At 62.8% G+C, this 43,333-nt stretch carries 35 protein-coding genes (1 of these 35 cut by a window edge); 19 read left to right on the plus strand and 16 right to left on the minus strand.

Annotated features, from left to right (window positions below):
- From ispC to accA, 11 genes are all read left to right on the plus strand, one after another.
- Nucleotides 1–399, plus strand: partial view of a 1-deoxy-D-xylulose-5-phosphate reductoisomerase gene (gene ispC / locus PG896_RS02710; RefSeq protein WP_052815753.1) — the 3' portion only. The gene continues 798 nt to the left of window position 1, outside the view; only the last 399 of its 1,197 coding nucleotides appear in the window; its start codon lies beyond the left edge, outside the window; its stop codon occupies nucleotides 397–399.
- Nucleotides 400–475: 76 nt separating this feature from the next.
- Complete coding sequence (gene rseP / locus PG896_RS02715; RefSeq protein WP_270835352.1) at nucleotides 476–1,828, plus strand: sigma E protease regulator RseP; 1,353 nt, start codon at nucleotides 476–478, stop codon at nucleotides 1,826–1,828.
- Nucleotides 1,829–1,862: 34 nt separating this feature from the next.
- A complete protein-coding gene (gene bamA / locus PG896_RS02720; protein ID WP_029313941.1) occupies nucleotides 1,863–4,286 on the plus strand; it encodes an outer membrane protein assembly factor BamA in 2,424 nt (807 codons plus the stop codon).
- Nucleotides 4,287–4,432: 146 nt separating this feature from the next.
- Nucleotides 4,433–4,945 carry an OmpH family outer membrane protein gene (locus PG896_RS02725; RefSeq protein WP_029313943.1) on the plus strand — a complete coding sequence of 171 codons (513 nt, stop codon included), beginning with the start codon at nucleotides 4,433–4,435 and terminating at the stop codon, nucleotides 4,943–4,945.
- A gap of 3 nt (nucleotides 4,946–4,948) precedes the next feature.
- Nucleotides 4,949–5,968, plus strand: a complete 1,020-nt coding sequence (gene lpxD / locus PG896_RS02730; RefSeq protein WP_039039449.1) for a UDP-3-O-(3-hydroxymyristoyl)glucosamine N-acyltransferase — start codon at nucleotides 4,949–4,951, stop codon at nucleotides 5,966–5,968.
- A gap of 24 nt (nucleotides 5,969–5,992) precedes the next feature.
- Entirely contained in the window at nucleotides 5,993–6,454 is a 462-nt protein-coding gene (gene fabZ, locus PG896_RS02735) for a 3-hydroxyacyl-ACP dehydratase FabZ (protein WP_010673414.1), read from the plus strand.
- Nucleotides 6,455–6,456: 2 nt separating this feature from the next.
- Nucleotides 6,457–7,248, plus strand: a complete 792-nt coding sequence (lpxA, locus tag PG896_RS02740) for an acyl-ACP--UDP-N-acetylglucosamine O-acyltransferase (protein ID WP_010673415.1) — start codon at nucleotides 6,457–6,459, stop codon at nucleotides 7,246–7,248.
- Nucleotides 7,241–8,380, plus strand: a complete 1,140-nt coding sequence (gene lpxB, locus PG896_RS02745; protein WP_270835353.1) for a lipid-A-disaccharide synthase — start codon at nucleotides 7,241–7,243, stop codon at nucleotides 8,378–8,380. The genes lpxA and lpxB overlap by 8 nt, the downstream gene beginning before the upstream one ends.
- Nucleotides 8,381–8,458: 78 nt before the next feature.
- Nucleotides 8,459–9,049: a ribonuclease HII gene (rnhB, locus tag PG896_RS02750; protein ID WP_039039433.1), complete on the plus strand. Its 591-nt coding sequence runs from the start codon at nucleotides 8,459–8,461 to the stop codon at nucleotides 9,047–9,049.
- Between the two features lie 53 nt (nucleotides 9,050–9,102).
- Nucleotides 9,103–12,582: a DNA polymerase III subunit alpha gene (gene dnaE, locus PG896_RS02755; RefSeq protein ID WP_200164405.1), complete on the plus strand. Its 3,480-nt coding sequence runs from the start codon at nucleotides 9,103–9,105 to the stop codon at nucleotides 12,580–12,582.
- Between the two features lie 16 nt (nucleotides 12,583–12,598).
- Nucleotides 12,599–13,549, plus strand: a complete 951-nt coding sequence (gene accA / locus PG896_RS02760) for an acetyl-CoA carboxylase carboxyl transferase subunit alpha (protein WP_010673419.1) — start codon at nucleotides 12,599–12,601, stop codon at nucleotides 13,547–13,549.
- 80 nt (nucleotides 13,550–13,629) lie between these two features.
- On the opposite strand, the gene PG896_RS02765 is transcribed toward accA, so the two are convergent.
- Together PG896_RS02765 and PG896_RS02770 are read right to left on the minus strand one after the other, a co-directional pair.
- Nucleotides 13,630–15,021, minus strand: coding sequence for an MATE family efflux transporter (locus tag PG896_RS02765; RefSeq protein WP_069785586.1), 1,392 nt, complete (start codon nucleotides 15,019–15,021; stop codon nucleotides 13,630–13,632).
- Between the two features lie 106 nt (nucleotides 15,022–15,127).
- Nucleotides 15,128–16,033, minus strand: coding sequence for a LysR family transcriptional regulator (locus tag PG896_RS02770; RefSeq protein WP_039039436.1), 906 nt, complete (start codon nucleotides 16,031–16,033; stop codon nucleotides 15,128–15,130).
- Between the two features lie 496 nt (nucleotides 16,034–16,529).
- On the opposite strand from PG896_RS02770, the gene PG896_RS02775 reads away from it, so the two are divergent.
- The 3 genes from PG896_RS02775 to yjeH all read left to right on the plus strand — a co-directional run bounded on the left by PG896_RS02775 (nucleotide 16,530) and on the right by yjeH (nucleotide 20,666).
- Complete coding sequence (locus PG896_RS02775) at nucleotides 16,530–17,822, plus strand: HAAAP family serine/threonine permease (RefSeq protein WP_039039437.1); 1,293 nt, start codon at nucleotides 16,530–16,532, stop codon at nucleotides 17,820–17,822.
- Between the two features lie 89 nt (nucleotides 17,823–17,911).
- Nucleotides 17,912–19,266 (plus strand): IS3 family transposase gene (locus PG896_RS02780; RefSeq protein ID WP_103859376.1). Its coding sequence is split into 2 segments (ribosomal slippage): nucleotides 17,912–18,380 and nucleotides 18,380–19,266, totalling 1,356 coding nucleotides; the frame shifts between segments, so codons are not numbered across the junction.
- 119 nt (nucleotides 19,267–19,385) lie between these two features.
- Nucleotides 19,386–20,666 carry an L-methionine/branched-chain amino acid transporter gene (gene yjeH, locus PG896_RS02785; RefSeq protein WP_042015548.1) on the plus strand — a complete coding sequence of 427 codons (1,281 nt, stop codon included), beginning with the start codon at nucleotides 19,386–19,388 and terminating at the stop codon, nucleotides 20,664–20,666.
- A gap of 43 nt (nucleotides 20,667–20,709) precedes the next feature.
- Here the strand turns inward: yjeH and PG896_RS02790 are convergent, their stop codons facing one another.
- The 4 genes from PG896_RS02790 to PG896_RS02805 form a co-directional block, all read right to left on the minus strand.
- Nucleotides 20,710–21,246: a GNAT family N-acetyltransferase gene (locus tag PG896_RS02790; protein WP_270835354.1), complete on the minus strand. Its 537-nt coding sequence runs from the start codon at nucleotides 21,244–21,246 to the stop codon at nucleotides 20,710–20,712.
- A 72-nt stretch (nucleotides 21,247–21,318) separates the two neighbouring features.
- On the minus strand, nucleotides 21,319–23,046 hold the full coding sequence (locus PG896_RS02795) for an ABC-F family ATP-binding cassette domain-containing protein (protein WP_270835355.1): 1,728 nt from the start codon (nucleotides 23,044–23,046) through the stop codon (nucleotides 21,319–21,321).
- A gap of 351 nt (nucleotides 23,047–23,397) precedes the next feature.
- Nucleotides 23,398–23,835 carry a PliI family lysozyme inhibitor of I-type lysozyme gene (locus tag PG896_RS02800; protein WP_010673427.1) on the minus strand — a complete coding sequence of 146 codons (438 nt, stop codon included), beginning with the start codon at nucleotides 23,833–23,835 and terminating at the stop codon, nucleotides 23,398–23,400.
- Nucleotides 23,836–23,947: 112 nt separating this feature from the next.
- Nucleotides 23,948–25,978 (minus strand): M13 family metallopeptidase, encoded by a 2,031-nt coding sequence (locus PG896_RS02805; protein WP_270835356.1) that lies wholly within the window; start codon nucleotides 25,976–25,978, stop codon nucleotides 23,948–23,950.
- Between the two features lie 129 nt (nucleotides 25,979–26,107).
- On the opposite strand from PG896_RS02805, the gene tilS reads away from it, so the two are divergent.
- Nucleotides 26,108–27,442: a tRNA lysidine(34) synthetase TilS gene (gene tilS / locus PG896_RS02810; RefSeq protein WP_109422218.1), complete on the plus strand. Its 1,335-nt coding sequence runs from the start codon at nucleotides 26,108–26,110 to the stop codon at nucleotides 27,440–27,442.
- Between the two features lie 42 nt (nucleotides 27,443–27,484).
- On the opposite strand, the gene PG896_RS02815 is transcribed toward tilS, so the two are convergent.
- Entirely contained in the window at nucleotides 27,485–28,411 is a 927-nt protein-coding gene (locus tag PG896_RS02815) for a GGDEF domain-containing protein (RefSeq protein WP_039039444.1), read from the minus strand.
- A 187-nt stretch (nucleotides 28,412–28,598) separates the two neighbouring features.
- Here PG896_RS02815 and PG896_RS02820 point away from each other — a divergent pair, with 187 nt between their 5' ends.
- A complete protein-coding gene (locus PG896_RS02820; RefSeq protein WP_161470571.1) occupies nucleotides 28,599–30,359 on the plus strand; it encodes a cation:proton antiporter domain-containing protein in 1,761 nt (586 codons plus the stop codon).
- A 27-nt stretch (nucleotides 30,360–30,386) separates the two neighbouring features.
- Here PG896_RS02820 and PG896_RS02825 read toward each other — a convergent pair whose 3' ends face one another.
- The 4 genes from PG896_RS02825 to PG896_RS02840 form a co-directional block, all read right to left on the minus strand.
- Nucleotides 30,387–31,547 carry a patatin-like phospholipase family protein gene (locus PG896_RS02825; RefSeq protein ID WP_270835357.1) on the minus strand — a complete coding sequence of 387 codons (1,161 nt, stop codon included), beginning with the start codon at nucleotides 31,545–31,547 and terminating at the stop codon, nucleotides 30,387–30,389.
- Between the two features lie 117 nt (nucleotides 31,548–31,664).
- Nucleotides 31,665–32,522, minus strand: coding sequence for an alpha/beta hydrolase (locus PG896_RS02830; protein ID WP_048208776.1), 858 nt, complete (start codon nucleotides 32,520–32,522; stop codon nucleotides 31,665–31,667).
- Between the two features lie 72 nt (nucleotides 32,523–32,594).
- The gene (locus PG896_RS02835; RefSeq protein ID WP_048208163.1) at nucleotides 32,595–33,176 is read right to left on the minus strand and encodes a TetR/AcrR family transcriptional regulator; all 582 of its coding nucleotides are present in this window, start codon (nucleotides 33,174–33,176) and stop codon (nucleotides 32,595–32,597) included.
- A gap of 375 nt (nucleotides 33,177–33,551) precedes the next feature.
- Nucleotides 33,552–34,196: a response regulator transcription factor gene (locus tag PG896_RS02840; RefSeq protein WP_041214700.1), complete on the minus strand. Its 645-nt coding sequence runs from the start codon at nucleotides 34,194–34,196 to the stop codon at nucleotides 33,552–33,554.
- A gap of 158 nt (nucleotides 34,197–34,354) precedes the next feature.
- Between PG896_RS02840 and PG896_RS02845 the strand changes: the two genes are divergently transcribed.
- The gene (locus PG896_RS02845; RefSeq protein ID WP_049636285.1) at nucleotides 34,355–34,981 is read left to right on the plus strand and encodes a glutathione S-transferase; all 627 of its coding nucleotides are present in this window, start codon (nucleotides 34,355–34,357) and stop codon (nucleotides 34,979–34,981) included.
- A 63-nt stretch (nucleotides 34,982–35,044) separates the two neighbouring features.
- Here PG896_RS02845 and PG896_RS02850 read toward each other — a convergent pair whose 3' ends face one another.
- From PG896_RS02850 to PG896_RS02870, 5 genes are all read right to left on the minus strand, one after another.
- The gene (locus tag PG896_RS02850) at nucleotides 35,045–37,168 is read right to left on the minus strand and encodes an alpha-amylase (protein ID WP_270835358.1); all 2,124 of its coding nucleotides are present in this window, start codon (nucleotides 37,166–37,168) and stop codon (nucleotides 35,045–35,047) included.
- Nucleotides 37,169–37,375: 207 nt separating this feature from the next.
- The gene (locus PG896_RS02855) at nucleotides 37,376–38,542 is read right to left on the minus strand and encodes a membrane protein (protein ID WP_029313951.1); all 1,167 of its coding nucleotides are present in this window, start codon (nucleotides 38,540–38,542) and stop codon (nucleotides 37,376–37,378) included.
- Nucleotides 38,542–38,913: a GtrA family protein gene (locus PG896_RS02860; RefSeq protein WP_270835359.1), complete on the minus strand. Its 372-nt coding sequence runs from the start codon at nucleotides 38,911–38,913 to the stop codon at nucleotides 38,542–38,544. The genes PG896_RS02855 and PG896_RS02860 overlap by 1 nt, the downstream gene beginning before the upstream one ends.
- Complete coding sequence (locus PG896_RS02865) at nucleotides 38,910–39,968, minus strand: glycosyltransferase family 2 protein (protein ID WP_041214702.1); 1,059 nt, start codon at nucleotides 39,966–39,968, stop codon at nucleotides 38,910–38,912. Before PG896_RS02865 ends, PG896_RS02860 begins: the two co-directional genes overlap by 4 nt.
- A 57-nt stretch (nucleotides 39,969–40,025) precedes the next feature.
- Nucleotides 40,026–40,571 (minus strand): hypothetical protein, encoded by a 546-nt coding sequence (locus PG896_RS02870; protein WP_010673441.1) that lies wholly within the window; start codon nucleotides 40,569–40,571, stop codon nucleotides 40,026–40,028.
- A gap of 309 nt (nucleotides 40,572–40,880) precedes the next feature.
- On the opposite strand from PG896_RS02870, the gene PG896_RS02875 reads away from it, so the two are divergent.
- Nucleotides 40,881–41,648: a substrate-binding periplasmic protein gene (locus PG896_RS02875; RefSeq protein ID WP_202006985.1), complete on the plus strand. Its 768-nt coding sequence runs from the start codon at nucleotides 40,881–40,883 to the stop codon at nucleotides 41,646–41,648.
- A gap of 91 nt (nucleotides 41,649–41,739) precedes the next feature.
- Nucleotides 41,740–43,221, plus strand: coding sequence for a L,D-transpeptidase family protein (locus PG896_RS02880; protein WP_045523555.1), 1,482 nt, complete (start codon nucleotides 41,740–41,742; stop codon nucleotides 43,219–43,221).
- The last annotated feature ends 112 nt before the right edge of the window (nucleotides 43,222–43,333 follow it).

Below are 43,333 nucleotides of genomic sequence, written 5' to 3' on the forward strand. Positions count from 1 at the left end.
GTGCTGGCCCAGCTCGGCAACCCGGACATGTGCACCCCCATTGCCCACGCTCTGGCCTATCCGGAACGGATCGAGTCCGGTGTGGAACCTTTGGATTTCTTCAGTGTCGGAGAGTTCAGCTTTATCCGGCCCGACTATGAGCGCTATCCCTGTCTGGCGCTGGCCATGAGCGCGTGCCAGCAGGGGCAGGGGGCGACCACCTCCCTCAATGCCGCCAACGAGGAGGCCGTCGCGGCTTTTCTTGCAGAGCGGATCGGATTTATGGATATTGCCAGAGTCAACGAATCCGTCATGGCCGAGCTGGGCAGCAGTGCTGCCGGCTCTCTGGCGGATCTCATCGCCCTGGACGGTACGGCCCGAGCCCGTGCCCAGCAACTGATAAAGGAGCTTGCCGTATGAACGGACTGTGGTGGCAGCCAGCCCCTCTCCATGCTCTCGAGCGCAGGACTGGACATGACCGCGAGGTACGCGGCTGATGGGCGGGGTTCTGTGGAATATCGGCGCCTTCATCGTGGCTCTCGGGCTGCTGGTGGCGGTGCATGAATTTGGCCACTTCTGGGTGGCTCGTCGTTGCGGCGTCAAGGTGGAGCGCTTCTCCATCGGCTTTGGCAAGGCCATCTGGCGTCGCCTTGGCAAGGATGGCACCGAATACGTGCTGGCCCTGATCCCCCTTGGCGGTTACGTCAAGATGCTGGATGGCCGGGTCGACGAACTCAAACCGGGGGAGGAGGCGCAGGCCTTCAACCACAAGAGCGTCTGGGCCCGGATGGCCATAGTCGCGGCTGGCCCCATGGCGAACTTCGTGTTCGCCCTGTTCGCCTTCTGGCTGATGTTCATGATAGGGGTGCCGAGCGTCAAACCCGTGGTGGGCGAGGTGCGTCCCGCCTCCATCGTGGCAGAGGCCGGCATCCTGCCAGGCATGGAGATCGTCGGCGTCGGCGGCGAGGAGACCGGTGACTGGGAGAGCGTCACCTACGCCCTCATCAGCCACCTTGGCGATGACTCGGTCCAGCTCAAGCTCAAGGCGGCCAACACCAGCTATGCAGTGGACAAGACCCTGCAGCTGGCCGGCTGGAAATTCGATCCGGACAAAGAGTCACCCATCGGGAGCCTCGGGATAGTGCCCCTCGGTGGCAAGGTGCTGCCCGTGGTGGAGGCCGTGGTACCGTCGAGCGCCAGCGAGAAGGCCGGCCTTCAGATAGGGGATCGCATCAAGGGGGTCGATGGAGAGGCCATCACCGAATGGGCCCAGTTTGTCGAGCGTGTCCAGCAGTCACCGGCGCAGCCGCTGCAGGTGACGGTGGAGCGCGGGGGCAGCGAGATGACCCTGACCCTGACCCCGGACGGGAAGAAAGTGAAGGGCCAGCTGGTCGGTTTTGTGGGCCTGTCGCCGCAACTGCTTCCATTACCGGATGAGTATCGAACTCTGTTACAGTATGGGCCTTTGCAAGCCCTGTGGCATGGGGTCCAGAAGACCTGGAGCCTGATCACCCTGACCTTCGATATGATAGGCAAGCTGATCGGTGGCATCGTCTCTTTGGACAACCTGAGCGGCCCCATCTCCATCGCCAAGGGGGCCGGCAGCAGCGCCGATTACGGGTTGGTCTATTTCCTCGGATTCCTGGCGCTCATCAGCGTCAACCTGGGGATCATCAACCTGTTCCCCCTGCCGGTGCTCGATGGTGGCCATCTGGTCTATTTCCTCATCGAGGCGATCACCGGCAAGCCGGTATCGGAAAAAATTCAGGAAGTTGGGTTCAGGATCGGCGCCGCCATTCTGATGTTACTGATGGGCATTGCGCTGTTTAATGATTTCGCTCGCCTCTGAGGCCAGAGCATCAACAAGGACACATAAGAACAAAATGGCTGTTAAAAAAGCATTGGTGTTGAGTTGCCTGCTGGGGGCCAGCTTCCTGGCTCAGGCTGCCCCGGCCTCTTTTGTGGTGCAAGACATTCAGGTCGAGGGCCTGCAGAGGGTGACCCTGGGTGCCGCCCTGTTGAATCTGCCGGTGCGGGTCGGTGATTCCGTCGACTCCGTATCCCTGGCGAACGCTATCAAGAAGCTCTATGCCTCCGGCAACTTCGAGGACGTCAAGGTCTATCGCGACGGTCAGGTGCTGCAAGTGGTGGTCAAGGAGCGCCCGACCATCTCCAGCATCGAGTTCTCCGGCAACAAGGACATCAAGGAGGAGCAACTGACCCAGAGCCTGGAATCCTCCGGGATCCGCGTGGGTGATCCGCTTGATCGCACCGTGCTGAGCTCCCTCGAGAAAGGGCTGGAAGATTTCTACTACGGTGTGGGCAAGTACTCCGCCAAGGTCAAGGCCATCGTCACCCCGCTGCCGCGCAACCGGGTCGACCTCAAGTTCACCTTCGTGGAAGGGGAAGCGGCCAAGATCCAGCAGATCAACATCGTCGGCAACAACGTCTTCCCGGAAGAGAAGCTGCTGGCCCAGCTCTCCCTCAAGGACGACGTGCCCTGGTGGAACTTCACCGGTGATCAGCGCTACCAGAAGCAGAAGCTGGCCGGTGACATCGAAGTGCTGCGCTCCTACTACATGGACCGCGGCTACATCCGCTTCACCCAGGAGTCCACCCAGGTCTCCATGACCCCGGACAAGAAGGGGGTCTATGTCACCCTCAACGTCAAGGAAGGGGAGCAGTACAAGGTTTCCGGCATCCAGCTCAAGGGTGATCTCATCGACCGCGGCGGCGAAATGAAGGGCCTCATCCCCATCGAGGCGGGCAGCGTCTACTCCGCCAGCCAGGTAACCCATACCGAAGAGGTGCTCTCCAAGTTCCTCGGCCGTTACGGCTACGCCTATCCGAAAGTGGTCACCTTCCCCCAGATCAACGACCAGACCAAGGAAGTGGAGCTCATCGTCAACGTGGAGCCGGGTCCCCGGGTCTATGTGCGCAACATCAACTTCAGCGGCAACGTCACCACCAAGGACGAAGTGCTGCGTCGCGAGATGCGCCAGATGGAGGGCACCTGGCTCTCCTCCGACAACGTCGAGCAGTCCAAGACCCGTCTCAACCGCCTCGGCTTCTTCGAGACCGCGGAAGTGGACACCAAGCGGGTGCCGGGCAGCGATGACCAGGTCGATCTGGACTTCAAGGTCAAGGAGCAGCCGGCGGGGTCCATCAACGCCGGTATCGGCTACGGCACCGAGTCGGGTCTGAGCCTGCAGGCGGGTCTGCAGCAGGACAACTTCATGGGGACCGGCAAGAAGATCGGCATCAACGCCAGCACCAACGACTACTCCAAGAGCGTCGACCTGAGCTATAACGACCCCTACTTCACCGTGGACGGGGTGAGCCTGGGCGGCCGTCTCTACTACAACAAGTTCAGTGCAGCCGACGCCAACATCGTGGACTACGAGAACACCACCGTCGGTTTCCGTCTCTCCAGCGGCTTCCCGGTCAACGAGAACAACCGTCTCGACTTCAGCCTGGGCTACGAGAACAACAAACTGTCCCAACCCAACCCCTATGTACAGGTGGACGAGTTCTGGAAGGTCTACAACGGCAATCTGGATGGCGACAATCGCATGGTGTTCAACACCGTGGACGTCACCGCCGGCTGGACCCGCTCCACCCTCAACAAGGGTCAGTTCCCGACCTCCGGTGACCGCCAGCGGGTGAACGCCAAGGTGACGGTGCCCGGCATGGATCTGCAGTACTTCAAGCTCAACGCCGAAGATGCCCACTACTTCCCGTTTGATGCCGATCACAAATGGGTCATGCTGGCCAAGGCCCGTGCCTCCTACGGCGATGGCTACGGCACCAATGGCGATTACGAGCACGTTCTGCCGTTCTTCGAGAACTACTACGCCGGTGGTTTCGATACCCTGCGTGGTTTCAAGAGCAACACAGTCGGTCCGAAGGCGCTCTACTACTACAACTTGAGCGGTAACGACGTCATCCAGGGCACTGACAGCTCGGTCGGGGGCAACGCCCTGGCGGTGGCCTCGCTGGAAATGATCGTGCCGACACCCTTTGCCTCCGAGACCTATCAGCCCCAGCTGCGGACCAGCTTCTTCATCGACGCCGGTTCCGTGTGGGATACCCACTTCGACTACAGCCAGTATCAGAACCGTTGCTTCAGTGGTTGCAACTATCTGATGGACTACTCCGACCCGAGCAACATCCGGATGTCGACCGGCCTGTCGCTGCAGTGGCTCTCTCCCATGGGCCCGCTGGTGTTCGTGCTGGCAAGACCAATCAAGAAATACGAAGGGGACGACACCGAAGTCTTCTCCTTCAACATCGGCCGTACCTTCTAAGGGGAGCTGACGCCCCCCCGCCATGGCGGGGGAAGCATGATGGGTCGCGCGTTTGCGTGCCTCACCAGGTAACAAGACGATCTCGTGGATCGCTTGCACAATCAGGTAAATCAGGTAGCCCTCGACCGAGGGACCAAGGAGTAAGTGTGAATAAAGCGTTGAAAGTAGCTGGTTTGAGCTTTGCACTGATGGCTGCCGGCATGGGTTCTGCCTTCGCTGAGACCAAGATTGCCGTGGTCGACATGGGCGAAGTCTTCCAAAAGCTGCCCCAGCGTGAAGCCGTTGCCAAGAAGCTGAAGGGCGAGTTCGAGCCGCGCATGCGTGAACTGCAGAAGCTGGAGTCCGATGGTCAGGCACTGGTCGAGAAGTTCAAGAAGGACGAAGCCTTCATGAGCGCCGAACAGAAGAAGCAGAGCCAGGAGAAGCTGGCCAAGCTGCAGATGGAATTCAACCAGAAGCGTCAGGCGTTTGAACAGGACAACGGTCGCCGTCAGTCCGAAGAGCGCAACAAGATCCTGACTAAGGTGCAGGCTGCCATTGACGCCATCGCCAAGAGCAATGGCTACGATCTGGTGCTGGAGCGCAACGCCGCCCCTTATGCAGCCAGCAAGCTGGACATCTCCGGCCAGGTTATTTCTCAGGTTAGCAAGAGCAACTAATTGATGGCATTCACTCTCGCACAGCTGGCCCAGCAACTGGGGGCCGAGGTCCATGGGGATGGGACCCGGGAAATTCGCAAGGTCGCGACACTGGAAAAAGCCGGGGAGGGGGAGATAGCCTTCCTGTCCAACAAGAAGTACCGGCATTTTCTGGAGCAGAGCAAGGCCACTGCCGTGCTCATCACCGAGGCAGACCTGCCGTTTTGCCCCACCAACGCCCTGGTGCTCAAGGACCCCTACGTGGGCTTTGCACGGGTTGCCCAACTGCTGGACACCACCCCGCAGCCGGCCATGGATATCCATCCGAGCGCCGTCATCGCGGCGGACGTGCAACTGGGCGAGAGAGTGGCCATCGGTGCCAATGCGGTGATCGAATCCGGCGTCGTGCTGGGTGACGATGTGCGTATCGGCCCGGGCTGTTTCGTTGGCAAGGATACCCGACTGGGAGCGCGCTCCCGGTTGTGGGCCAACGTCACCCTCTATCACAACGTGACCCTGGGCACGGACTGTCTGGTACAGGCCGGCACCGTGATCGGGGCAGACGGTTTCGGTTATGCCAACGAGCGCGGCGAGTGGATCAAGATCCCCCAGCTCGGTGGCGTGACCATCGGCAACCGGGTCGAGATCGGTGCCTGCACCACCATCGACCGCGGTGCGCTGGAAGATACCCGCATCGCTGACAACGTCATCATCGACAACCAGTGCCAGATCGCCCACAACGTCGAGATCGGCTACGGCACTGCCGTGGCGGGCTCCACCGTGATGGCCGGTAGTCTCAAGGTCGGCAAATACTGTATCATTGGTGGTGCCTCCGTCTTTAACGGGCACATGGAGATCTGCGACCAGGCCACCGTCACCGGCATGGCCATGGTGATGCGTCCCATCACCGAGCCCGGTATCTACTCTTCCGGCATCCCCCTGCAAACCAATAAAGAGTGGCGCAAGACCGCCGCCCGGGTGATGCGTATCGAAGAGATGCACAAGCGGTTGAGCAAGCTTGAGAAAAAGCTGGATCAAGAATAATCACGATTGGTATAGGGTACTGTTTTGACTACTGAAAAGAAGAGCCTGGGCATCCAGGAAATCATGGATCTGCTGCCCCACCGTTATCCGTTCCTGATGGTGGACAAGGTGGAAAACTACGAGATCAGCGATGAGCGCAAGACCCTGCGCGCCATCAAGAACGTTTCGTTCAACGAGCCGATCTTCCAGGGCCACTTCCCGGCCAAGCCGGTCTTCCCCGGCGTGCTGATCCTGGAAGCCATGGCCCAGGCCACCGGTATCCTGGCCTTCACCATGGTGGGCAAGCCGTCCCCCAACGAGCTCTATTACTTTGCCTCCATCGACAATGCCCGCTTCAAGCGCCCGGTGGGCCCCGGCGATCAGCTGGTGCTGGATGTGGAGTTCCTGAAGGAGCGTCGCGGCATCGCCAAGTTCACCGGTGTCGCCACCGTCGACGGTGAAGTGGTCTGTACTGCCGAACTGATGTGCGCCAAGCGCGAGGTATAACCGTGATCGATCAGACTGCCATCATCCACGACACCGCCATCGTCCATGAGTCTGCCGTCATCGGCAAAGGGGTTGAAATCGGCCCCTTCACCGTCATCGGCGCCGAGGTGGAAATCGGTGACAACACCTGGGTGAGCTCCCACGTGGTGATCAAGGGCCCGACCAAGATCGGTCGCGGCAACAAGATCTTCCAGCACACCTCCATCGGTGAGGATTGCCAGGACAAGAAGTACGCCGGCGAGCGCACCTTCCTCGAGATCGGCGACAACAACGTGTTTCGCGAGAACTGCACCGTGCACCGCGGCACCACCCAGGACCAGAGCCTGACCAAGGTGGGTAGCGGCAACCTGTTCATGGTCAACGTTCACGTGGCCCACGACTGCATCATCGGTGACAACTGCATCTTCGCCAACAACGCCACCCTGGCGGGCCATGTGCACATCGGTGACTTCGTGATCTTCGGCGGTCTGTCTGCCATTCACCAGTTCGGCCGCGTCGGCTCCCACGCCTTCGTCGGCGGCTGCGCTGCCCTGAACAAGGACGTGCCGCCCTACGTGATGGCCGCCGGTAACTACGCCAAGCCGTTCGGGGTCAACTCCGAAGGCCTGCGTCGTCGTGGCTTCAGCGCCGAGGCGATCTCCGCCGTCAAGCGCGCCTACAAGGAGATCTTCCGCTCCGGCAAGACCATTGAAGAGGTGTTGCCCGTGCTGAGCGAGATGGCCCAGAGCGAACCGGCCATCCAGCTCTATGTGGATTTCCTCAAGGACAACGAGCGCGGGATCATCCGTGCCTGATCCCATTCGCATCGGCATCATCGCCGGAGAGACCTCCGGCGACATCCTGGCCGCAGGGCTGGTGCGCGAACTGCAAGCCCGCTACCCGGATGCGCAGTTCGAAGGGATCGCCGGGCCGCGGATGCAGGCTCTCGGCGTGAAGGCGCTGTTCGAGATGGAGGAGCTCTCCGTCATGGGCATCACCGAGGTGCTGGGCCGTCTGCCCCGCATCCTCCAGGTACGCCGCGAACTGCTGCGCCACTTCATCGCCAATCCCCCCGACATCTTCGTCGGTGTGGATGCACCGGATTTCAATATCGGGGTGGAGCTGAAACTGCGCCGCGCCGGTATCAAGACGGTCCACTATGTCAGCCCCTCCGTCTGGGCCTGGCGTCAGGGCCGCATTCACAAGATCAAGGCCGCCACCGACATGGTGCTCGCCTTCCTGCCATTCGAGAAAGCCTTCTACGACCGTTTCGATGCCCCCTGTCGCTTCGTCGGCCACACCATGGCGGACGACATTCCCCTGGTCCCGGATCAAGGGGCGGTGCGCGAGGCCCTCTGCATCGATCCCGCCCGTCGCTGGCTGGCGGTGCTGCCGGGGAGTCGCACGGCGGAAGTGGGCTTCATGGCGCCGGTCTTCCTCGAGGCGTGCAAGCACCTGACGGTGCACAACCCGGATCTCGGTTTCATCGTGCCTCTGGTCAACCAGAAACGGCGCGAGCAGTTCCTCGCCATCAAGGCCGAGGTGGCCCCGGAGCTCGATATGGTGCTGCTGGACGGCCAGGGCCGCGAGGCCATGATTGCCGCCGACGTGGTGATGCTCGCCTCCGGCACCGCGGCCCTCGAGGCCATGCTGGTGAAAAAGCCCATGGTGGTCGGTTACAAGCTCAAACCCTTCAGCTACTTGCTGGCCCAGTGGCTGGTGAAGACGGATTATGTCTCCCTGCCGAACCTGCTGGCGGACAAGATGCTGGTGCCCGAGCTCATCCAGCACGAGTGCACCCCGGCCAACCTGGTGGAAGAGGTGAGCAAGCTGCTGGACCATGACAACAGCGAGCTCATCGCCACCTTCACCCGGTTGCACGAGAAGATCCGCTGCAATGCGGATGTGCAGGCAGCGGAAGCGGTTGCCGCGCTGCTGGAACGCTAGTGGGCCCTGCCTGTGTGTCAGGCGTGATGTTGTGCTGATACTGGCCCTGCGGGGCCGGTTTTGATTCAAGGCTATGAGATGACGATCGATATTCCCGAAGACAAGCTGATTGCCGGAGTGGACGAGGTGGGTCGCGGCCCCCTGGTGGGTGACGTGGTCACCGCCGCGGTGATCCTGGATCCTGCCAATCCCATCCTTGGCCTCGCCGACTCCAAGAAGCTCTCCGAGAAGAAGCGCCTCGCCCTGTTTGGCGAGATCAAAGAGAAGGCGCTGGCCTATGCCATCGGCCGCGCCAGCCCGGCGGAAATCGACGAACTCAACATCCTGCACGCCACCATGCTGGCGATGCAGCGCGCCGTGGCGGGGCTCAAGGTGACGCCCGAGCTGGTCTTCATCGACGGCAACCGCTGCCCCAGATTGCCGATGGAGGCCCGCGCCGTGGTCAAGGGGGACAGCCTGGTGGCCGCCATCAGCGCCGCCTCCATCCTCGCCAAGGTGACCCGGGACGCCGAGATGACCGAGCTGGACAGCCGCCATCCCGAGTACGGTTTCGCCCGCCACAAGGGCTACCCGACGGCGGAGCACCTCGCCATTCTGGCCGAACGGGGTCCGCTGCCCGAATACCGGCAGAGCTTCAAGCCGGTGCGCCGCGCCCTGGGGATCGAATAACCGATGCCGATCTGTCTGAACGATTTCTGCTTGCGCAATGAGAGGGCGTGACTATGGCTGATCCCCGCTTCATCCACCTGAGGGTGCACTCCGACTTCTCCATGGTCGACGGCCTGCAGAAGATCGGTCCCATCGTCTCCGCTGCCGCCGCCAACAACATGCCGGCCCTGGCCCTGACGGACCAGATGAACATGTGCGGCCTGGTGCGCTTCTACGGCTCTGCCCACGGCAAGGGGATCAAGCCCCTGGTCGGGGCGGATTTCTGGGTGCAGAGCGACGAGCTTGGGGACGAGCAGTTTCGCCTCACCCTGCTCGCCATGGACAACGACGGCTACCAGAACATCACCCTGCTCATCTCCCGCGGCTATCAGCGCGGTCATGTGCAGGGGCGCCCCGTCATCGACAAGGCCTGGCTTGGCGAACATGCCAAGGGGGTGATCGTCCTCTCCGGCGGGCGCGAGGGGGATGTGGGCAAGTTCCTGCTCAAGGGCAACCGCCAGATGGTGGAGCATTGCCTCACCTTCTACCAGACCCACTTCCCGGATGCCTACTACCTAGAGCTGCTGCGTACCGGCCGCCCCGATGAAGAGGTTTACCTCCACATGGCGGTGGCCATTGCCACCGAGTTCGCACTGCCGGTGGTGGCCACCAACGAGGTGGTGTTCCTCACCGCCGATGACTTCGATGCCCACGAGATCCGGGTCGCCATCCACGACGGCTACACCCTGATGGACAAGCGCCGACCGCGCCGCTACAGCCCCCAGCAGTACCTGCGCAGTCAGGAGGAGATGGCGGAGCTGTTTGCCGACATCCCGGAAGCCCTAGAAAACACGGTGGAGATCGCCAAGCGCTGCAACGTGACGGTGCGCCTTGGCGAGTATTTCCTGCCCAACTTCCCCACCGGCGACATGACCACCGAGGACTTCCTGGTCATGAAGTCGAAGGAAGGACTGGAGGAGCGGCTGGCCTTCCTGTTCCCGGATCCGGCGGTGCGGGCCGAGCGCCGTCCCGAGTATGACGAGCGTCTCGACATCGAGCTCAAAGTGATCAACCAGATGGGCTTCCCGGGTTACTTCCTCATCGTGATGGAGTTTATCCAGTGGTCCAAGGACAACGGCATCCCCGTCGGTCCGGGCCGGGGCTCGGGGGCGGGGTCGCTGGTGGCCTACGCCCTCAAGATCACCGATCTCGATCCGCTGGAATTTGACCTGCTGTTCGAACGTTTCTTGAACCCCGAGCGGGTCTCCATGCCCGACTTCGACGTCGACTTCTGTATGGACAGGCGCGACGAGGTGATCGATCACGTCTCCGAGATGTATGGCCGGGAGGCGGTGTCCCAGATCATCACCTTCGGCAGCATGGCAGCCAAGGCGGTGGTGCGGGACGTCGGCCGGGTGCTGGGCCACGCCTACGGCTTTGTCGATCGCATTTCCAAGCTGATCCCGCCCGACCCCGGCATGACCCTCGCCAAGGCGTTCGAAGCCGAGCCCAAGTTGCCGGAGCTCTACGAGCAGGACGAGGAGGTCAAGGACCTCATCGACATGGCCCGCCGCCTGGAAGGGGTGGTGCGCAACGCTGGCAAGCACGCCGGTGGCGTGGTGATCGCGCCCACCAAGATCACCGACTTCGCGCCGCTCTATTGCGACGACGAGGGGCATCACCCGGTCACCCAGTTCGACAAGAACGACGTGGAGTATGCGGGCCTGGTGAAGTTCGACTTCCTGGGGCTGCGCACCCTCACCATCATCGACTGGGCCCTTGGCATGATAAACCCCCGTCTTGCCAAAGAGGGCAAGCCGCCGGTGGACATCGCCGCCATCCCCATCGACGACAAGAAGTCGTTCGCCCTCTTGCAGCGTTTCGAGACCACGGCGGTGTTCCAGCTCGAATCCCGCGGCATGAAGGATCTCATCAAGCGGCTGCAGCCCGACTGCTTCGAAGACATGATCGCGCTGGTGGCCCTGTTCCGTCCGGGCCCGCTCCAGTCGGGCATGGTGGACAACTTCATCGAGCGCAAGCACGGCAAGGAGGCCATCTCCTACCCGGACGAGAAGTGGCAGCACGAGAGCCTCAAACCCATACTCGAGCCCACCTACGGCATCATCCTCTACCAGGAGCAGGTGATGCAGATCGCCCAGACCCTTGCGGGGTATACCCTGGGTGGCGCGGACATGCTGCGTCGGGCCATGGGCAAGAAAAAACCCGAAGAGATGGCCAAGCAGCGGGCGGGCTTCGAGGAGGGGGCGGTCAAGAACGGCGTCGACGGCGAACTGGCGATGAAGATCTTCGATCTGGTGGAGAAGTTTGCGGGCTACGGCTTCAACAAGTCCCACTCCGCTGCCTATGCGCTGGTCTCTTACCAGACCCTCTGGCTCAAGACCCACTTCCCGGCGGAGTTCATGGCGGCGGTGATGACCGCGGACATGGACAACACCGACAAGATAGTGACCCTGGTGGACGAGTGTCAGCGCATGGGGCTGACCGTGATCCCGCCGGACGTCAACACCGGTCGCTACCGCTTCAGCGTCAACGAGGACGGCCATATCGTCTACGGTATCGGCGCGGTGAAGGGAGTAGGGGAAGGGCCCATCGAGGCGATCCTGGACGCGCGGGATCGGGACGGTCCGTTCCGCGACCTGTTCGATTTCTGCAACCGGGTCGACATCAAGAAGCTCAACAAGCGGGTGATGGAGAAGCTCATCCTCTCCGGCGCCATGGACAGGCTCGGCCCCCACCGCGCCGCCCTGATGGCAACCCTGGAGGAGGCGATGCGCGCCGCCGAGCAGCACGCCAAGGCCCAGGCGGTGGGGCAGGTCGACATGTTCGGCGTGCTCACGGAGGAGATCGACGACGTCAAGAAGGCGTTCGCCAACGTGCCGCACTGGCCTGACAAGGTGTGGCTGGAAGGGGAACGCGAGACCCTCGGGCTCTACCTCACCGGTCACCCCATCAACCAGTACAGCAGCGAGCTGCGGCGCTACACCTCGGGCCGACTGTGCGATCTGCATCCCACCTCCCGGGATACGGTGACCACGGCGGCGGGGTTGGTGATCGCGGCACGCAGCATGGTGACCAAGCGCGGCAACAAGATGGGGATCTTCACCCTGGACGACAGATCCGGCCGTCTGGATGTGACCCTTTTCAGTGAAGCGCTGGAAAAATACGAAGAATTGATGCAAAAAGACCGTATTTTAGTGGTTTCTGGACAGGTCAGCTTTGATGACTTCTCCGGTGGCCTTAAAATGTCGGCCCGCGAGTTGCTGGATATCAACGATGCGAGGGAGCGTTTTGCCAGGGCAATCCGCATCTCCCTCGATGAACAACGCATTGACGAGCGCTTTTTCCCGCGTTTGTGCGAGATTTTGGAGCCCGCCCGTGCCGGAGTCTGTCCGGTTCAGGTAAACTATCGTCGCCCCGGTTCCCGGGTGCGATTGACGCTCGGTACCGAGTGGCGGGTGACGCCCACCGATCAACTGATAGATGACTTGCGAGTCCTGCTTGGACGAGAGCGGGTTGAATTGGTTTTTGATTAGAGGATCTATTGTCCCTATGAGTCTTTTTCTGGATTTTGAACAGCCGATCGCCGAGTTGCAGGCACAGATCGATGAACTGCGCCATGTGAGCGAGCACAACAGTGCCGTGGATCTCAGCGAAGACATTCGCCGGCTGGAGAAGAAAAACGAAGAGCTGACCAAGAAGATCTTCGGCGATCTGGGTGCCTGGCAGGTATCCCAGATGGCACGTCATCCCCAGCGCCCCTACACCCTCGACTACATCGAGCAGATCTTCACCGATTTCGACGAGCTGGCCGGGGATCGCGCCTATGCCGATGACAAGGCCATCGTCGGCGGCATCGCCCGTCTCGACGGCGAGCCCGTGATGATCATCGGTCACCAGAAGGGGCGCGAGACCAAGGAGAAGATCAAGCGCAACTTCGGCATGCCGCGCCCGGAAGGGTACCGCAAGGCCCTGCGCCTGATGGAGATGGCCGAGCGCTTCAAGATGCCGATCATCACCTTCATCGACACCCCGGGTGCCTACCCCGGCGTGGGTGCCGAGGAGCGTGGCCAGTCCGAAGCCATCGCCCGCAACCTGAAAGTCATGGCCGGCCTGACCGTGCCGGTGGTCTGCACCGTGATCGGTGAAGGCGGCTCCGGCGGCGCCCTGGCCATCGGCGTGGGCGATCGGGTCAACATGCTGCAGTACTCCACCTACTCCGTCATCTCCCCGGAAGGGTGCGCCTCCATCCTCTGGAAGAGCGCCGAGAAGGCCTCGGTGGCGGCGGATGCCATGGGCATCACCGCCCAGCGCCTGAAGGAGCTGAAGCTCATCGACAACATCGTCGAGGAGCCTCTCGGCGGTGCCCACCGCGACGTGGAGAAGATGGCCAAGCACCTGAAAGCGCGCATCAAGCAGGATCTGGATGCCCTGCGCCCCCTCGACAGCGAGCAACTGCTGGAGCAGCGCTACCAGCGTCTGCTGGGTTACGGCTACTGCTGATCTGCCGCTTCCAATAAAAAGTCCCCGCATGCGGGGACTTTTTTTATGGGCGACGTTTGTGGGGGGACGCCGGGCGGGCCTCAGGGGGCGGTCAGCGCCCGGTGCATGGGGGCGGAAGCACGCCCTCCGGCAGGGCTCAGGGCCCGCCACTCCCGCCACAGCAGCCAGCACAGGGGGGGCGTCAGCAGCAGCACGGTGGCGGGCTGTGCCATCAAGACCCCGTCGCGCCCCCACCAGAGGGGCAGCAGGAAGATGAGGGGCAGCAGCAGCACCGTCTTGGCCACGGAGATGACGAGGGCCTGGCGGGTGCGGGCCATGGCCTGCAACAGCACGATGCCGAACATGACGATCCCCTCCAGGGGCAGGGCAGCGAGGTTGAGGGTCAGGCTGCTGATGGCGGCGGCGAGCAGCTCTGCGTCCTGATCCCCGGTGTAGAGCATGGCGACCGGCTGCGGCAGCAGCTGGACAATCAGCCAGACCCCCAGGCCATAGACCAGGGTGATCTTGAGCCCCATCGCCATCAGGAACTGGAGGTCGCGATGGCGCCCGGCCCCTGCTGCCTGGCTCACCAGGGGCTGGATGCCAAACGCCAGTCCCTGCAGGATGACGATGAAGACCGCCTCCGTGTACCCCGCCACGGTGAAGCCCGCCAGATCCTTGACCGTGCCGTGCACCATCAGCTGGCTGTTGTGCAGCAGCAACAGCAGCCCCAGATTGAACTGGGCGATGAGGCTCGGCAGCCCGGTGAAGAGCAGGCCGGGCATGGCCGGGAAGCGTGGCACCAGCTGGCGCCAGGTCAGCCGCAACCGGGCGTGGCGGGTGAAGAAGTACCCCAGGCCGAGCAGGCTGACCATGGCCTCCGAGAGGAGGGTGGCCTGGGCCGTGCCGGTGAGGCCGAGCCCGAGCCGGCCCACCATGATGTAGTTGAGCAGGATGTTGAGGAGGGCGCCGCCGCTCACCAGTACCATGGCGAGGCGAGGGCGGCCGTCGTTGCGAAGCAGGTAGGGCACCGCCAGGTTGCTGGCGAGCAGCAGGGTGCCACCGCCAATCCAGGTGAGGTAGTCGCTGGCCTGCTGCCAGGTGTCGGTGCCGGGGGCCATTCCCAGGGCCTGCAGGATATCGGTGTGCCAGTGGTGCAGCAGCAGCGGCGCTACCGTGCCCAGGATCAGCAGCAGCCAGAGGGCGCTGACCAGAGCCTGGCGGGCCAGAGCGAGGTTCCTGGCGCCCTGCTGGAAGGAGATGGCGGTGGCGGCCCCCATGGCGATCATGGCGGCGAGGCCGATGAGCACCATGATGACCGGATAGACCAGGTTGATGCCGGCAAGGCCGGCGGCCCCCACGTAGTGGCCGACGAAGATGCCGTCCACCAGGTAGTAGGCGCCGGAGACCAGCATGGCCATGACGGAGGGGAGGGCATAGCCCCAGAAACGGCGGGCCATGGCCCGTTGACGCAGGCGGAAGTAGGCGGACATATCTGTACTCGGGAAAAGGGCCGGAATCGAGCAGACAGTCTATTTTCTTATGGATTAATTGATAATCAGGCTTTCATTTGATGGATTACTGAATTCGGCTCATCAATTAACGGATCCTGTGATACTCCTTCAGCATGTCGATCAGGGCTCGCAGCCCTTGCCCCAGCTGGTGCCGGCCCGGATAGAAGAGGTTGAACCCGGCAAAGCTGGGGCTCCAGTCATCCAGCACGCTCACCAGCCGCCCCGATGCCAGGGCGTCGAACACCTCCCCTTCATGGCAGTAGGCGAGCCCGAGCCCCGCCTCGGCCGCCCCCAGGTAGAGCGCAGGCGTGCTGGTGGTGAGCGGGCCCGTCACTTCGATCTCCAGCAGTTCCCCCTCGGCGGCAAAGGCCCAGCGATAGTGGTGATGGGGCGTGAGCCGATAACCGATGCAGTCGTGCTGGCGGAGATCCGAGGGGTGGCGAGGGGTGCCACGCCGTGCCAGATAGTCGGGGGAGCCCACCACCAGATAGCGCTGCTGCGGGCCCAGGGGAACCGAGATCATCTCCTGGGGCAGCAGGTCGCCGTAGAAGAGGGCGGCGTCGTAGCCATCCTCGATGAGGCGGGGCATCAGCTCCAGCTCCTCCACCTCCACCTGCATGCGCGGGTAGCGCACCAGATAGTCGATGAGCACCGGGGCCAGCACTTCCTGGATGGCGGCTCGGGGGGCACAGAGCCTGAGCCTGCCCACGGGTTCGCCCGCGTGGCGCGTCAGCTCCGCCAGCGCCGCCTCCAGTTGCCCCAGGGTCGGCAGTACCTGGGCCAGCAGCCGTTCGCCCGCTTCGGTCGGCACCACGGCCCGGGTGCTGCGATTGAGCAGCCTGACGGCCAGGCGACTCTCCAGCCCTTTGAGGGCATGACTCAGGGCCGAGGCGGACACCCCGAGCTCGAGGGCGGCCTTGCTGAAACTGCGGTGACGGGCGACGGCGGCAAACACGGCCAGCTCGGCGAGATCGGTGCGGGAGAGGGTCATGGTCGGTACGCAGAAAAGGGGCGGACACAAAGGGTACGCCATGGGGCGACGGGAGACAATCGGGGGGCAACGAGGGGGTTGTGACAAAATTGTTGCGTGTTTCAAGGGTGAGGTGGATCACACTAAAAAGTTTATATGTTAAAAAAAAATCGCAATATGGCGATTCAAGTGTGATCTGAAGCGACGGAAAGGCGATTCCAATCAAACTTTGGTTGATTAATTCAAAAAAACGCTGTGATTAATAGGGCCTTTTAACTAGAGTCATCTCATCGGATGAGGTGAGCGTTATCCCGTTGTTAACGAGCGAGCACGATCCCCTCTGTATTACGACTCCCCGCCCGTGTTTGTTGCAATCAGGTTGCCACAGGGAGTGGCGGCCGGATGGCCGGGGCGGAGGAACAAACAGGACGAATAGCTGGAGTTCCAGGGAAAGGAACCGGGCCCAGGCCCACTGACAAGTTAAGATCCCACTTTCCTTGATGACAGGAACACCCCTATGTCTGACATGAACATTGCAGTTGAAGGCAGCTTGAGCAAAGCCTCCTCCCGTGGCATCAACAAGGCCGACGTGGTCTGGATGCTGGGTCTGTACGGTACCGCCATCGGCGCCGGTGTCCTCTTCCTGCCGATCAATGCCGGTGTCGGTGGCCTGTGGCCGCTGGTCGCCATGCTGATCCTGGCCCTGCCGCTGACCTTCTTCGCCCACCGTGGCCTGACCCGCTTCGTGCTGTCCGGCTCCACCCGTGACGGCGACATCACCGAGGTGGTGGAAGAGCACTTCGGCAAGACCGCAGGCAAGTTCATCACCCTGCTCTACTTCTTCGCCATCTACCCCATCCTGCTGATGTACTCCGTGGCCATCACCAACACCGTCGAGAGCCTGATGGTGCACCAGCTAGGCATGACGGCACCTCCCCGTGCCATCCTCTCCCTGGTGCTGATCCTGGGCCTGATGGCGATCGTTCGCCTGGGCGGCCAGGTCATCGTCAAGGCGATGAGCGTGCTGGTCTTCCCGTTCGTGGTCACCCTGATGGGCCTGGCGGTCTACCTGATCCCGCACTGGAACGGTGCCATCATCACCGAAGCCCCGGCGCTGGGTGAGGCCTTCAATGGTGACTTCATCAAGACCCTGTGGCTGGCCATCCCGGTGATGGTGTTCTCCTTCAACCACTCCCCGATCATCTCCTCCTTCGCGGTGGACAACAAAGGCCGCTACGGCGCCAACGCCGAGAAGAAGTGCAGCAACATCCTGCTGGGCGCCCACGTCATGATGGTGATGACAGTGATGTTCTTCGTGTTCAGCTGCGTGCTGAGCCTCTCCCCGGCTGACCTGGCGGCGGCCAAGGAGCAGAACATCTCCATCCTCTCCTACCTGGCCAACCACTTCGACAACCCGGTGATCGCCACCGTGGCACCGCTCATCGCCATGGTTGCCATCAGCAAGTCCTTCCTGGGTCACTACCTGGGTGCGCAAGAGGGCATGAACGGCCTGATGGCCAAGTCCCTGCGCGAGAAGGGCAAGAACGTCGACGTCAAGCAGCTGAACAAGGTGACCGCGGTCTTCATGATCCTGACCACCTGGGCCGTGGCCACCATCAACCCGAGCATCCTCGGCATGATTGAAGATCTGGGCGGCCCCATCATCGCCATGCTGCTCTTCCTGATGCCGATGTACGCCATCGCCAAGGTGCCGGCCATGCGCAAATATGCCGGCAACCTCAGCAACGGCTTCGTCACCCTCATCGGCCTCATCGCCATGTCCGGTATCATCTACAAGCTGATTGCCTGATGACAGCGTTCATCCCTGTGAGAAAGCCGCCCCCCGGTGAAGTGAACCCCGAAAGTTGGACACCCAACGAGTAGGGGTTCTTCGTTTCTATGGGAAAGCAAAAATACTCGACCGACTTCAAACGTCAGGTCGTTCTTCACTATCTCAGTGGTCATGACGGTGCCAAAAAGACGGCCGCCCTGTTTGGTATCGATCATGGCGCCGTTCGCCGCTGGACCGAGCATTGGAAAGTCAGTGGTGAAGCTGGCTTGACCATCACGACCAAAGCTTATTCTGCTGAGTTCAAAGAGGAAGTTCTGCTTTGGATGAAGCAGAATTGTGCCTCTTCTCGCAAGGCTGCTGCGACATTCAAGATCGCCGCCGCCTGCACCGTCAGCCGGTGGGAGCGTCTTTATCGTGAAGGCGGTATCATGGCCCTCCGTGATAAACGCACAGAACGCACCATGACTTCAGAGAAGACGCCCCCCGGCAAACCGCTCACCGCCCCCTATCCCACCTTCCACAGTGCCGAGGAAGAGCTTGAATACCTGCGAGCGGAGAACGCCTATCTAAAAAAACTGCATGCCTTGGCGCGGGAAAAACAGCAGAAAAAGCAAAAGTCATTTCCGGGCTAAGGCAACACCATAAGCTGGCCACGCTGCTGCATATCGCCGGGTTGCCACGCAGTACCTTCTATTGGCAGATGAGCTCAGATGCCAGCACAAAGGCCTACGAGCATGAAGCAGAGCGGGTCAAGGCACTGTTTCATCACCATAAAGGGCGTTATGGTTATCGACGGATCACCCTGGCGCTGCGAAATGAGGGATGTCATCTCAACCATAAAACCGTGCGTAAACTCATGCGAAAACAGGAGCTTGCCTCTAACCTGCGCCGCAAGAAATACCGCTCGTACAAGGGGACATACGGCCATATTGCCCCGAACCTCTTGCAGCGTGATTTTCACGCCGATGCCCCGAACCAGAAATGGGTCACCGATGTGACGGAGTTCAATCTCAAAGGGCAGAAGCTATACCTGTCCCCGGTGCTGGACCTGTATAACAGCGAGATCATCGCCTGGCAGATGGCCACGCACCAGGGAATGCCATTGGTGGACAAGATGCTGGATGACGCCCTGGCAACATTGGGGCCAGGAGACACGCCGGTGCTGCACTCGGATCAAGGCTGGCAATATCAGATGGCCAGCTATCAGACGCGGTTATCGTCAAGGGAGGTGAAGCAAAGCATGTCACGCAAAGGGAACTGCTTGGACAATGCGGTGGTAGAAAACTTCTTCGGGCTGCTAAAGAGCGAATGCTGGTTCAACGAGAAATACGAGGACACGGAGCAGTTGAAGCGAGCAGTGGATGAATACATCCACTACTACAACCATGAACGGCTCAAAGTAAAACTAAACGGCCTGAGCCCGGTACAGTACCGAACTCAGGCCATGTCATCCGCCAGCTAACGTGTCCAATAAATGGGGTTCACTTCACCGGGGCGGTTTTTTTATGGGCACAAATGCTTAACAAAGCGGTGGTGGCGGCCTAACATGGCGGGATGTTTTTCTAGACGGGACAACAGGATATGTCTGGGTTGAAAAAGGATCTCGGGCTCTGGCAGGGGATGGGGCTGCTCGCCACCTCCCTGCTCGGTACCGGGATCTTCGTGGTACCGGCCACCGCCGCCTCGCTGGCGGGAGGGGCGTCGCTGTGGGCCTGGCTGCTGCTGATTGCCCTGGTGCTGCCCATCGCCTTTACCTTCGCCCGCCTCGGGCGGCGTTATCCCCACGCGGGTGGCGCGCCCCATCTGATTGGCCTCGCCTTTGGCAACGGCGCCGAGCGCTTCTCTGCTTTCCTCTTTCTGGCGGTGCTGCCGGTGGGCCTGCCTGCCGCCCTCACCATCGCCGCCGGTTTCTGGCACGCCCTGTTCGACATGGGGGAGTGGACCCTCTGGGGCATCCAGCTGCTCACCCTGCTCGGGGTCTTTCTGCTGGGGCTGCGGGGAGCGCGCTCCTCCGGCAACCTGCAACTGCTGATCGCCCTGGCTATCCTGGGGCTCACCCTGCTTATCTGGGTCAAGGGGGATCTCAGCTGGCGCGATGCCGCCCAGCCTCTGCCAACGGCGAGCGAATGGCCCGCCATGGGCTCGGCGCTGGCGGTGATGTTCTGGTGTTTCGTGGGGCTCGAGGCCTTCGCTCACATGGGGGAGGAGTTCAAGCGGCCAGAGCGGGACTACCCCCTTGCCCTGCTGGGGGGCGTGCTGCTGGCGGGGCTCATCTACTGGGTGCACTCGCTGGTGGTGCTCAAATATGACCTCTACGGGGACGAGGCGACCAATGCCACCGCCATTCCGGCCCTGCTCTCCCTGTTGTTCGGCCCCACCGCCAAGTGGCTGGTGGCGGTGCTGGGCTATCTCTCCTGCTTCGCCAGCATCAACATCTACCTGCAAGGTTTTGCGCGCCTTATCTGGAGCATGGCGCGGGAGGGCAAACTGCCGGTCTCCCTCTCTCGCCTCTCGGCCCGGGGCGCTCCCCTGCATGCCCTTGCCTGGGTGCTCGCCATCTGTTTCGTCTCCATCACCCTGATCCTCTGGCTGCGTCTGCCCCTCGATGCGCTGATCCGCTACGCCAACGGCAACTTCGTGCTGGTCTATCTGCTCTGCATGGCGGCCGGCTGGCGCTTGTTGTCGGGGACCGGCAAGGGGCTGGCGGGCCTCAGCGTGCTGCTCTGTGCCCTGGTGCTGCTGGCCCTCGCCACCCAGGTGCTCTATGCCGTCGTGCTGAGCTTGGGGTATGGCGGCTTCTCCCTGTGGCGGCGCAGACGCCGCCGCTCGGCGTCCGATGAGGGTGTCTGCGCCATCAAGTAACTCCCGAAAAAAAGCCCCGCAGTGCGGGGCTTGTTGTTGCGGGTCACAGGCTGGCGGGCAGGTCGCTGCGCAAGATGGCGTAGTGGCGCAGGGAGATGAAGCCATCCCCCTTGCGCTCGCACTCCCGCGCCGTGCCCTCGTAGTAAAATCCGGCCCGCTCCAGCAGGCGGGCGGAGGGGTGGTTGGGCTCCTCCACCACCGCCAGCAGCCGGTGCAGGTCGGTGGTGCGGTAAGTGAGCGGGAGCCAGAGTTGCAGCGCCGCGCTCATCACCCCCTTGCCCCAGTGTTCGGGATAGAGCCAGTAGCCCAGCTCGGCACACCGGTGAGTCGGGTCGGCATCGTTGTAGCCGATGGCCCCCAGCGGCTCGCCCGTGTGCCGGTCGCGAATGAGGTGCCAGGCGCCACGGCCGGTACGGGTCAGCTCGGCATACCAATCCATCTGTGCCCGGCATGCCGCCAGGCTGTCGTAGCTGACGCCGTAGTAGGCGACGACCCGGGGATCGGAGAGGCCGCGATAGATGTGAGGCAGGTCGGTGTCGGTGACGGGATCCAGCCTGATGTGGGGTGGTGCTGATGTCATGATGACTCCTTGCGGCCAGCCGTGGCTGGCCGCGTGTGTTGCGTCATAAGAGATGGATGAGCCGGGCTGGCGTCAGGCAAACCCGAGCCGCTCGGCAAGGCGCGCCAGCTCGTCACGCCACTGCTGCTGCAGGCGCGGGGTCTGGTGCCTGGGCTTGCGGGCCAGATCGGCGGCGAGCAGGGCATCGAGCTCATACCAGCGCGCCAGCAGCGCCTCTTCGTCATCCCCCGTGGGGGCCGCGGTCTGCGGGTCACCTGATCGAGCCGGGCTGCCCGCCTGCGGCAAGGGGGCATCGCCCAGCAGCTCGGCATAGGCCCGCTCGGCGCTGTGAGCCTCCTGGATGCGCCCGTCCTGTATCAGCCAGAAGCGGTTGCAACTGCGCTCGATCAGCTCCCGGTCGTGGGAGACCAGCAGCACGCCCCCGGGGAAGGCCGCAATGGCGTCGGCCAGCTCCTCCTTGCCCGCCAGATCCAGGTGATTGGTGGGTTCGTCGAGCCAGAGCATGTGGTGGCTGCCGAGGGACAGGGCGAGGAACAGCAACCGTGCCCGCTCGCCCCCGCTCAGGGTGTGCACCTGCTGGCCGTGGCGGGCATAGGGGAAGCCCGCCCGGATCAGCGCCTGTCGCCGCGTCACCTCAGGCAGAGGGGCCAGGGGGTACAGCGCGTCGCTCAGGGTGGCGTCGTCAGCCAGCTGCTGCAGGGACTGATCGTAATAGGCGATGCTCGCGCCGGGGTGGCAGTACCAGCCTGCCTGCAGGCTCTGCGCGGTCAGTTCGCGCCAGCACTGGCGCAGCAGGGAGGACTTGCCGGTGCCGTTGGCACCGAGCAGGGCGACCCTGTCTCCCGCCCGCAGCCAGAGCCCCTCGGCACGCAGCAGCGGCGGCAGTGCCGGTGCCGGCGATACGTCGAGGGCCTCCAGCCGCAGCAGGGTGTCGGCGGGCAGGCTCACTCCGCGCAGCTCGAGCCGCCAGGGGGCCAGCGCAGCCACCTGGCTCTGCTCCTCCTGCAGGCGGGCGATGCGCTTTTCCATGGACTTGGCCTGGCGCACCAGCTTCTCGTTGTCATGCTCCCGCCCCCAGATGGCGAGGCGCTTGCTGCTGGCGCTCAGGCGGTCTATCTCCTTTTGCTCATCCGCCCGGCGCAGGCGGGTCTGCTCATCCTCGGCAGCCAGTGCCGACCTGGCCTGGCTGCAGGGCAGGGCGAAGCGGTGCAACTGGCCGTCTCGCAGGATCAGGGTCTGATCCGTGACGCGGTCCAGCAGGCGAGCGTCGTGGGAGACCAGCACGAAGGCGCCGCGCCAGCCCAGCAGAAACTGCTCGAGCCAGAGCAGGGCGGGCAAGTCCAGGTGGTTGCTGGGCTCATCGAGCAGCAGCAGGTTGGGTTGGCGCAGCAGGGCGCGGCCTATCTGCAGCCGGCTGTGCTGGCCACCGCTCAGTGCACTGACCGGCAACGTGGCCTGAGCCTCCAGCTGCAGTTCGGCCAGCAGCTTGTCCACCTGCCATTCGGCGGCGGGGTCGTTGCCCAGGGCATCCAGCAGCACGGCGCGGGTGCTGAGGGTGGAAAGCTCGGCTGGCAGTTGCTGGGCCACGAACTCGCAGCGGCAGGCGGCGGCCTGCACGATCCGGCCGGCCTGGGGCGTGCGCTCGCCCGCCAGCAGCGCGAGCAATGTGCTCTTGCCGCAGCCGTTGGCGCCAATCAGGCCGAGTCGGTCGCCTGCGCGAATGCCGAGTTCGAGGTGATCAAATAAGGGAAGGTGCCCCGCACTCATCTGCAGGGAATGGGTACTCATCAGGGTTGTCATGCTCTTGCTCTCTTAAATCGCGGGATGGGAAATCCCTGTCATCAGGAGCGCTGGCGACAACGGCAGAGTCGAGAAAGGTCTCGGTATGGAAGGGAGTCGGCTTTGCTCGAACCCGCTATCGCAGCGCGATGGTATGCAGGCAAGAGCACTTGAATGTGCCGAACAGGCGAGCCGAGAACATCGGACACGCTTGGATAACCATTTTTTACCTCCTTGTGTTTCGTTATGGCAGGGTACGGCGATTATAGGCACAGAAAAAAACAGTCGTCCATCCGCCCTGTGGGGGGCCGTGGGCACCGCATCGGGAGGCGCGGGGTAAAAAACGCCCCGTGATACGGGGCGTGGGGGTTGTCAGTCGCGGGGGGTCTTGAGGGCCTCAATCACATCGTCACTGGGTGCCAGTCCTTCCACGTGGTTGAAGCTCTCCAGCCCCTCCTGGGGATTGATGGTGAGGGCGTCGGCGCTCAGGTAGCTGCCGCTGCCGGCGCTCTCCACCACGACGATGACTTCAGGCTGCTTGTCGCCGTTGAGATCCAGCAACTTGATCTCCTTGATACTGCCATCGCGCGGCAGCACCTTGCCGTCGATGAACTGATCCAGCGGAAACTGGGGGTTGGCACCGGAGTAGAGGCGCACGTCGTAGCTGCCGGTGGAGGCGGGCTCGCCGCGCCCTTCGCTGACGGTCACCACCTGGCCGGAGGGGAGTGTCAGCTGCTTGAAGAAGCCGTCCGCCGCCTGGCTGGCGAGGGGCAGGGTGAGCAGGCCGAGAGTAAGGAATAAGGCTTTCATGGAGAGGACCCTTGTTGCTGCTTGTGTGTCTGTGACGAGCAGGGGACGCTTCCCTGCCACGTCGGAAGCGGGCAGGGGGCCGCTGGTCGGCCGCCCCCTGCCCGGGTTGTCATCACCATATCTTGACCCGTTTGGCCGGGTCCAGATAGAGCTTGTCGCCGGGCTGGATCTTGAACGCCTCGTAGAAGGCGGGGATGTTCGGTACCACGCCGTTGACCCGGTATTCCGGCGGCGAGTGGGGATCCGAGGCGAGCAGCATCTGCATCAGCTCGGGGCGATACATGCCCTTCCACACCTGGGCCCAGCCGAGGAAGAAGCGCTGCTCGCCGGTAAAACCGTCCAGCACTGGGGCCTCCTTGCCATCCAGGGAGAGCAGGTAGGCCTTGTGGGCGATGGTGAGGCCGCCGAGATCGCCGATGTTCTCCCCCAGGGTGAACTGGCCGTTGACGTACTGCCCCTTGATGGGCTCGAAGCGGTTGTACTGGGCCACCAGCCGGCTGGTGCGAAAGCGAAACTCCTTGAGGTCCGCCGGCGTCCACCAGTCGCGCATCACGCCGTCACCGTCGGATTTGGCCCCCTGATCATCAAAACCGTGGCCCATCTCGTGGCCGATCACCCCGCCGATGGCGCCGTAGTTGACCGCATCGTCCGCCGTCATGTCGAAGAAGGGGGGCTGCAAAATGGCGGCCGGGAAGACGATCTCGTTGTTGCTCGGGTTGTAGTAGGCGTTCACCGTCTGGGGCGACATGTGCCACTCGTCCCGATCGACCGGCTTGCCGAGGCGCGCCAGGTTGTCAGCGTATTCGAAGGCGCGGGCCCGCTGCAGGTTGCCCACCAGATCGTCGGGGCGAATGGTGATGGCGCTGTAGTCCTTCCACTTGTCCGGGTAGCCTATCTTGGGTCTGAACTTGGCGAGCTTCTCGAGGGCCTGGGTCTTGGTGGCCGGGGACATCCAGTCCAGCTCCTGGATGCTCTGGCCGTAGGCGGTGCGCAGGTTCTCCACCAGCTGCTCCATACGGGCCTTGGCCGCTGGCGGGAAGTAGCGCTCGACATAGAGCTTGCCCACCGCCTCCCCAAGATTGTTGTCCAGCACCCCAAGGGCCCGCTCCCAGGGGGCGCGCTGCTTGGGCGTGCCGCTCAGGGCGGTGCCGAAGAAGGCAAAATTCTGGGCATCGGTCTGGCTGTCGAGGTAGGGGGCGTAATCGGTGATGAGCTGCCACTTGAGGTAGGCCTGCCAGTCAGCGACCGGGGTCTGCTGCATCACCTCGTTCAGGGCCGAGAGGTAGGTGGGCTGGCCGATGACCAGGCTCTGCTGTCCCGCAAGGCCGGCCTGGGCTAGGTAGGCGTCCCAGTCGATGGCGGGGGCGAGGCGCCCCAGCTCGCTCACCGGTCCCTTGTTGTAGTTCTTCTCTCTGTCTCGCAGGGCCACGTTGTCCCACTGGATCTGGGCGAGCCTGGTCTCGAGGGCCAGGATGCGTTTCGCCTTGGCCTGGGCATCCGTCTCACCGAAGCGGGCCAGCATGGCGGCGATGTGCTGCTCGTACTTGTGCAGCAGCGCCTGGCTGTTGGGGTCGCGCTTGAGGTAGTAGTCCCGATCCGGCAGGCCGAGGCCGGCCTGGTAGAGGTAGACGGCATAGCTGTCAGGGGATTTGGCGTCGGCGTCTATCCAGAAACCGAAGGGGGAGCCGCCACCGGTGCGGGCGCTCTGGGCGAAGGCGCGGGCGAGATCCTGCGGCGTGCTGATCTGCTCTATCTCGCTCAGCATCGGCAGCAGGGGCGTGGTGCCCTTGGCGTTGCGGGCGGCCTGATCCAGATAGCTCTGGTAGAGGTCGTGGATCTGCTGGGCCGGGGTGCCGGTGGCGGCTTTGCCATCCAGCCCCTCCACCAGCACTCGCACGTCCGCCAGGGATTTGTCCCGCAGCAGGTAGAAGGCGCCGTCGGCGGGCCTGTCATCGGGGATCTTGGCCGTGGCGAGCCAGTGGCCGTTCACGTAGCGGAAGAAGTCGTCACCAGGCTTGACGCTGGTGTCCATGTTGGCCAGCGCAAGGCCGGAGTGTTTGTCCGGTTGGCTCGGTGCCTGACTGCAACCGGCCAGCAGGGCCAGCCCGACGAGGGTGGCCAGGATGTGTTTCTTGTTGTTCATTATGGTTTTATTCCAATTCGGGTTATATGGCTTCCTTGCCCACGCAGGGAGCGATTCACTCTAGCAGCCGGGTTAGCGCTTGATAAGCCCGACTCTGCTAAGATCGGCCTGGTCGTATTGGGGAAGCCTATGATTTCTCGTATTTATTCTCGTTTTTGTCAGACCCTGCCCACGCCGGAAGGTTCCCGCGGTCTGCTGGTGGCTTTCAGCGGCGGGCTCGACTCCACCGTCTTGCTGGTGCTGGCGGCCCGTTTTGCCCGCGCCCACGGCCTCGCCCTGAACGCCCTGCACGTTCATCACGGCCTGAGCCCACATGCCGACGACTGGGTGGCTCACTGCGAAGGGGTGTGCCGGCAACTGGCGGTGCCCCTCATCGTGGAGCGGGTGCAGCTCTGTCGGGGCAACGGGGAGAGCCTGGAGGCCCAGGCGCGGGCGGCGCGTTATGAGCGACTCGCCGCCCACCTGGGGGAGGGGGAGTGGCTGCTCACCGCTCACCATCAGGACGATCAGCTGGAGACCCTGCTGCTGGCGCTCAAGCGGGGTGCCGGTCTGCGCGGGCTGGCGGGTATGGTGGCGAGCCAGCCTTTTGCCGCAGGCCATCTGTTGCGCCCCTTGCTCGACATGAGCCGGGCCGAGCTGGCGCAAGCCGCGCAGTCACTTCCTTATGGCTGGGTAGAGGATGAGAGCAACGAGGACCCGAGCTATGACCGCAACTTCCTGCGCCAGCAGATTATTCCCCTGCTCAAGGACCGCTGGCCCGCCATGGCCCGGACGACGGCGCGCACCATGGCCCTGTGCGCCGAGCAGGAGGCGCTTATCAGCGAGCTGGCCGAGGCGGACTGGCAGGCGGTGGGTGAGGGAGAAGGGCTGCGCATTGATGGACTCCTCTCCCTCTCCCCCGTGCGGCGCAACAACCTGCTGCGCCACTGGATCCGCCGTCAGGGGGGAGCGATGCCCTCCCGCGAGCTGCTGGGCCTGCTGTGGCAGGAGGTGGCGCTGGCGCGCGATGACGCCAACCCCAGGCTGAGCCTGCAAGGGTTGGCGTGCCGCCGCTATCAGGGGCGCCTGTACCTGGTGGCGCCGGGTCTCGCCCCCCGCGAGGAGGTGCTGCCCATCGGGATGGAAGAGACGCTCACTCTGCCGGACGGGCTTGGGCAGTTCAGGCTCTGGAGAACGGATGGCGAAGGGTTGCGGACACCGAGGGAGGATGAGCCGCTCTCGGTGCGTTTTCAGGTCGCCCCCGGCGTCATGCTGAAACCGGTGGGGCGGGTGGGCAGCCGGCGGCTCAAGAAGCTTTTGCAAGAGTACGGGGTGCCCTCCTGGCAGCGGGGGCGCATTCCCATCCTCTACTACGGTGAACAGGTGGCACTGGTGGCCGGGCTCTTTGTCTGCGACGGATTTCTGGCGCCAGAAGAGGGGGTGGCGTGGGAGTGGCGGCCCCCCGTCCCCCAGGATGCGGATTGACATCGCAGAGTGACAGGGGGCCGGGAGGTGAAGGGTGATGCCCTATTCGGGCAGGCCGGAGCCCCCGGCTTTCTTGCGGGCGTAAAGGTGAGTATCGGCCGTCTCGTAGAGGCGCTGCACATCCATGCCCGACTGCCAGCTGGCGGCTCCCAGGCTGCACCCCACCGAGAAGGCGCTGAGCTCCTTGTGGCTGTGGAGCACATGTTGCAACCGCAGCCAGACCGGGCGCCAGGCCTCGGGGTCCGCGGGTTGCAGCAGCAGGGCAAATTCGTCCCCGCCGAGGCGAAACGCCTGATCCGTCCCGCGAATGCACCCCTGCAGCAACTGGGCGAAGCGGCTTAGCACCAGGTCGCCCACCGGGTGGCCCCAGGTGTCATTGACCTGCTTGAATCTGTCGAGATCCAGCAGCACCAGCACCAGGCCGTGGGGTTCCCGGCTGTGTTGCTCCACCGCCCGGCCGATGGCCTCGTCGAAGTAGGCGCGATTGCCAAGCCCGGTCAGGTGGTCGAGCCGCACCTGCTGCTCCAGCCGATCCAGCCGCAAGTAGAGGGGCAGGGGGAGGCTGAACAGCTGATGATATTGCTCAAGCAACCGCCTCTGGCCGTCGCTCAGAGGGTGCTCCAGCTCGTAGTGCAACTGGCCGAGCAACTGCTCGTGTCGTCCCCGCAGCTCGAAGCGATAGGCATGCAGGGTCAGCCTGGCCTGGGGCGGGTGCGAGATGAGGGGATGGGGCTGGCCACAGTCGAACTGGAGCGAGTGGATCCGGACAATGTTTGCCACCCGCTCGGCAAAGATTGCCAGCAGGGCGTCAAGATCCCGTTGCCCCAGCAACTGCTCGATCTGCTGATAGCGGTCCTGCCCGGTCAAGGGCGCAAGCCGCTCCATCTGCTGTACCCACTGCTCTATGCCATGTCCGAAGCCGTTCAATGACGATGTGTTTTCCACGTTACAGCCCTTACACCTCTCCATTCATTGCACAGGCTCTTGCAAGCCCTGTGCCTAAAATATGTCCGATGAAAAACAAGGGGGCTGGCTAGGCTTAACGGGATGAAACGGGAGGGGAAATCCCTGCCGCTGAGCGAGTGGCGTGCCATATGGGGAGCGGGCGCTGTGCTTCCGGGGAAGAGGGTGCCGGGCAGATGAAGGAGAGGGATGGGTGTACGCCGATGTGTTGATCCTGCTGATCTTCGCCGTTGTGCTGGTGGCCATTTTCCGGCGCCTCGGCCAGCCGGTGATCCTTGCCTATCTGTTTGCCGGCATGCTGCTCGGCCCCCATGGCGTGGCCATCGTCACGGGTCAGGCCATGATGCAGACCATAGGGGAGCTTGGCATCGTGTTCCTGATGTTCTCCCTCGGGCTCGAGTTCTCCCTGCCGCGTCTGCTCGCCATGCGCAAGCTGGTGCTGGGGGTCGGCAGCCTGCAGGTGCTGCTCACCTCACTGCTGTTTTTCGGGCTCGGCTGGTGGTGGGGGCTGAGCCTGGCCCAGGCGCTGGTGGTGTCAGGCACCCTGGCGCTCTCCTCCACCGCCGTGGTGATCAAGCAGCTCGGCGAGCTCAAGCAGCTCCATACCCGGCGAGCCCAGCTCGGGGTGAGCGTGCTGCTGTTCCAGGATCTTGCCGTGGTGCCCCTGCTGGTGATGATCCCCATCCTGGCCCAGCCCGAGGTGCAGGGCAGCGCCCTGCTGGCGGAGGTCGCCTGGGCCTCCCTCAAGGGGTTGTTTGCGCTATCCGTGCTGCTGGCGGTGGGGAAGTGGCTGCTGCCCATGCTGTTTTTCGAGGTGGCGCGCGCACGTTCAGACGAACTCTTCGTACTGAGTGCCCTGCTGGTGGCATTGCTGGCGGCCTCCCTGACCCAGTGGATGGGGCTCTCCATGGCGCTCGGTGCCTTTCTGGCGGGCATGATGCTGGGGGAGTCCCACTATCGTCATCAGCTCGAAGTGGACATCAAGCCGTTTCGCGACGTGTTGATGGGGCTCTTCTTCATTACCATCGGCATGACCATGGACTGGGCGCTGGTGGCGGGCGCCTGGTGGCAGGTGCTGGCCTGTGTGACGGGGCTAATCCTGTGCAAGTCGCTGCTCATATTGCTGGCGGGCCGCCTGATGGGGGAGCGCAAGCGCGACGCCATGGCCGCTGGCATCATGTTGAGCCAGGTCGGGGAGTTCGGTTTTGTGCTGCTGGCGCTGGCGAGTCATCACGGCTTGCTGGATCACCAGCTGGTCTCTCTGCTCATCGGCATCGGTGTCATCTCCATCGCCCTCACCCCCTGGCTGGTGTTGCGGGCGCTGGGGCTTGCCCACTCCCTCACCGACAGTGCCCTGCTCTCTCGCGCCGAGGTGGCCCAGTCGGGCCTGAGCAAACACCAGCACGTCATCATCGCCGGGTTCGGACGCACCGGCCAAACCTGTGCCCGCTTTCTCAAGCTCGAAGAGATACCTTTCCTGGCCCTGGATCTCGATCCCGAGCGGGTGAGTGAGGCGAAGCTCGCGGGGGAGCAGGCCGGCGCCTTCGAGGTGATCCCCGAATCCCAGGAGGGAGCCCTGATGCTGGTCTCCCACCTGCTGCTCAACTGCGACATTCCCATCGGCCGGGTGATCCGGCGCATGGAGCACGAGCGCAGCAGCCAGTATCGCTTTCTGCACGGTTTCTACTGGGGCGGCAAGAGTGCGGGCAATCTGGAGACGGATCAACTGCTCGAGCGGCTGCATCCCGTGCTGCTGCACGACCAGGCCTGGGCGGTGGGACACAGGGTGCGGGATCTCGCCCTGGGAGAGGTGCGCATCAAGGCGATTCATCGCGGGGAGCGCAGCCTGGATCCCAGGCGCGAGCTGGTGCTGGCGGCGGGAGATACCCTGGTGCTCTTCGGCACGGCCGTGGCCATGGAACAGGCCGAGCAGCGCCTGCTGGAGGGACGCTAGGATCTCCTTCCCATGAGATAAGGCCCCTCAGGCCTCTTCGCGAAATTGCACCTGCCTCCCGCTGCCCGGCAGGTCGAGGAAGGCCTCGATGCGCTGGCGGTGATCCAGCGCGTCCTGGTATCCCAGCTTGATGAGCCGCTGGCAATAGCCGGGGTCAAACATCAGGAAGCTGGCCAGGCTGCTGCTCTCTTCGCCGTTGACCCCGAGCACTCGCAGCAGACGGCGCAGCTGGGTCGGCAACCGTGGGAGGTATTCGAGGGCGATGAGGTCGAGATCCTGGCTGGGGCGGATCACGCAGGTCTCCACCTGGCGCAGTTTCAGTCGACTGCGCTCCCGTGCCGGAATGAGGGAAAGGGTCTGGTTGATGCGCCCGAGCCGCTCCAGATCCGAATTAAGGGTGTCGGAGAAGACGGTGTTGAGCAGATGGCTCGCGATGTTGGAGCTGGTCAGGTGCCCCTGGCGGGGAGTCGGGTTCTCCCTGTGAGGGGAGTCCAGGGTCACCAGCAGGATCCTCTCCGCCCCCAGGTGGATGGCGGGACTGAGCGGGCTCAGCTGGTGGATGGAGCCATCCCCGTAGATGCGATCGCCGATGGGGGTGGCGGGAAAGACAAAGGGCAGCGCCGACGAGGCCAGCAGGTGATCCGAGGTGAGCAGGGTACGCAGGCCACGTCGTCTGGCGCGCTCCCAGGGCTGATGTTCGGCCCGCCCCTGGAAGAAGGTGGTGGAGAGGCCGTCATCATAGTCGGAGGCCGTGATGGCGATGGCCTCCAGGCTGCCGTAGAGAATGTTGTCATCGATGCGGTGATAGTCGATGAGCTGATCCAGCAGACGGCGCAGGGGGGCGTTGTCAAACAGGTGAAAGGCTCGGTTGCTCTGGGGGGTGATGAGGCCGGCAGAGCCCTGATAGAGGGTGCGCCACAGCAGTTGGCAAGGGTGGAAGTCGAAGATGTGGTGGGTCTCGAATCGTCGCCAGACCCACTCCAGCTTGCGCACCCCCAGATGGAAACAGGAGGCGTAGCACGCCAGCGCCGTGATGTTGAGAGCCCCCGCCGAGGTGCCGCACAAAATGGGGAAGGGGATGCCGATGTTGCGGGGGTAGAGTTCGGCCACCGCCTTGAGTACGCCGACCTGATAGGCGGCGCGGGCACCACCACCGGTCAGCAGAAGAGCAGTATTGGGTCTGGCCATGAGGGTGCGCCTTATCGTGATCGCCAGGGCGGGTTGCCACCGCGCAATTCAACTATAAGACGTTGTATACCGGATAAAAATGGGCCGCACGCTCAATTTTTGCGGCCCGTTTCCTTTTCAGTTTGCCAAGGGCGTCTGGCTCAGTTGATCGAAGGCGGCGAAGGCTGGAGGGCTTGCCAGAATACGGCCATGGCCGAGCCCCCGGGTGCTCACCAGCCGGGTGCGGCCATCCTGGGCCGCGCGCAGGGAGTCCCGGTGGGGGGCGAAGCGGTCTTCCTCATCGTGAACGATGAGGGCGGCGCCGCTGCGCCGGGCTAGCCGGCCAAGGGGGTCAACCGTGCTGAGCGGGTGCTGGTATTCGTGTTCTATCTCCTTGACCACCGCATCGAACAGCCGGATGGAGTAGCCGGAGCGCGCCACCATGCCGTAGAGCTGGGGCACGTAGTCGAGCACCGGGGAGATGAGCAGCAGCGGCAACGCATCCATGGCAGGGTGACGGCTGCTGAGGGTGACGGCGCCCCCCATGCTGTGGGTGACGACGCCCTGGACGGGGCCGACCCGCTCGAGGATCTCGTCGAAAGCGCGCACGAAGCGGGGCAGGTGGCCCCTGTTCCCTTCACTCCGGCCGTGGGCGGGGTGATCGTAGGCGAGGGCCGTATAGCCCTGGGCGGCGATATGGCTCATCAGCGGATAGAACTGGCTGGCACTGCCTGACCAGCCGTGCATCAGCAGCCAGACCGGCCCCTGCCCGAGCCGGTAGCTCATCAGGGTCCCTTCACTGGTGTGGATGGCCTGCTCGACCAGGCCGGCCGGGGCTGCGACGTCCCGGGTCGCCCGCTGCGGGGTGAGCAGCAGCTTGCTGGCGGTGCGCTTGGCGTGGGTGGGCGCGAGCACGTGATGCAGGCGGGTGCCGAGGCCCAGCAGCAACTTGCTCGGGCTGAAGCGGCGTGTGTTGAAATAGATCTTGCTGCTCATGGTCATCCTGTGTCTTTTGTGTGCGAACGGTCGTGCTTTTTTGCGGGTTTTTAAAAAGAAGAGCCCGTCGGGTCAGCGCCAGCTGGCCAGCAATTGTTCCACCTCGGGCCAGAAGTGGCGGGCCGGATCCTCGCTGAGCCCCAGGGCATGGAACACCTGATCCCCGAGATAGAGGCCATAGAGACGATAGACGGCGCGCCAGGGATCGAGATCGCTGCGCCACTCCCCTCTGGTCTGCCCCTGCACTACCTGGCGTGCCAGGTAGTCGAGCCAGAAACGGACCAGCTCGCGTGCCGCCTGCTGGACCTCACCCTCCTGGGCGGAGGTCCAGGCATCGAGGAACATGCAGCGGCCGGCAAAACTCTGGTTCCAGGCCAGCCAGGCCTGCAACAGGGCGAGCAGTTTCTCCTGCTGGGTGGCGTGCCCCTGTTGGCGCACCGGCTGGATCACCCGCTCACGAAATACCTCGGCGGAATAGGTGAGCACGGCGATTTGGAGGTTGTCGCGGGACTGGAAGTGGGCGAATAGACCGCTTTTTGACATCTCGCAGGCCGTTGCGAGGGAGCCTATGGTGAGGCTCTCCAGCCCCTGCTGGCTCGCCTGCTCGAATGCAGTCTGCAAAATGGTGTCGCGGGTCAGACGTCCCTTGCTCATCCGGCTCTCCTCTCTCTGGGCTGGCAGCATAAAGTACGACCGTGCTAATTGTCGAGCCGCAAATGGTGCAGGGAGGCCGTTTCCGGCTGCCGCGGGGTGCCAGAGAGTCTGTTGGAGGGGGGCTGGCTCGATACAAGCCAGCCGGGGACGAGCTCAGTCGTCCTTGATGCCCATTTGCTGCAGGGCGATGACTGCCTGGGTGCGGTGCTTGACCCCAAGTTTGCGGAAGGCGGAGTGATATGGGCTCTGATGGTGACAAGGTGCTCAACTGTCCTTGATATCCATCTGCTGGAGGGCGATGACCGCCTGGGTGCGGTGCTTGACCCCGAGTTTGCGGAAGGCGGAGTGATATGGGCTCTGATGGTGGCAAGGGGCTCAACTGTCCTTGATATCCATCTGCTGGAGGGCGATGACCGCCTGGGTGCGGTTCTTGACCCCGAGTTTGCGGAAAATCGCGGTGATATGGGCCTTGATGGTCGCCTCGGAGACGTTGAGCTCCCAGGCGATCTGTTTGTTGAGGCTGCCATCCCGCAACATGATGAGCACCTTGTATTGCTGGGGGGTGAGGCTGGCCAGCTTGGTGGCGAAATCGGGCCCTTCGCCGGGCTCGGGATGGAGGGAGATGCCTTCCGGCACCCAGTTGTCCCCCCCGATCACCGTATTGAGGGCGCTGACCAGCTCTTTCATGGGGACGGACTTGGGAATGAAGCCGAGCGCGCCCAGGCGCAGCACCTGCTGGATGATGGCGGGATCCTCGGAGGCCGAGACCACGACGATGGGGAGATCCGGGTGATGTCCGCGCAGATAGGCCAGCCCCTCGAAGCCGTTGGCCCCCGGCATCTTGAGATCCAGCAGCAGCAGGTCGACGTCGGGATGTTCGTCGAGCAGGTGGCTCAGGCTGTCGATGGAGTCAGCCTCCAGCAATCTGGCGTCGTCGATGGCCATGTGCACCGCTTGATAGAGGGCGCCCCGAAACAGGGGGTGGTCATCTGCGATGACGATGGTAAATTGGCTGTCCATAGCTCACATTGTTGCTAACTGATTGTTTTGAAAAATCAAACTAGCACTGCTACCCAAGTGGGTCAAACCCGCCAGTACGCAAATGTGAGGTGGTCATCGGATGTCGTGCCACGGGGCCGGCGGGATGGCCAGTAAACAACCCATGCAGGAGGCAATCGATGGGATCCCTGGTTTTGACGGTGGGCACGGGCTCCACCTGGGCAATGAGAACGGCGCTGGTGCTTGCCATGAGCGGGCTCAAGTGGCAGGAGCAGGTCTTCGATCTGGAAGATGCCAAGGAGCTGCAACGGCTCAAGCGCACGGCCCCCGCCGGCCTGGTGCCCTGGCTCGACGACGGTGAGCTGCGTATTCACGACTCTCTGGCCATCGCCGAATATATCCACGAGTGTTGCCCGGAGCGCCACCTTTATCCGGTGGACAAGGCCGAACGGGCCCTGGCCCGCAGCCTGTGCGCCGAGCTGCACGCCGGTTTTCGTCAGATCCGCACCCTGCTGCCCTTCTTCCTGGGGGCGCCCACCCAGAGTGAACCGCCGGTGGAGGTCATCGACGAGCTGGCCCGGTTGCAGACTCTCTGGTCCCAGGCGCGGGGGCCCTTCTATTTCGACGAGGCGAGCATTCTGGATGCCTTCTATGCGGTGATGGCCTATCGACTGGCAAGCTATGGCATTTCGCTGCCCGGTCAGGCTGGCGCCTATCAGCAGGCTTTGCTGGCCTGGCCCCTGTGGCAGGAAACCCTGCTCAGGGCGAGGTTGCAGTGGCCAAAGGCGGCCCGCCAGTCTGATTGATGCGGGCGTCGGCAAGACAAAAAAGGGGAGCCATCGGCTCCCCTTTTTATTCAGGCCAGGTCGCTATTTCTGCCGACCCGCGAAGACCACGACCACTTTGTCTTCTCCTTTCTCCCGCACGAAGCCATAGGGGACATCGGAAATCTTCTTGTGGCTGCCCGCCGCGATGGCAGGGTGGGCGGCACGGAACTGGCCGAGCCGTTGCCAGTGCTTGACCAGCTCCGCCTTCTCGCCACTCGCCAGCTCCTGCCAGTTCATGTCCGAGCGCACGCTCTGATCGAACACGCCGCCATCCTTGGCCAGTCCCCGGCCGGACTCGTCGCCATAGTAGATCTGGATGCCCCCCGGCAGCAGCATGAAGCTGTTGGCCACCCGCCGTTGCAGCGCCACGTCCTGATAGTCGCCGAAGAAGAGCTTGGTGTCGTGGGAGCTGATGTAGCTCAGCACGTTGAACTCGGGATCCTGGTTGATGCGGCTGGCGTAGCTCGCATAGGTGGGCTCTGCCCCCGCCATGCACTGGGCCTGGGGCAGGGCGAATTCACGCTGGTAGTCGAAGTTGATCAGGGAATCGAAGCCGTGCTGGTACCAGAAGTCCTTGGCGACCCCGTGATCCCACACCTCGCCCACCATGTAGAAGGGAAGGTCATCGAGGGCCTTGCCCGGGTTGGCGGCCTTCCACTCCTTGAGCGCGTCGGTGCCCGCCTGCTTGAGCCTGGCCCAGACCGCGGGCTCCAGGTGCTTGACGGTGTCGGCACGGAAGCCGTCGATGCCGAAGCGGCGCACCCAGTCGGTGTGCCAGGCAATGAGGTAATCGGTCACGGTGGCGTTGGGCAGGGCCTTGGCCCTGGTGTCTTTTTTGGCAGCGAGCAGCGGTGGCAGCCCCACCGATCTGGTGGATTCGGTCAGGAAGTCCGGCAGTCCCGCCACCGAGCCGGTGACGTCGTCGGTGCCGGGTTGCGGGTAGCCGGGCAGGCCTGCGCGCACCCAGTCAGGGCCCCACCACTTGTCCCAGTGGGATGACTGGTAGTCGATGAACTGGTTGTAGCCATGCCAGTTGAGGCCGCCGCTCGGGCGCCATTCGTTCCAGCGACTCGGCAGCTTGCCGGTGTTCTGGGTGAGATCGGTGAGCCCCAGATCCTGCAAGTCGGCGAGGGTGGCGTAGCCTGCGTGGTTCATCACCACGTCGAGGATGATCCGCATGCCGCGCTTGTGGGCCTCGTCCACCAGGGTTTTCAGGCTCTCTTCGTCGCCGTAGTTGGGGTCGATTTTGGTGAAGTCGAGCGCCCAGTAGCCGTGGTAGGCGTAGAAGGGGAAGTTCCCCTGTTCGCCACCGCCGATGAAGCCGTGGACCTGTTCCACCATGGGGGTGATCCAGATGGCGTTGATGCCGAGTTGCTTGATGTAGTCGAGCTTCTCGGTCAGCCCCTTGAAGTCACCGCCATGCCAGGTGGCCACTTCGTCCTGACCATCCTTCTGACGACCGAAGCTGTGATCATTGGCAGGATCGCCGTTGTGGAAGCGGTCGGTCAGCAGAAAATAGACGCTCGCCTGATCCCAGCTGAAGGGAGCAGGCTTGGCGGCCTTGACCGGCTCGAGCAGCAGCAGGCCGCCGCTCTCCTTGCTCGGTGTCAGGGTGATCTTGCCGCCCTTGACCACGGCTTCCTGTCCCGAGTAGGCATCCCGCAACCGGGTGCCGTCGGGCCAGACGCCCTTGAGTGATGTCGTGACCGGGCCGCCATCCCAGCTGATGCAGGGCTCTTCCGGGGGCTGGCGTTTGAACTCGCTCTTTTTGGTTGCCCGCAACACCTTGAGGCTGGGGGTATCGGGGTTGAAGGTGAACTCGTAGTCCCCCGCCAGCATCACCCTCAGATTGAAGTCTGTCCCCTTGCTGCACTTGTCCATGGGCTGGGCAGTGCCGAAGGGAAGGGGCCTGGCCTCGGTTGGCCCGAAGCTGGTGCCGCAGCTGTTGCCCGCATCGCTGATGCGGATCTGGTGGCTACCCTTGTCCAGTCTGTGGGTCAGGGTGACGGTGCCCTTGTCCAGCGTCAGCGCCTCGGCCACCGGTTTGCCATCCACATGGAGATAGACCTCGGGGGCGGCCATCGCCTGACTGATGAACAGCGGTGTGGCGAGCACGGCCAGCCACAGGGGTGATGGGCGAAGAGCGGGGCGCGAAGAGAGACGCATAAGCCATTCCTTGAGCAGAGTGTGAGGAGCAGGGTCCGTTGAGGCACTCATTCTAGGGCGCGCTGGGGCAGGCTTGGACCGGTAAAATACCGATTTGTGACGTCAGTTCAAATGGTTACGTTTTCAAGAATGGAAAAGTGTGAACCGGGTGTCGCGGCCATGAAAAAAGCCGGTCAGTTGACCGGCTTGTAGGCATTCGGGGTGGCGTCACACGGTGAAGAACTTGAAGTTGACGAAGGCCACCGCGATGAAGGAGGCAACCATGCCGCTGATGCAGAGCACCGCAGGGCGGATGGCAGGCCAGCGATGGGCCAGCAGCACGATGGCCAGCAGGGTCGGATAGAGGCCGAACATGTAGCGGGGCATGGCGTTGAGGCCGGTCATCAGGGGGATGGTGCAGCAGATGAACATCAGGGTCGCTTCGGCCCAGCGTTTCTGGCTGAACAGGTAGCCATTCAGGCACCAGCCGAAGATCACCATGATGGAGAGATAGGCCTTGCGCCCCCCCAGCTCGAAGCCGCTCAGCCACCAGTCCAGGGGGCTGTCCATATAGCGGCCCCAGGCCACCTGGATGTGCTTGAAGGCAAGGGCATCCCCGGTGAGGTGATAGAGATAGACCATGTAGGAGAAGAGGCCGAGGGGAATGAGCCAGAGGGTGAACACCACCTTGAAGGCCCGCTCGGTGAAGCGGAAGAACTCGCGCCAGCCGTAGGCCTGCAGGGCCAGGATCAGCACCGGGAACACCATCATCACCCCCAGGTTGCGGGTGGCGGAGATGAAGATGCCGAGGAAGGCGACCATGAGCCACTGTTCGCGGTAGGCGAACAGGAACATTCCCAGCATCAAGGCCATGAACATGGGCTCGGTATAGCCGGAGACGAAATAGGCGGAGAAGGGGGAGAAGGCCAGCAGCCAGACCCCGAAGCGGGCGGTGTCGTCCCCGAGCTTGAGCTGGCGCAGCACCAGCAGCATCAGGGGCAGGCTAATGAAGAAGGCGATGTTGGCCACCAGCATCAGGCCGATGAGGCTCTCCATGTCAAACAGGCTGGAGAGACCGCCGGCCAGCATGGGATAGAGGGGCATGAAGGCCCAGTTCGCCGCATTGCCCTTGCTCAACCAGCGTGGATAGAGGTCGTAACCATTCTCGATGATGCGCTGGAACCAGACGCAGTCGAACTGGCAGTAGGCTTGCAGCGGCCCGATGTCGGTGGCGCCATAGAGCTGGACGCCGAAATAGCCCATGCCATAGAGCGCCACCCGGCTCAGCACAAAGGCGGCGACAATCATCAGCCAGTCGCGGCCGCTGATGCGCAGTGACGGGCGATAGGGGAGTGCAGCCCCGGTTGACGGGGCGGTATTGGTCATATCATTCATCAGGCAAAAACCCAGATACGGGAGAGAACGTAGGTGAGCACGGTGACTGTCAGGGTGGCGATCACCACCGGCAACAGACCGGAGAGACCGGCAAACAGCAGACCGCTCAGGATGAGGTTACGCACCGCCAGAGAGAAGAGGGCAACCAGCAGGAACTTGCTGGCGGCACCTTGTTTCTGAAAGGTGATGTAGCGATGGCCGAAGAACGAGAACCAGAACGCCACGGTAAAGGCCAAGGTCGTGACCAGGTGCTCGGAGATGGCCGGCCAGGTATGAAACAGGGCGATGGAGGTACCCAGATCGACGAGGGTGGCCCCCCCGCCGACAAAACCGAAGCGAACCAGCCGCCAGAATTCCTCGCGGGAGATCATTGAGACGCCTGCTCCTGCTGATCATCAGCGGCTTTCGCGGCGGCCTTCTTGCCAGCGCCCTTCTTGCTGGTGGTGGGCACTTCCTGCTTCTGCTCTTCATCCTGCTTGGCGTACTGGCCGTAGACCCCTTCGATGAGGTAGACGGGGCGCTGTTTCACCTCGACGAACATGCGGCCGATGTACTCGCCGATGATGCCCAGCGACAGCAGCTGGATGCCGCCGAGGAACAGCATGACCGACATCAGGGAGGCGTAACCGGGCACGTCGATGCCGAAGAAGAGCACCTGGGTGATGATCTTGAGGATATAGAGGAAGGCGATGAAGGAGACACCGACCCCGATGTAGCTCCACACCCGCAGCGGCCAGCTGGAGAAGCTCATCAGGCCGTCAAGGGCGAAGTTCCACAGCTTCCAGTAGTTGAACTTGGTTTCGCCGGCATGGCGGGCCGGGCGCTCGTAGGGAACGCCGACGGCGCGAAAACCGGCCCAGGCGAACAGCCCCTTCATGAAGCGGTTGCGCTCCGGCAACTGCTTGATGGCCTCGACCACCTTGCGATCGATGAGGCGGAAGTCACCGGCGTTCTCCGGCAGCTTGGTGCTGGTGGAGAGGGCGTTGAAGAAGCGGTAGAAGCCACCGGCGGTGAGGCGTTTCATCGGGGTGTCGGCGCTGCGATCCACCCGGATGCCGTAGACGGTGTCATAGTCGCCGGTCTGCCACAGCTTGACGAACTCCAGAATGAGAGAGGGGGGATCCTGCAGGTCCACGTCCATGGGGACGATGGCGTCGCCCTTGGCCTGGTGCAGGCCGGCGGTCATGGCCGCTTCCTTGCCGAAGTTGCGGGCCAGGTTGACCAGGGTCACACGGGGATCCCGGGCGATGGCCTGCTCGACCACCTCACGGGTGCGGTCACGGCTGCCATCGTTGACGAACACGATTTCAAGCTGGTCTTTGAGCGGGGCCAGTTCGGTATCTATCGCGCTGATGAAGGCGTCTATGCTCTCTTCCTCGTTGTAAACGGGAACGACCAGAGAGAGTCGAAAATCGGCACGGGACATGGGAACTTCCTTATTAAAAGAATTATTTTACGGAACAGATACTTGGGGCATTCCGCTTCACTGAGCCACGGTCAGTCGCACGGACTGGACGTTGAGCGGTGTCGGGGCGGAGAGCGCCAGGAAGTTGGGACGCTTGGGATCGGCGGTCAGGGAGTCGCCCGGCAGGCTGAGGCGGATCTCGTTGATGCCCGCCTTGGCCAGCTTGACCGTGGTGGTGAAATCATGACCCAGCGCCACCTTGAGCAGGGCGCCAGCCTGAGGGCTGTTGATCCTGGCCTGGATGGTGAGCTGCTCCGGCTGGGCCTGCTGCTTGGGCAGCACGAAATAGAGACCGCCCTGACCGCTCAGCTCGGTGCCTTGCTCGCTGGGCTTCTTGGCCCAGCCTTCGCTTGAGAGGAAGCGGCTCGGCTTGGTCAGGTTGAGTTCGTTGCCGGGCTGGTAGGTCATGCTGGAGTTGTGCTCCCAGAAACGGGTCTTGCCTTCCAGGTAATAGAGCTTGTAAGCCAGGCTCACGTTGGGGTGAGCGGCCAGATAGAGGGTATAAAGGTAGAAACCGCTCAGTGCCAGGATGGCAGCCAGAAAACCGAACTTTTTGTAGGTCATATTACTCACTCGACGCCCGACAGATTGATAGGCAGATTTCGCGCATATGCTAATCCAATTGCAAAAAAAGCATAGTGGATCACAAAAATATATTTGCTCACATATTAACCCTCAATCACCCTGCTTACCAAGGGGCTTTGGGGTCGTTTGCTTCCTCTTCTTGATTGTGGCTTTTTCGGCGCCAACCTGTCTGCCGCCACCTGGGGCGCATCAGGCAAACGGCTGATATTGTGCTTTGTTGTGGCAGGATCTGTCGCCATTTCACCCAGGCAGAATTAAGATGGCCTGTCCCGTCGTCAAGGATGACCCATGAGACTCTTCTCTCTGTGTGTGTTCTGCTGTCTGCCCCTCCAACCGTTGTGGGCGCAATCGTTCTGCTCCTCCCCCCTTCGCGTCGGTTTCGATGACTGGCCCCCATACCACTATTACCAGCAAGAGGGAGCACGTCGGGAACTGCGTGGATTTGCGGTCGACTACCTCAATGCCGTGTCGATTCGGCTGGGTTGTCGTCTGGTCTATGTGGAGCGTCCCTGGAAGCGGGGGTTGCACGATCTTGAGCGGGGTCGGCTGGACATCGTGATGGAGGCGTATTTTGCTGATGAGAGGGCGCGTTATGCCTGGTTCTCCATCCCCTACAACCCGGGCCGGACATCGCTCTGGGTACGCAAATCCGGTACCGGTGAGGAGTCGGATCTGGCGAGCTGGCTGGCCCACGGGCATCGCCTCGGTGTGACCAGGGACTACTATTACGGCCCGGAAATCACCAAGGTTCTGCAGCGATACCGCAACCAGGTGAGCGAGGTCAACGATGTGCAAAACTATCGCAAGCTGCTGCTTGGGCGGATAGACGGTTTTCTCGGGGATAGTCTGGCCACGCCCTGGGGTCTGAAGAGAGAGGGGCTGTCGGATGCGGTCGTCCCCCACACCATGGCGATCCATGAGACGCCCACCTTTTTCATGTTGAGCAAGAAGACCCTGTCCGGGGAATTCGTAGCGCGGTTCAACGAGGCGATAGTGGCCGTCGGTGACAGCGGTGAGCTGGAACTCATCTGGCGTCGTTACACCTCCGTCCGCTAGCAAAGTCGCCAGCATTCACGCATCATGGGGACCTGACCGTCGCGCCTGACAGGCCGAAATGAACCGATTTGAGGCAAGCGTGGTAAGAAGCATGGGTAAGAAGTATTGGTTGGCATTGGCGAATCTCATCTGGCTGGGCTGCTGGCCGGCCAGCATGGTTCATGCCAGCACGGAACAGGCGGTAGTGGCCAGTCCCAGCATTCAGCATGACTGGTATCAGAACGAGGTGGCCGAGCAGGCTCGTCATGAGCTTGAACAGCAGTTGCAGGAAGCGGTGCTGGCCCAGCTGCATCCGGATTTCTACCGCCTCTGGCAGCAGTTGCAAAAGACCCCGGCGGATCGGCGCGGTGCCCTCTACGATGAGGCCTTTGGCAAGCTGGCCCGGTTCCAGCAGGCCTGGCGAGGGATGGATCTGGTCGCGCGCGAACAGATGCAGACCCTCAAGCTGGATCTGAACCGCCCCCTGGCCCATGCCCCCCAGGGAGACAATCTGCTGGAGCAGGTCAGGCAACTCAGGCCACAGGTGGCGGAATACGACGCCGTGCGCGAAGAAGTGCGCAAGCTGCTGGCCATGCCCATGGCCAAGCACTGGCCCACTCTCTCCATGCCGACCCTGCGGGCCGGGGAGAGCTCGACCGAGCTCGGCCAGATCCGCTCCATCCTGAACGAACTGGGGGACAGTGCCCCGACTCACCAGGACAGCCTCTACGATCCCGAGACCGAACAGGCCATCAAGCAGTTCCAGCGCCGCCACGGCCTGACGGCCGACGGCATCATCGGCCGTCAGACCCGCAGCTGGCTCAATACCGGCCCCGAGGTGCGCGCCAGCCTGCTGGTACGCAACCTGTGGCGCCGTGATCTGGTGGATCACCTTGCCGGTCGCTATGTGCTGGTCAACATTCCGGACTACCGCCTGAGCGTGGTGGAGTCTGGCAGCGAGGTCTTCACCAGTCGGGTCATCGTCGGCAAGGAGCAGCGGGCCACCCCCATCCTCGCCAGCGAGATCCGCTCCATCGTGCTGAACCCGGCCTGGCACGTGCCGCGCTCCATCCTGAGCAAGGACATTCTGCCCAAGCTCGGGCGCGATCCTGCCTACCTGGATCGCGAACAGTTCGAGGTGATCGACGGCGAGGGCAATCCGGTGCAGTTCAGCGAAGATGGCTGGCACCATGCGCTGGCCTCGGGTTTCCCTTACCGGTTGCGGCAAAAGCCGGGGGATCACAATGCCCTGGGTCGCTACAAGTTCTATCTGCCCAACAACGATGCCATCTATCTCCACTCCACCCCGCGCAAGGCGCTGTTCGAGCAGGGGGCCCGTGCTTTCAGCTCGGGTTGCATCCGGGTGGAACACGCCGACGATCTGGCGGAGTTGCTGCTGGCGGACTCCCGCTATCAGCCGGACAAGGTGGCCAGCATCCTGAAAGAGACCCAGACCAAGTGGCTGCCCCTGAGCAACCCTATCCCGGTGTTTACCGTCTACTGGAGCAGCTGGATTGATGAAGAGGGACGTCAGCAACTGCGCAACGATATCTACGGATTCGACAGAGTCAGCTATCAAAGCCGCTTGCTGTGATCCTTGCCACAGAGTGAAAAGCCCGGCCCGTGCCGTAATGCCAGTCAGTTAAGCCTGACTGGCATTGTTTTTACTAGGTTTTCTCGTCGCATACTTCTGTGGTTTGGCTTTG

The organism is Aeromonas sp. QDB30, from assembly GCF_027707645.1.
GTDB classification, from domain to species: domain Bacteria; phylum Pseudomonadota; class Gammaproteobacteria; order Enterobacterales; family Aeromonadaceae; genus Aeromonas; species Aeromonas caviae.

Bases quoted from the DNA above. Each gene is read 5' to 3' on its own strand.
- rseP (WP_270835352.1), top strand. From the start codon at position 476: ATGGGCGGGGTTCTGTGGAATATCGGCGCCTTCATCGTGGCTCTCGGG.
- bamA (WP_029313941.1), top strand. From the start codon at position 1,863: ATGGCTGTTAAAAAAGCATTGGTGTTGAGTTGCCTGCTGGGGGCCAGC.
- lpxD (WP_039039449.1), top strand. From the start codon at position 4,949: ATGGCATTCACTCTCGCACAGCTGGCCCAGCAACTGGGGGCCGAGGTC.
- rnhB (WP_039039433.1), top strand. From the start codon at position 8,459: ATGACGATCGATATTCCCGAAGACAAGCTGATTGCCGGAGTGGACGAG.
- dnaE (WP_200164405.1), top strand. From the start codon at position 9,103: ATGGCTGATCCCCGCTTCATCCACCTGAGGGTGCACTCCGACTTCTCC.
- accA (WP_010673419.1), top strand. From the start codon at position 12,599: ATGAGTCTTTTTCTGGATTTTGAACAGCCGATCGCCGAGTTGCAGGCA.
- PG896_RS02765 (WP_069785586.1), bottom strand. From the start codon at position 15,021: ATGTCCGCCTACTTCCGCCTGCGTCAACGGGCCATGGCCCGCCGTTTC.
- PG896_RS02770 (WP_039039436.1), bottom strand. From the start codon at position 16,033: ATGACCCTCTCCCGCACCGATCTCGCCGAGCTGGCCGTGTTTGCCGCC.
- PG896_RS02775 (WP_039039437.1), top strand. From the start codon at position 16,530: ATGTCTGACATGAACATTGCAGTTGAAGGCAGCTTGAGCAAAGCCTCC.
- yjeH (WP_042015548.1), top strand. From the start codon at position 19,386: ATGTCTGGGTTGAAAAAGGATCTCGGGCTCTGGCAGGGGATGGGGCTG.
- PG896_RS02790 (WP_270835354.1), bottom strand. From the start codon at position 21,246: ATGACATCAGCACCACCCCACATCAGGCTGGATCCCGTCACCGACACC.
- PG896_RS02795 (WP_270835355.1), bottom strand. From the start codon at position 23,046: ATGACAACCCTGATGAGTACCCATTCCCTGCAGATGAGTGCGGGGCAC.
- PG896_RS02800 (WP_010673427.1), bottom strand. From the start codon at position 23,835: ATGAAAGCCTTATTCCTTACTCTCGGCCTGCTCACCCTGCCCCTCGCC.
- PG896_RS02805 (WP_270835356.1), bottom strand. From the start codon at position 25,978: ATGAACAACAAGAAACACATCCTGGCCACCCTCGTCGGGCTGGCCCTG.
- tilS (WP_109422218.1), top strand. From the start codon at position 26,108: ATGATTTCTCGTATTTATTCTCGTTTTTGTCAGACCCTGCCCACGCCG.
- PG896_RS02815 (WP_039039444.1), bottom strand. From the start codon at position 28,411: ATGGAGAGGTGTAAGGGCTGTAACGTGGAAAACACATCGTCATTGAAC.
- PG896_RS02825 (WP_270835357.1), bottom strand. From the start codon at position 31,547: ATGGCCAGACCCAATACTGCTCTTCTGCTGACCGGTGGTGGTGCCCGC.
- PG896_RS02830 (WP_048208776.1), bottom strand. From the start codon at position 32,522: ATGAGCAGCAAGATCTATTTCAACACACGCCGCTTCAGCCCGAGCAAG.
- PG896_RS02835 (WP_048208163.1), bottom strand. From the start codon at position 33,176: ATGAGCAAGGGACGTCTGACCCGCGACACCATTTTGCAGACTGCATTC.
- PG896_RS02840 (WP_041214700.1), bottom strand. From the start codon at position 34,196: ATGGACAGCCAATTTACCATCGTCATCGCAGATGACCACCCCCTGTTT.
- PG896_RS02845 (WP_049636285.1), top strand. From the start codon at position 34,355: ATGGGATCCCTGGTTTTGACGGTGGGCACGGGCTCCACCTGGGCAATG.
- PG896_RS02850 (WP_270835358.1), bottom strand. From the start codon at position 37,168: ATGCGTCTCTCTTCGCGCCCCGCTCTTCGCCCATCACCCCTGTGGCTG.
- PG896_RS02855 (WP_029313951.1), bottom strand. From the start codon at position 38,542: ATGAATGATATGACCAATACCGCCCCGTCAACCGGGGCTGCACTCCCC.
- PG896_RS02860 (WP_270835359.1), bottom strand. From the start codon at position 38,913: ATGATCTCCCGCGAGGAATTCTGGCGGCTGGTTCGCTTCGGTTTTGTC.
- PG896_RS02865 (WP_041214702.1), bottom strand. From the start codon at position 39,968: ATGTCCCGTGCCGATTTTCGACTCTCTCTGGTCGTTCCCGTTTACAAC.
- PG896_RS02870 (WP_010673441.1), bottom strand. From the start codon at position 40,571: ATGACCTACAAAAAGTTCGGTTTTCTGGCTGCCATCCTGGCACTGAGC.
- PG896_RS02875 (WP_202006985.1), top strand. From the start codon at position 40,881: ATGAGACTCTTCTCTCTGTGTGTGTTCTGCTGTCTGCCCCTCCAACCG.
- PG896_RS02880 (WP_045523555.1), top strand. From the start codon at position 41,740: ATGGGTAAGAAGTATTGGTTGGCATTGGCGAATCTCATCTGGCTGGGC.